Origin of the sequence: Streptomyces sp. NPDC058650 (assembly GCF_042717315.1) — a bacterium.
Lineage (GTDB): Bacteria > Actinomycetota > Actinomycetes > Streptomycetales > Streptomycetaceae > Streptomyces.
Genome location: NZ_JBHXRL010000012.1, coordinates 112,479 through 167,917, shown reverse-complemented (window position 1 = coordinate 167,917; position 55,439 = coordinate 112,479). Strand labels below are relative to the sequence as shown.

Sequence of the window (55,439 nt, the reverse complement as noted above, 5' to 3'; positions counted from 1 at the left end):
ACTCCACGGGGCGGGCGCCCAGTGCGCGCAGGGCGGCCTTGTCGAGTTTGCCGTTGGGCAGTCGCGGCAGGGCGCCGACGCGGACCACGCGGTGCACCCGCTCGGTCTCGGGGCCGTCCGCCGCGGCGAGCCGCTCCTCCCACGCGTCCTCGGCCCCGTCCCGTGCCACCACGAACGCGGTGGTCAGGAGCGGGCCTTCGGTCCCGGGCGCGGGCATGCCCAGCACCGCGCACTCGCGGACGGCGGGGTGCGCCGCGAGGCGGCGCTCCACCCGGCCGGGCGAGACGAGCGCGCCCGCGTGGTGGTAGAGGTCGACGACCCTATCGAGGACGTACAGGTCGCCCTCGGGCGAGAGTCGGCCCGCGTCGCCCGTGGCGAACCAGCCGTCCGCCCCGGCGGCCGGCGCCACCGCGAGCCGCCCCAGGGCGTCCAGCGAGACGTAGCCGAGCGCGACGTGCGGGCCGGCGATCTCGATCTCGCCGAGCCCGCCGTCCGTCACCGGCTCGCGCGTGGTCAGGTCGACGATCCGGGTCGCGGCCTCCGGCAGGGCGGGGCCGACCGAGCCCTCGGGGGCGCCCTCGGCACCGGCGGAGTGGGCGAGGCCCGCCGTCTCCGTCAGCCCGTACCCCTGGACGAGGGGCGCGCCGAAGGACGTGCTCAGCCGGTCGGCCGTGGCGGGGGGCAGCGGGAGCCCGCCCGTGCCGACGAGCCGGACGTCCGGCAGGGCCAGGGCCCGTGGCTCGGGGTGTTCGGCGAGGCCGGCCAGCTGGAACGGCAGGGCGTAGAAGTGGGTGGCCCGCCGCTCCCGGGCCAGCCGGACCGCGCCGGCCGGGTCCCGGCCCGCCGCGAGGAGCTGGGTGGCGCCGGCCGTGACGGCGGCGTTGAGGTGCATCGGATGGTAGAGCGGCAGTGCGTTGAGCACGACGGCGTCCGCGCCGACGCCGTGCGCCGCGCCGATCTGCCGGGCGCCGGTGAGCAGGTTGCGGTGGGTCAGGGCGACGCCCTTGGGGCGGCCGGTGCTGCCGCTGGTGAACATGATCGCGGCGATGTCGTCGGGACCGGCCGGGACGCTCTCGTACGCTCCCGCCTCCGCGGTCCGGGGCAGCTCCTCGAAGGTCACCACGGCCCGCAGCGACGGCACCGCGGCGAGGGCCGGGCCCACCGCGTCCCGTACGTCCGCCGCGAGGACGACGGCCGCGGCCCCGACGGAGCCGAGGAGGCCCTGCCAGACGGGCGGCGGGAGGAAGGGGTTGACGGGCGCGACGATGTGACCGGCACGGGCCACCGCGTAGTAGACGGCGGGGAAGTCGGCTCCGAGGACCGAGGAGACCGCGACGACCTCGGGCCGTCCGGTGCCGAGCAGTCCGGCGAGGTGGGCGGCGATCGCGTCGACCCGCGCGTCCAGCTCCGCGTAGGTCAGGGCGGTGCCGGCGGCTTCCACGGCGAGGTGCCGCCCGGACCGGCGGGCTGCCTCGCGCGGCAGCGCGCCCAGCAGGCCCGGTGCTCCCTCCGAGAACTCACGACGCTGTACGACCACGACGGCTCCCCCATTCCCTTCACCCGGCAGATCCCGGCAGATCCCGGCAGATTCCGGCAGCCTCTCCAGCCGTCCTTGAGCGGCCGTCGAGCGACGGTGAACAAGGCCGGCCCGAGCGCCCGCCGAGCCGCCGGGACCAGCCTGCGTCCCCACGCCTTACGCACCCGACGCCCCGCGCCCTGCGCGCCCGTGCCCCGTGCCCCGCACCCCGTACCCCGCACCCCGTGCCCCGTGCCCCGTGCCCCGACCGAGGAGCCTTCGTGTCCGCTACCGCCGCCGCCCGCCGCCAGTCCCTCCTGGACTTCTACGCCCGCCAGATGCACGCCGCCGACGGCGACGACGTCGACGCGTACGCGGGCACGTTCACCGAGGACACCGTCTTCCGGAGCAACGCGCTGCCCGGCCCGGTCCAGGGCAGGGAGAGGATCCGCGAGGCGACCCGCAGGCTGGGCGAGGCGCGCCGCGCCGGCGGGGTCGTACGACGTCACCTGCTGGCCTCCCTCGCCGTGACCGAGCTGGCCGACGGGGCGCTGGCCACCCGCGGGTACGTGCTCCTGGTGGAGACGGCCCGGGAGGGCGCCCCGGAGGCGTACCTGAGCACGGTCATGGAGGACGAGGTGGTCGCGGAGGACGGCGGATGGCGGGTGCGCCGCCGCGACGTGCTGCGCGACGACCTCCCGCCGCTGGGCTGAACCGGCCCGACGGCGGACGAGGTGGGGGGGGGGGGCCCGCGCGGGGGGGGGGGCCCCCCCCCCCCGCCCCCGCCCCCCCCCCCCCCCCCCGGGCCGGGGGGTGGGTTTAAAAAAAAAAAAGCGGGCCACGGGGGGGGGGGGGGGGCCCCCCCCCTTGGGGGGGGCCTCCCCCCGCCCGGCGGGGGGGGGCGCCGGGCCCGGGGGGGGGGGGGGGGGGGGGCCCCCCCCCCCGCGCGGGCCCCCCCCCCGCACCTCGTCCCGCGACGCCGCCGCTCACTCCGGGACGTGGGCCACCGCCCGGGTCCAGCCCGCCCCGGCCCGGGCGATCTTGACGGGGAAGCAGCTGACGGTGAAGCCGAACGGGCGCGGCAGGGCCTCCAGGCCGGCGAGCCGCTCGATCTGGCAGTACTCGACCTCCCGGCCGGCGAAGTGCGCGGGCCACAGCACGTCGCGGTCGCCGGTCTCCTGGAAGGTCTTGATGATGTGCCCGAAGGGGGCGTCCAGGCTGAAGGCGTCGGTGCCGATCACGCGGATGCCCAGGTCGAGCAGGTACCGCACGGCCGAGCCGTCGAGCCCGGTGAAGTCGGTGAAGTAGCTCTGGGTGCCGACGCGGGCGGCGGCGCCGGTGTCGAGCAGCACGATGTCCAGCGGCTGCGGCTCGTACCCGGTCTCGGCCACCGCCTTGCGCAGCCGGTCGGCGCCGACGGTGCCGGTGCCCGCGTCCCGCAGGTCGAGGACGAAGGCCGGGCGGTGGAACCAGTCGAGCGGCATCTGGTCGATGGTGCGGGGCACCCCGTACGTGCCGCGCGACCCGTAGTGGGCGGGGGCGTCGACATGAGTGCCGGTGTGCGCGGTGAGGGTCAGGAAGTCGTTGGTGAGGAACTCGCCGTCGGGCAGCACCGAGGTGTCGAAGTCGACGCCGAAGACCCGCTTCATGCCCTCGGCCATGTGCCGGGCGCCTTCCTCGGCGGACATGATCGTGTGGGTCACGGTGTCCGGCTCCCAGAACTCGCCGTCCACCGGCGAGGACAGATCGATCAGAGGCATGGGCGTGCTCCTTGGCAGTCGGGGCGGGAGGCCGCGATCAGGCGCGGGCGGTCGCCATCGTCGGTGGCGGGCCTCGTACGTCCCTGGAGGATGTGTGAACCCCCCGCCGCCCTTCGGAACGCCTTCAGAACGCCTTCGGAACCCCTTCAGAAACGGCCGAGTCCTCTTCGAGCGGCCCCGGCGACCTTGGTGACGGCGGCACGGGGCCACCGCGTCCGCCGACCGTCCCATCACCGGAGGGAACACCATGCCGACCGTCACGTCCGACGCCCCGGTCACCGGAGCGCAGACCGAACTCCGCCACGAGGTCGAGGAGTTCTACGCCCGGCACTTCCAGGCCGGGGACGGGGGCGACGCGGTCGCCTGGGCCGAGGGCTTCGCCGTGGACGGCTCCTTCAGCTCCAACGCCCGCCCCGAGCCGGTGGTCTCGCGCGCCGTCATCCTGCCGGCGGTCACCGCGATGTTCGCGGCCCGTACGGCGGAGGGCGTGCAGCACCGGCACATGCTGACCCAGCTGACCGTCGAGCCGCGCGAGGACGGCACCGTGCTCACCCGCTCGTACGTCCTCGTGGTCTCGACGCCCCGCGAGGGCGGTCCTGCCCTGCTGGCCAGCACCCTCGTCACCGACGTACTGAACCGGGAGGACGGCGCGCTGCGCATCCTCTCCCGACACGTCGACCGCGACGACCTGCCGCCGACGTCCACGCTCTGACCACACCACCAGCACCACCAGCGCCACCCGTCCCGACTCCGCGCCCCGGTCTCATCCCCCGTGACCGGGGCACGGTCATGTCCGCGGGCGGCACGCACGGCGAAAGGGGCGGGGCCCGACCACCGGAAGGTGGCCGGGCCCCGCCCCTCTGCCTCGGTCGCCTCGTTCAGGCGGCGACGGGCACCGCCTCCGCGCCGTTGACCAGGGCGAGGAGGAGGGCCGGCGTCTCCGCCTCCGCCACGACGTCGTCGGGCAGGGCGACCCCGAGGTCGCGCTCGATCCGGCCGGTCGCCTGGAGCAGGGCCAGCGAGTCGTACCCGAGCTCCACGAAGGGGGTGTCGAGGATGTCGCCCCCCAGGTCCACGCCCTCCTCCTCGCCCGCGGACTCACGGAGGATCTGCAACAGGGTGTCAAGCGTCAGCCGGGCCATGGTGGAAGTCCCTTCCCTACAAGCTCTGTCGAGTCACTTACCAGAAGATTCTCAGCCGACTTCCTCGACAACCGATCGAGCGGATCTGAACACTCCGCATCCCCGGCGTTCCCCCTTTCCCGTGTGTCGCGCACCGCGAGACCCACGAGGTGGGTGCCGTCCAGCGGCAGCGCCGTGAACCGCCAGGCCGGGTCGGCGACGGGGGTGCCGTCGTCCCGGAGCAGCACGGCTTCTCCCCCACCCCCACCCTCCTCCGGGACGAATCCGAACGACGTGAAGGGCAGCAACCGCCCCTGGGCCAAGGCCTTGGTGTACGCCTCCTTGAGCACCCAGAGCCGCAGCAGCCGGGCGTCGCGCTCCGCCTCCGGCAGCCGGGCGAGCGCGTCTCGTTCGGCGGGTGCGCACATCCGGGGCTCCAGGCCCGTGCCGTACAGCCGCCGGCCCGCGCTCTCCACGTCGACGCCGACGCAGCCGAGGACGGTGACCGCGACGCACAGCACGTCACCGGTGTGGCTGAGGCTCAGCGCGACCCCGGGCCTGCCGCGCACGACGGGGCGGCCGGTGAGCCCGTAGGCCAGTTCGAGGCCGTCCGGCTCCACCCGCAGGGCCCGCGCCGCCGCGTACTTGAGCAGCAGCCGTCCGGCCGCGAACCGCTCGGCGTCGGCCCCGTGCCGGGCCTCGTACCGCGCCCGGTCGTCGCCGAGCAGCGCCCGCAGTCGCGAGGGGGCGGTCAGGGCGGGGTGCCACGGCGCCACCCGGGACCACACGACGGCGGTTCCGCACCGCGCCAGGTCCCCGGCGACCGGCCCCCACGGCCCGCGGGGACCGGGCACATGCCGGGGTACGGGTCCGGGTCCGGGTCCGGGTACGTGCCGGGGTGCGGGTATCGGCCCCCCGTCGCTCGCCGCGCTCATCCCGCGAGCACCCGGTCGTCGAGGTCGTAGCTGCGGGCCTCGGCGGCGCGGCGCAGGACCTCCTCGCAGAGGGCGGCCTCGACTCCGGGCGGGAGCGGCGGGGCGGCCCGGCCGAGGCGGCGCAGGATCCGGTGCAGGGCGACGGCGAGCCAGCCGGGGTCGGCGGCGCGGGCTTCCCCGGGGCTCTCCCGCCAGACGCCGAAGCCGGCGGCGGCGGCGAGCAGCAGGGCGTACCGGTCGGTGAGCGGGAACACCCGGGACGGGTAGGGGCCGGCCCCGAATCTCCCGAGACCGTCGCAGGCCTCCTGGAGGCGTACGGTCTCGGCGGCGAGCAGCCCGAGCTGGGCGCGGAGGGTCCGGAGCACGGGATCGCCGCCCGCGAGCCGTCGTTCGCCCGGTGCTTCGGCGAGCAGGGCGCAGAGCCCGTCGCGGCCGTCGGCGGCGGTGAACACGGCGGGGTCCAGCGGCAGCACGGGGCCCGGGCGGAAGAGCGCGGCGGGCGGCGGTGCCTCGCCGGTCCAGCGGCCGCTGCCGATCCAGCCCAGGTGCTGGGCCATGACGGTCTGGCAGACGACGTTGCCCACATGGCCGAAAGTGACCGTGGGGAAGTCCCGTACGTGCTTCTGGAGGATGGCGTAGGCGCCGTCCCGGGCGTGGAAGGCGCCGCCCAGGATCACGGAGAGGGCGTTGAGGTTCTCCTCGACCCCCGCCGGGACCAGGTACTTGGCGGCGGCGGCCAGGACCGGGGAGCCGCCCGGCAGCAGGTGCAGGGCACGGGCCGCCGTGCGGGCGAGGGCGTCGGCGAGCAGGAGGTCGGCGAAGGCGCCCGCGACGGCGGTCCGCGCGTACGAGACCTGGGGCAGCGGGCGGCTGAAGGGCCGCTGCTCCACGGCGTACAGGGCGGCGGTGCGCAGGGCGGTGTCGGAGACCCCGATGACCATGGAGGGGACGGCCGCGTGGATGAGCGGGAAGACGGAGAGGCTGTGGCGCACGCCGCCGCCCCAGCTGCCGAGCAGCGCGGTGCGGGGCAGCGGGCGCTCGGTGAACTCCAGGCTGCCGACGCGTAGTCCGCGCATGCCGGCGGCCCGGCGGGTCTCGCCGCGGCGCACGCGGGGGCCGGTGAGGTCGGCCGCGTCGAGCAGGAAGAGCGAATGCCCGCCGCCACCGCCGTCCTCGCCCTCACCATCTTCCTCGCCCTCGCCCTCGCCCTCGCCCTCGCCTTCGCCTTCGCCGGTGCGGGCGAAGGCCACGACCAGCCGGGCGTCCTGCGCGTTGTGGACGGCTCGCTTGCGGCCGTCGAGCAGATAGCCGTCCGGGGCGTGCCGGGCGTGCAGTTCGTCGCTGACGAAGTCGTTGCCGTGGGCGAACCGGTGGTACGCGATGGTGGCGCGGCCCCCGTCGAGGAGGACCTCGGCGGTCCTCGCCCGCTGGGTGTCGTCGCCGAAGGCCCAGACCGCGGTGGCGGCCATGAAGGAGGTGAGCGCGCTGCCCACGCCCAGTGCGGCGTCGCGGCGGAACAGGGCACGCAGGACGGGCCCGAGCTCGTCGGTGCCGCGCAGCCGGCCGCCGAGGGAGGCCGGCACGAACTCGGAGTTCAGACCGAGCCGGTCGTAGAGCGCGACGCCCGCCGGGGGCAGGACGCGCGCCTCGTCGGCGGCGAGCACCGCGGCCCAGCCGACGGGGTTGGCGGGATCGCGGGGATCACCGAGCGCGGCCTCGACGGCGTCGATCCGCGCCCCGACCGGGACCCCGACCGGGACGCCGACCGGCACCCTGGCCGAAGCCCCGGCCGGCACCCTGCCCGATGCCTCGGCCGGCACCCTGGCCGAAGCCCCGACCGGCACCCTGACCGATGCCTCGCCCGATGCCTCGGCCGACTCCCCGGCCGGACCCCGGCCCCAGCGCCCCGGGCCCATGGATCACGCCCGGGCGGCCTCGGCGTACGCCTTGGCGTGCCGAAGCGTGGTGGAGCTGTTCGTGCCGAGGGCGTGGCGCACCAGGGCCCGGGCCTCGGTGAGCGTCGCCGCCTCGCCGAGGGCCTGCCGGACGCCGGCCGGGTCCAGGGTCACGGTGTGCCAGGAGGTGGCCGTGACCTCGTCCCCGTGCTGGACGACGGTCCAGCGCCCGGTGTGGCCGGCCATGACCGGCGGCACCTTCAGCTGCTTGTAGACGAGCAGCCCCCGCTCGGGGAAGCTCACGCGGACGGATCGGGTGTGGTGGAGGGAGCCGTCGGGGCTGCGGGTGTCCATGTCGAGGACCTGGATGCCGCCGTCCTCCTCGGTGAAGCGGGTGGCGGCGACGTGCGGCAGTCGCTCGGGCCACTGGTCGGCCCGGTCGAGGAACGCGTACACGTCACGGGCGGAGCCCTGGATCCGCTCGCTGTCGCTGAAGGTGAACGTCAGCTCGCCGCCCTCGGCGGCCTCGGCGGTGTCCCGCAGGGCGGCCAGCTCCTTCACGCTGTTGGTCTCGACGGCCCTGGCCACCCACTCGGCGGCCTCGGGGTCGTCGTCCACGACGGCGTAGTCGTGCAGCAGGACGACCCGGCAGCCGCCGGCCGCGTCGGCCTCCACGCGCCACTCGCCGCCCATCGCGGCCACCGGCGCGGAGGAGACGACCTGGCGGAAGGCGATCGTGCGCGCGGTCCGGTCCAGGGTGCGCCGGGAGGCCCAGGAGCGGACCTCGCCGTTGGCGAAGGCCCAGATGCGCAGGGCCTGTTCGGTGCCGTCGTCCTGGGTCACCTCGGCGTACACGGTGGGCCCGAAGACCTGGGGCCATCGGGTCACGTCCGCCACCAGGGCGAAGACCTCCTCGGGCGGGGCTGCGACGACGGTCTCGTGCCGGGTGACGTGGATGGTGGGGGCGGTGGCGGTCAAGGCGGTCTTCCTTCCGGTGGCGAGGGCCGGCGCCACCGCGGGGGGGGGCGGCGCCGGGAAGAGACTGCGGGCGACGGCGGACGGCCGAGGCCGGCCAGGCCCGGCCGTGGCGGACGGGCACGGCCAGGTGCGGCCGTGGCGGGCGGGTCAGTAGTTGCCCAGGCCGCCGCAGACGTTGAGGGCCTGCGCGGTGATCGACGCGGCGGTGTCGGAGGCGAGGTAGCCGACGAGACCCGCGACCTCCTCCGGGGTGGAGTAGCGGCCGAGCGGGATCTTCGCCTGGAAGCGCTCCAGGACCTGCTCCTCGGTGGTGCCCCAGTGGTCGGCGTACCCCTGGCGCACCCGGCCCGCCATGGGCGTCTCGACGTAGCCGGGGCAGACCGCGTTGACGGTGATGCCGGCGCGGGCCTGGGCGAGCTCCAGGCCGAGGGCCTTGGAGAAGCCGACGACGCCGTGCTTGGAGGCGGAGTACGGGGCGGCGAGGACGACGCCCTGCTTGCCGCCGGTGGAGGCGATGCTGATGATCCGGCCGGCCTTGCGCTCCAGCATGCCGCCGGTGGTGAGCGCCTCGCGGGTCAGGCGGAAGACGGCGTTGAGATTGGTCTCGATGACGTCCTCCCACAGCTCGTCGGAGAGTTCGGCGGTGATGCCGCCGCCGCCCCGGCCCGCGTTGTTGACGAGGACGTGCAGGGGTCCGAAGCGGTCGACGGCGGCCCGGACGACGTCCTTGGCGTCCTGCTTGGAGGTGACGTCGGCGCGGACGCCGTCGGCCTCGTGGCCGGCGCTCCGCAGCTTGTCGACGACGGCGCGGACGTCGTCCTCGTTGCGGGAGCAGACGAAGACCGCGTGCCCCTGCTCGGCGAGGAGTTCGGCACAGGCGAGACCGATCCCGCTGGTGCCGCCGGTGATGAGGGCTACGCGGCGCCCGCTGTTGCTGTCCATCTCTGGTCCTCTCGCTGTCGCGTGGAAGGGGTGGTGGGGTCTACGAGGTCGGTGGGGGCGCGGTGCCCGAGCCGATGCCCGTGGTCCCGCAGCTTCCGGGCCACGGTGGCCAGTTGCCTGACGTCGAGCTGCGCGCCGGCCCGCACCGGGGAGAGGGGCACGACGGCCGATCCGTTCCGGGTGACGGCGGTATGGCGGCGGGCGAGCATGGAGAGCCCCTGCCCGGGACCTGCCTCGACCAGGAGGAAGGGGCCGCCGCCGACGGGTCCGTCCCCGCCGAGGAGGTGGTTGAGCGCCGGGCCGAAGAGGACGGTCCTGGCGGGCTGCATCGCCCAGAACCCCGGGTCGCTCAGCTGCGGTTCGGCCAGCGGGCGCGTGGTGTAACCGGAGACCACGACGGTCCGCGGCGCCTTGTAGGCGATCCGCTCGTACGCGGGGCGGGTGCTCGCGCAGGCCGCCTCGACGGAGGGGCTGTGGAAGCCGGTGGTGGCCTTGGCCCGCATCCAGGTCAGCGATCCGGCGTCCAGGGCGTCGGTGACGGCGGACAGGTGGGGCTCGGGGCCGGCGATCATCACCTGGGAGGGTGCGTTGACCGCGCCGACGACGACCTGCGACGTGAGCCAGGGCGTGATCAGCGCCGGACTGGCGGACACCGCGACCATCCCACCGCGCGGGGCGCCGGCGAGCGCCCGCACGCGGGCGTCGAGCGCGGTCACCGCGTCGGGCAGGTTCATGATCCCGGCGAGGACGGCGGCCGCGTACTCGCCCGCGCTGTGCCCGACGAGCGCGACGGGCCGGACGCCCCAGGAGGCGAGGAGCGTGCCGTAGGCGACGTCGAGGGCGAAGAGCAGGGGCTGCGCGCGGCGGACGTCGTCGATGTCGACGAGGGGCCGCTCGGCGAGCCAGTCGTCCCGCACCCGGCGCCCCTCGGCCCCGAGGAGCCCGAGGACCTCTTCGACGACCCGGGTGAAGACCGCTTCGGTGCCGTAGAGCCCGTGGGCCATACCGGGGTACTGGGAGCCCTGCCCCGGCAGCATGAGGATGACGGGGGTGGGGGCGGAGCCGCGCGGCGAGGCGACGGGGGCGGGGACGGGCGCGGCGCCATGCGCCGGAGACCCGGGCACGGCCACGGCCACGGCCCGGTCCACCGCAACGCCGCTGCCGCCGCCGCTGCCGCTGCTGCCACTGCCACTGCCACTGGGCGTAGCTCCGGCTGACGGGACCGCCCGGCCGGGCGCCGCCCCGTTCATCGCTCGCTCCCGCGCAGGAGGACGGCGCTGTTGAAGCCGCCGTGGCCGCGGGCGACGACCAGGGCCGTGCGCAGGCGGACCTCGCGGGCGGTGCCGGTGACCAGGTCGAGGCCGTACGAGGGGTCGGGGGCGTCGACGTACGGGGTCGGCGGGATCACGCCGTCGCGCAGCGCGAGCAGCGCGGTCGCCGTGTCGAGGGAACCGCCGCCGGCGAAGAGCCGGCCGGTGCCGGCCTTCGGCGCGGTGACGGGCACGCCGCGCGCGCCGAACACCGCCGCGAGCGCCTCGGCCTCGGCCCGGTCCTGCGCGGGTACGCCGGACGCGTCGGCGAAGACGACGTCCACGTCGGCGGGGTCGGTCCCGGCCTCCGCGAGGGCCGCGCGGATCGCCCGCTCCAGGCCGGGCGGCCGTCCGGAGCCGGGCTTCGGGTCGAGGGTGGCCGCGTACCCGGCGATCTCCCCGTACACCTGGTGGGCACCGCGGGCGCGGGCCGCTTCGGCCTCCTCGACGACGAGGAGCGCCCCGCCCTCGCCGGGCACGTAGCCGGACGCCTCGGCGGAGAACGGCAGGTAGGCGCGCTCCGGGTCGTCGACGCGGCTCAGCAGGCCGGTGGCGATCTGGGCGACCCAGCCCCAGGGGCAGAGCGCCCCGTCGACGCCGCCGGAGACGACGAGCCCGGTGCCGCGCCGCAGCTGCCGCCGGGCGTGGCCGAGCGCGTCGATGCCGCTCGCCTGGTCCGTCACCAGGACTCCGCTGGGGCCGCGCAGCCCGTGCCGGATGGATATCTGGCCGGTGTTGACGGCGTAGAACCAGGCGAAGGACTGGTAGGCGGAGACGTACTCCTTGCCCTTGCTCCACAGGTTCTGGAGCTCGCGGTGGCCGAACTCGACGCCGCCGCCGGAGGCGCCGGTGATGACGCCCATGCCGTACTCGTCGAGCGCGGCGGTGTCGACGGCCGCGTCGGCGAGCGCCTCGTCGGCGGCCTTCAGGGCGAGCCGGGTCATGTGGTCGGTCTGCGGGATGAGCCTGCTGGGCAGGTGCTCGGCGGCGTCGAAGCCGTCGACCTCGCCGGCGATCCGGGTGGGGTACTGGGTGGCGTCGAAGCGGGTGAGGGGTCCGAGACCGCCCCGCCCGTCGAGCGCGGCCTTCCAGTAGGCCTCGGCGCCCAGGCCGTTGGGCGCGGTGACGCCGATGCCGGTCACTACCGCGGTCACGGGTTCCTCCTGTCGGGGTCGGCGAGGACCATCGCGGTCTGGAAGCCGCCGAAGCCGCTGCCGACGCTCAGGACGACGTCGGTGCGGTGGTCGCGCGCGGTCAACGGCACGTAGTCCAGGTCGCAGTCGGGGTCGGGGGTGTGGAGGTTGGCGGTCGGCGGCACCACGTCGTGCTCGATGGCGAGCGCGCAGGCCGCGATCTCCAGGGCGCCGATGGCGCCGAGCGAGTGCCCGATCATCGACTTGATGGAGCTGACGGGTACGTCGTAGGCGTGGGCGCCGAGGCTCCGCTTGAAGGCGGCGGTCTCGTGGCGGTCGTTCATCTTGGTGCTGGAGCCGTGCGCGTTGACGTAGTCGACGGCGTCCGGGGAGATCCGGGCCTCGCCGAGGGCGCGGTCGATGGCCTCGGCCATCTCCCGTCCGTCGGGCTTGAGTCCGGTCATGTGGTACGCGTTGCAGCGCGAGGCGTAGCCGGCGATCTCGGCGTAGATGTGGGCGTTCCTGCGCCGGGCGCTCTCCAGCTCCTCCAGGACGAGGACGGCGGCGCCCTCGCCGAGCACGAGACCGTTCCGCGTGAGGTCGAAGGGCCGGGAGGCGGCGCCGGGCTCGTCGTTGCGCGGGGTGGTGGCGTGGATGGCGTCGAAGCAGGCGGAGGTGATCGGGGAGATCGGGGCCTCCGTCGCTCCGGCGATCATCACGTCGGCGCTGCCCTCGCGGATGAGTTCGGCCGCGTGGCCGAGGGCGTCGAGGCCGGAGGTGCAGCCGGTGGAAACGACGGCGGAGGGGCCTTCGGCGCCGGCCTGCCAGGCGAGTTCGGCGACCATGGAGCTGGGCACGAAGTGGCGGTAGAGGTCGGCGACCGCGTACTCGTGGTCGACCTCCCACTTCCGTCCGCCGTCGCTGACGACGACGTACTCGCGCTCCAGGCTGGTGGTGCAGCCGACCGCGTTGCCGAGGGTGGAGCCGATCCGGCCGGGGTCGTGGGCGGAGAGGTCGAGCCCGCTGTCGGCGAGCGCCTCCCGCGCGCTGACGACGGCGAACTGGGCGGCCCGGTCGAGGCGGCGGATCTCCTGGGGGCCGAGCCCGGCGGCGCGCGGGTCGAAGTCGACCTCGGCGGCGAGCCGGGAGCGGAACGGCGAGGCGTCGAAGTGGGTGATGGTGCGGGTGGCGGAGCGGCCGGCGGTCAGCAGCTCCCAGTAGGCCTTGACGCCCACGCCGCCCGGGGCGACGGCCCCGATGCCGGTGATGACGACTCTGCGGGTCACGGGCGCACCCCCGCGCGGCTGCGGAGCGCCTCGGCGGCTCCTCGTACGACGCGTACGACTCGGGTCACTTCTCTTGTCCTTCCACGTGGACGGATACGGGCGGGGCAGCGGCGGAGACAGCCGGCGGCACGGACGGGGCGGCGGCGGAGACAGCCGGCGGCACGGACGGGGCGGCGGCGGAGACAGCCGGCGGCACCGGCGGGGTGTCGATGACACGGACGACGGCGCAGGACCAGGTGAAGCCGGCCCCGATGCCGGCGAGCAGGACGTGCTCGCCGGGCCGGAGCGCGCCCGTGGCGGCGAGGTGCGCGAGGGCCGCGAACTGGTCGGCGGCGCCCAGGTGGCCGACCGTGCGGCCCCAGTCGAAGACGGTGCGCTCCTCGGGGATGCCGAAGGGCTGGAAGAAGGCGGCGTCCAGGCGGCGCCACCCCAGGTTCGGCAGGACGAAGCGGTCGATCCGGTCCAGGGTCACGTCGGCCTCGGCGAGCGCCCGCTTGAGGGCGGCGCGCTGTCCGGCGGCGACGCGGGCGACGGTGAACGACATGCCCGCCCCGCCGACGTAGGCCCGCTTGTGGCGTTCCATGTCGACGACGGGGTGCCGGCCGAACGGCGCCGTGCCGAACGGGTCGTCGCCCCGGTGCATGCCCTCCAGGTCGGAGTCGGCGACGGTGGCGAGGCTCAGCAACCGGGCGAACCCGGCGCGCCGGGAGAGGACGAGGGCGGCCCCGGCGTCGCCGTAGAGGGTGCCCGGGTCCGAGCGCCACCGGTCGAAGGCGGGTTCGCAGAACCGGTCTCCGGCCGTGAGCAGCGCCGCCGACCTGGTGTCGCCGCCGAGCAGGTATCCGGCGGCCAGGTCGAGCGCGGCCATGCCGCCGTTGGACATCTGCCGCACCTCCAGGGCGGGGCCCTCGCCGCACGGCACCTCGCGCTGGATGTACGAGGCGGGCGGCCACAGGTCGTGGCCCTGGTAGTGCACGGTGGCGTGCAGCAGCAGGTCGATGTCCGCGGGGCCGAGCCCGGCGTGGGCCATGGCCCGGCGGCCGGCCGTGACGGCGAGCACCGGTCCGGGCTCGGACGCGGACACCGCGACGCTGTCCATCCGCATCTGCCGGGCGGTGCGCTCGTCGATCCGCCCTTCGGCGACGGCGTCGCGCACCCGGCGGGTTGCCGGGACGCTGCTGCCGACCCCGGCGATGAAGACGTCGCGTTCGTACCTCAACTGGGTCCCTCCACAGGGATGCTCGGGCTGTGTACGGGGGCGGTCGGTCAGCCCCGCGCGCCCACCGGCTCCTTGGCGGGGGTCTCCGCACCGGGAACCGCGGTCCTGGCCTCGGTCACGCCCTGACCACCGGAGGTCACCCCCTCCTTGCGTCCGTCGAGCCAGAGCGACCAGACGGCCGCGCAGGCGACGGCCGCCGCGCCGATCCAGAGGGCGGTGACCATGCCGTCGACGAAGGTGTGCGCGTCGGTGTAGCCGCCGTGGGAGGCGAAGACCGCGGCGAGCACGGCCACTCCGAAGACGCCGCCGAGCTCCCGGATGGTGTTGTTGACGCCGGAGGCGATGCCCTCCTCCTCACGGCGTACCGCGCCGAGCGCCAGGTTGGCGGCGGGCCCGAAGTACAGCCCCATGCCGAGGCCGTTAAGCACGAAGCCGGGGAGCAGCGTCAGGAACCCGGAGGTCTCGGTGACGGTGGCGGCGAGGAGGGCGAGGCCCGCGGCCTGGAGCACCATGCCGGCGATCACGATCGGCCGGCCGCCGATCTTGTCGGAGAGGATGCCGCCGATGGGCGCGGCGATGAGCGTCATGCCGGTCCAGGCGAGCAGCCGGACGCCGGCGCCGAGCGGCGAGGCGCCCTGGACGGTCTGCACGTACTGGGTGACCAGGAAGATCGAGCCGAACATGCCGAAGTACATGAGGAGCGAGACGCCGTTGATGGCGTTGAAGCCGCGGTTGCGGAAGAGGGCGAGCGGCATCATCGGGTACGGGGTACGGCTCTCCCACACCAGGAAGGCGACAAGGGCGAGGACGCCGACGGCGAAGCTCCCGAGGACCCGCAGGCTGGTCCACCCGGCGGCGTTGCCCTCGACGAGGCCGAAGACGAGGCCGAGCATGCCGACGCTGGCGAGGACGGTGCCGGCCAGGTCGAGCGGCTTGCGCTCGCCGTGGCTCTCGGCGAGCCAGCCGGGCGCGAGGGCGAGCAGGGCGATGCCGATCGGCACATTGATCCAGAAGATCCACTGCCAGGACAGGTAGTTGATGACCACACCGCCGACGACGGGCCCGAGCGCGACCGCGAGTCCGCCGACCGCGCCCCAGATGCCGAGCGCGGCTCCGCGCTTCTCCGGCGGGTACGCGGCCGAGAGGAGGGTCAGCGTGAGGGGCAGGACGATCGCGGCGCCGATGCCCTGCACACCGCGTCCGGCGATGAGCAGTCCCATGCCGGGGGCGAGCGCGGACATCACGGAGCCGGCGGTGAAGACGGCGATGCCGAGGGTGAAGAGCCGCTTGCGCCCGAACCGGTCGGCGACGACGGCGGCGGACAGCAGGAGCACGGCGAAGACCAGGGTGAAGGAGTTGACCGTCCACTCCAGGGCGCTGAGGCTCGCGTTCAGGCTGTCCCGGAGCTCGGGAAGCGCGGTGGTGACGACCAGGTTGTCCAGGGACACCATGAACACGGCGACCGCGGCGACGGCGGCGGTCCGTCCCGGATGGCCGTGTGTCACCTCGGCCCCGATGGGCGGTACGTCGATGGAGGCCATCGTGGGAACCCTCTCCTTCTTCACAACGTCGACTGCTGCCGTGAAGAAGGTCGCCCCGGGCGATAGCGCACCACTGGAGACCTTCTGAAGCGTGCCGGGGCGTGGTCCGGAGGCGGGTCCCTCATGGGGGAAGCACACGAAACGGCCCCGCCCCCGGAGTGCACGAGAGCCGCCGCTCCGGTCCCCCGGGGCGGGGAATCAGAGGGGCGGCTCCGGTGCGGATCCCGACGACGTGACGGGGCTCAGCCGGCGAACCCCGGGACCACCAGGCCGGATTCGTACGCGATCACCACCGCGTGGGTCCGGTTCTGTGCGCCGAGCTTGGTCAGCACGTTCCCGACGTGCGTCTTCACCGTCTCCAGGCTCACCGTGAGCGACTCCGCGATCTCCGGGTTGGACAGGCCGGTGGCCATCAGCCGCAGCACTCCTTCCTCCCGCCCCGTCAGCGCCGCCCTCGGCAGGGCCTCGGCGGAGTGCAGCGGTCGGGGTGCGACCATCCGGCGCAGGGTCGTCGGGAAGAGGATCGCCTCCCCCGCCGCCACCACCCGCACCGCCTCCGCGATCTGCCGGACCGGAAGCCGCTTCAGCACGAACCCGCTGGCGCCCGCGCTGAGCGCGGCGGTGACGTGGTCGTCGTTCTCGAAGGTGGTGATCACCACGACCTTCGGCGGTTCGGCCGACCCGGCGAGGAGGTGCCGGGTGGCCTCGATCCCGTCGCGGCGCGGCATCCGTACGTCCATCAGGACCACGTCCGGACGCAGCCGCCGTGCCTGTTCGACCGCCTCGACGCCGTCGGCGGCCTCGCCGACCACCGTGAGCCCCGGCTGTGCCGCGAGCAAGGTGCGCAGACCGCTGCGGGTCACCTCGTCGTCGTCCGCGATCAGGAGGGTGACGGGTGTGCCGCCGGTGCCGGTCATGGCGACAACCGTACGGGGAGCCGGACGGCCAACCGCCAGTGCCGCGGCCCGTCCGGGCCCGCGTCGATCTCGCCGTGCAGCAGTCGCACGCGCTCGGCGAGGCCGGGCAGGCCGTGCCCGGACGTGGGGAAGGCGCCCCGCCCCGTGCTCGTACGCGGCCCGTCCCCGGTCCGGTTGACCACACCGAGCTCCAGCCGGTCCGGCGCGGCCGCCACGCGGACCTCGATCGGACCGCCCGCTCCGTGCCGCATCGCGTTCGTCAGCCCCTCCTGCAGGATCCGGTAGGCCGCGCGGGAGAGCGTCCCCCGCACCTGCGCCGGGTCCCCCGACAGCTCCAGCTCCACCACCGCGCCCGTGTGCCGCAACCGGTCGAGCAGCTCGGGCAGATCGGCCAGGGTGCGGGTCGGCGCCGTCTCGGCCTCTCGTTCGCGCAGGACGCCGAGCACGTAGTCCAGGTCCTCCAGCGCGGCCCGGGACGCCTCCTCGATGCTGCGCAGGGCGGCCCGCGCCGCCACCGGGTCGGCGGAGAGCATCTCGCCGGCCACCGCCGCCTGGATCGTGGTCGTCGTGAGCGTGTGCCCGATCGAGTCGTGCAGTTCGTGGGCCAGTCGGTTGCGTTCGGCCAGCCGCAGTTCCCGCTCGGCCGCCAGCGCGAGCCGCTCGGCCGAGGACGGCCCGAGCAGCCGGGGCGCCGACCAGCGCAGGACCTTCGTCACCACCACGCACACGCTCGCCGCGAGCAGCAGGCAGCCGAGCGCGACCGCCCAGCTCTGCCAGCCGCCCTCCACCCGTACCGTCCGGCCGAACAGGCTCAGCCCCACCTCGGCGTCGAGCCAACCCCCCGGAAGGGTCAGGCCCGCGAAGAGCAGCACGCCGCTCGCCAGTGCTCCCGTCCATCCGAGCGCCACGTGCAGCAGCAGCCAGAGAGGAGTCCGCCAGCGGTCGACGCGGGACGGCACGGCGGCAGCCGGCCCGTCGCCGGGCCGGCTCGTGGGCGTGCGTACGGCGACAGGCTCGGGCAACGACACCCTCAGCAGCCGTCGGGCGGACACGACCAGCACCCGCCGCGTGGTGCGCGCGAGACCGACCAGGCCGATCAGTGCCGCCCAGCCGAGCAGGACCACGACGATCTGCACGCCCTCGGGAGCGGAGCGCCACGCCAGCGCCGGCAGCAGCGCGAAGGACAGCAGGGGAAGGCTCGCCAGAACGGCGCCGTAGGCGAACAGCGCGCCCGAGTACGTGGAGCGGCGCAGCAGCGGCCGAAGTCCCTTGATCATGATCGACCAGTATGTACGGGCGGCTCACGCGCGGCCTCCCCCGATCGGGGGAGCACGTTCTCCCGCTTTCCCGCGATGCGCGCCGGAGCCCGGGAATCCATGATCGTGCCCTGCCCGGTCGACGGGCGGCCCATCCGACAGCACCCCACGATTCCCCTGGAGTTGACTCATGCGTGAGCAGACCTGGCACGGGCCCCGTACCTCCACGACGCGGCGCCGCGGAGTGCTGGCGGCCGCGGCCGCGGTGGCCGTCGCCGTCATGGCCACGGGCGCCCTGGCGCCGCCCACGGCATCCGCCGCCGCCCGGCCGGACACCGTCCAGCAGGGCCTGAACGGTCTGGTGCGCGACGGCCAACCCGCCGCGCTGGCGACCGTCCAGGGCCCTGACGGCCGTACCCGTACCTACACCGCGGGCGTCGGCGACCTCGCCACCGGTGCGCAGGTGCCGAGGGACGGCCAGGTGCGGGCCGGCAGCAACACCAAGACGTTCGTCGCGGTCGTCGTGCTGCAACTGGTCGGCGAGGGGAAGATCGCCCTCGACGCCTCCGTCGACACCTACCTCCCGGGCCTCGTGCGCGGGAAGGGCAACGACGGCCGCCGCATCACCGTCCGTCAGCTCCTGCAGCACACCAGCGGGCTTCCCGAGTACGGGGCGCACATCAGCGACGACGAGATCGCGCACCGGTACTTCGAGCCTCGCGACCTCGTCGACATCGCCCTCAAGTACAAGGCCGAGTTCCGGCCCGGGACGAAGTGGAGCTACAGCAACACGAACTACGTCCTGGCCGGCCTCATCGTCCAGAAGGTCACCGGCCGCCCCCTCGCCGAGGAGATCGACCGGCGCGTCGTCCGGCACATCGGGCTGCGCCACACCTACTTCCCCGCCCCCGGCGACAGGACCATCAGGGAACCCCACCCGAAGGGCTACCGCGTGATGCCGGCGGGCGAGCCGCTGCGCGAGTACACCGAGATCGACCCGTCGGCAGGCTGGGCGGCGGGCCAGATGATCTCCACCAACTCCGACCTCAACCGCTTCTTCACCGCGCTCCTCGACGGCGACCTCCTCCCGGCCGCCCAGCTCGCCCAGATGCGCACCACCGTCCCGGTCGGCGACACCGGCGCCCACTACGGCCTGGGCCTCATGAGCAGGAAGCTGTCGTGCGGCGGCGTCTACTGGGGCCACGGCGGCGACATCGTGGGATACGAGACCCGCGGCGGAGCGACCGACGACGGCTACGCCGCGAACATCGCGGTGACGAGCATCCCGGCCGACATCTCGGGCACGAGGCGCGTCGAAACCGTCGTGGACACGGCCCTCTGCCGCCGCTGACACCGGCTCGCGCCGGGAGTCGACTCGCCGGTGACCGGCACACGAGAAGGGCCCCTGACCAGGCATCAACCTGATCAGGGGCTCTCCCCACGTGGGCCGACAGACGAGTCGGGCTGTACGCCGGGTTCTGTGCCCCGGGACCTCGCGGTCGTCGGGGCGACGGCCATCCATCTAGGACCGGCGTTGCCGCCGGCCTCCTGCGGTCTACCCGCGGACTCGGGCGAGCAGCCCTCGAACATCCGCGCAGGGACACCGGAGTGTCCCGTCTTGACCTTGCTCCGAGTGGGGTTTACCTAGCCGCCTGAGTCACCTCAGGCGCTGGTGGTCTCTTACACCACCGTTTCACCCTTACCGAGGACCGAGGTCCCCGGCGGTCTGTTTTCTGTGGCACTGTCCCGCGGGTCACCCCGGGTGGCCGTTAGCCACCACCCTGCTCTGTGGAGCCCGGACGTTCCTCGGGAAGATCCGAGGATCTCCACGCGGCCGCCCGCCCGGCTCGTCTGCCGTGCCGACCATGCTACCCGCCGATTCAGAGGAAGTCGGCCGTCTCCAGGTCGAAGCCGAAGGGCTCGGGCAGCGCAAGCCTCTTGCCGAAGGCCACCATGTGCGACTCCTGGTAGTCGCCACCTTCGGGTTCTCTGAAGAGGGTCAGGCATGAGGTGTCCCGGTCCACCAGAAGGTAGAACGGAATACCTCCCCGGGCGTAGCAGCGGCGTTTGGTCTCACGGTCCGCCTGCGGGCGCGTCGAAGTGACCTCGAGCACCATCGCGACGCCGTCGCAGGGCATCCAGGAGTCGGCAGTCCGGTACAGACGCAGTTCTCGCGGCGCGAAGGTGCCAGCGCCAGGAAGCCCTCCAGCAGGAACTCCGCCTGCGTGAGCGGTTCGTGCGGCATGGCAGTCATGTCGTGATCGTCGGACATCGAGGCACCCGCCGTCCCTGTGATCGAGGTCGTTCCCCCGATCGTGACACATGATCCGGACGGCACGGCGGACCACCGCTTGACCTTGCCGCAGCGTCAGGGTTTCTACTGATCGCATGCGTATCGGCGAGATCGCCGCGCTCGTCGGGGTCACCCCGCGGGCCGTGCGGCACTACCACCAGTCGGGGCTGCTGCCCGAGCCCGCGCGGCGGGCCAACGGATACCGGGAGTACGGGATCCGGGACGCCGTGCTGCTCGCCCGGATCCGGCGGCTGACCGAGCTGGGGCTCGGCCTCGACGAGGTGCGCGGGGTGCTCGCGGACGACGAGGGGCGCGGACTCGTGGAGGTGCTCCGGGAGCTGGAGGAGGACCTCGCCCGGCAGGAGGCGGTCATCCGGGAGCGGCGGGAGCGGCTCGCCGCGCTGCTCGACCGGGCGCGGGACGGGCTGCTGCCCGCCGACGGGCCCGTGTCGGCTGAGCTCGGCGAGCTCCTTGCGGGCCTCGGCCCGGTGTCCGACTCGCCCATGGCGGCGAAGGACCGCGAGATCCTCGCCCTGCTCGACACCGTCGTCCCGGAGGAGGAGCGGGCCCGGCTGATCGGCCTGCTGCGCGGGACGGCCGAGTACGCGCACGAGGTGTACGCGCGACTCGACGCCCTCGCCGGGGCGGAGCCCGACGACCCGCGGGTGGCCGAGGCCGCCCACGTGCTCGCCGCCTGTCTGCCGGACGAGGCGGGGGTGGAGCTGCCCGCCGAGGGGGCGGGCGGGCTCGCGGACGTCTTCTTCGGCGACCTGGCCCCCGCCCAGGCCGCCGCCGTCCGCCTGGCGCTGCGGCTCGTGCAGGAGCGACAGGACCCGCAGGAGGGTGACCGATGACCAGCGACGCACGTGAGCGTGCCGGGATCATCCGCATCCTGCGGCTCGTCGCCTACACCGCGCTCCCCGCCGAGCTCGTCCTCGCCGTCTGCCTCGTCGGCGGGGTGCGGATACCCGGCGCCGTCCTCGCCGTCGCCGAGCTCCTGGTCGTCGTCCTCCTGGTCACCGAGGGGCTCGTCTACCTGCGGCTGCGGCGGCGCGGGCTCTCCGCCCGGGAGGCCGTGGCGGAGCTCGTGCCCGAGGCCGTGCTCCGGCTCGTCGGCCACGAGCTGCGGCTGATGACGAGCCTCGTGCGGTGGGTCGCGCGGCGGCCGCACGGCGTCGGCGGCGCGGACGGCGTCTTCCCGCACGCCCGTGACCAGGCCGCCCTGTTCTACGGCTTCGCGTTCGTCTGCCTGGTCGAGACGGTCGGCATGTCGTACCTGCTCGCCGACTGGCCCGTCGTCCACGCGGTCGTCCTCGTCCTCGACGTCTACACCGTGCTGTTCGTCCTGGGGCTGCACGCGGCCTCCGTGACCCGGCCGCACGTGCTGAGCGGTGACGTCCTGCGGCTGCGGCAGGCGGCCCACGTCGACGTACCCGTACCGCTCGGTCTGATCGCCTCCGTCCGCCGCGAGTCGCTGTTCTCGCACGAGAAGACCGACGGCGAACTGAATCTCGCCGTCGGCGCCCAGACCTCCGTCACGATCGAGCTGACCGAGCCGGTCGACGCGCCCCGGCTGCTCGGCGCGCCCCGGCCCGTACGGATCGTGCGGGTCCACGCCGACGACCCGAAGGCCCTGACCGACGCCCTCACGCGGGCGCGAACAGCACCTTCGCCGACCCCGGGTCCGCCTCCGCCAGCCTGACCCGCAGCCACTCCCCCAGCGGCAGCCGGGAGCCGCCGCCCTCGATCCGGGCGACGACCGCCGGGTCCTCCAGGTGGACGGTGCCGACGGCCGGTTCGCGTTCCTTCACGTCGATCACGTACGCGTCGAAGACCTCGCCGATCCGTTCCTTCAGGAGCGCCGCCTCGACGATGTCGACGCTCTCGCGCTCGACGGTGTTGGCGCGGCGCGTGCCCGCCGCCATCTCGTCGGGGAGCGCGGGCAGCGCGGCCCGTACCCACTCGGGCGGCTCGTTCCCCGCGACCGCCGCCAGGCACAGCTCGCCCGCGTACCGGTCGACGAGTCTGCGCAGCGGGGCGGTGCAGTGCGTGTACTCGTCGGCGACGGCGGCGTGCACGGCCGGGGTGGGGATGTGGCCGTCGGTGAAGACGGTGTACCCGGCGCCGCGCAGGAGGGTCGTGCACTCCTGGAGGAAGGCGGCGTGGCGCGTGTTCGTGGGGTCGACGGAGCGGACGACGTCCGCGTACGAGACGTGGTGCGGCCAGTCGACGCCGAGGGCCCGCGCGGAGCGGCGCAGCCGGGCGACCGCGCCGTCGGGGGCCGTGGGCAGGGTGCGGAGGATGCCGGTGCCTGCGGCGGTCATGAGGTCGGCGGCGGCCATGCCGGTGAGCAGGGAGATCTGGGCGTTCCAGCCGTCTGCGGGGAGCGGCGCCCGGTAGGCGAGGGAGTAGGTGTGGTCGGTCTCGACGATCTCCTGCTCGGGGACGCTGAGGGAGATGCCGCCGCGCTCGCCTTCGAGGGCCTCGCGGAGCCGTCCGATCTCGCGGAGGAGGGCGAGGGGTTCCTCGGCCGTGCCGGCGTTGATCTGCCGCTGCACGCCCGCGTAGTCGAGCTTGGCGCGGCTGCGGACGAGGGCGCGGCGCACGTCGGTGGCGACCCTGCGCCCCTCGGCGTCGAGGTCGATGCGCCAGAGCAGCGCGGGGCGGGGTTCGCCGGGGAGGAGGCTGGCGGCGCCTTCGGAGAGGACGGCGGGGTGGAGGGGGACCTTGCCGTCGGGGAAGTAGAGGGTGAGGACCCGCCGGTGGGCCTCGGCGTCGAGCGCGGAGCCGGGTGCGACGAAGGCGGCGACGTCGGCGATGGCGTAGTGGACGCGGTAGCCGCCGTCGGCCCGCCGGGTCAGGTGCATGGCCTGGTCGAGGTCGGTGGAGGTCGGCGGGTCGATCGTGAGGAACGGCAGGTCGGTGGCGTCGTACGCGGGGAGCCGGGGGGCCTTCGCGGCGGCCTCGGCCTCGGCCAGGACGGCGGGCGGGAAGGCCTCGGGGATCGCGAGCTCGGTACGGAGTGCGCGCAGGGCGGCCCGCAGCGGAGCCTCGGCTGCGCCGGTCACGTGGATGTGGCGGCGTGGCATGGACCGAGCCTATGGCTCGGGGTGGGGCCCGGCACCTCGTACGCTGGACGGCCGGGGCCGCACCCCCACCCCCGTCCGTACGAAGGAGAACCACCGTGCTCGTGCTGTTGCCGCCCTCCGAAGGCAAGGCCTCCTCGGGGCGCGGGGCGCCGCTCAAGCCGGAGTCGCTGTCCCTGCCGGGGCTCGCGGAGGCGCGGGCCGCGGTCCTGGACGAGCTGGTCGAGCTGTGCGCGGCCGACGAGGAGAAGGCGCGGGAGGTCCTCGGGCTGAGCGAGGGGCTGCGCGGCGAGGTCGCGAAGAACGTCGAGCTGCGGACGGCGGGCGCGCGCCCCGCGGGCGAGGTCTACACGGGCGTCCTGTACGACGCGCTGGGTCTGGCGACCCTGGACGCGGCGGCCCGGAAGCGCGCGGGGCGGTCCCTGCTCGTCTTCTCGGGGCTGTGGGGCGCGGTGCGGGTGACCGACCGGATTCCGTCGTACCGCTGCTCGATGGGGGTCAAGCTGCCGGGTCTTGGCGCGCTGGGCGCGCACTGGCGGGGCGCGATGGCGTCCGTGCTGCCGGAGGCGGCCGGGGACGGGCTCGTCCTGGACCTGCGCTCGTCGGCGTACGCGTCGGCGTGGAAGCCGAAGGGCGAGGTGGCGGCGCGGACCGCGACCGTGCGGGTGCTGCACGCGCCGACCCGGAAGGTGGTCAGCCACTTCAACAAGGCGACGAAGGGCCGGATCGTGCGGAGCCTCCTGGAGGCGGGCGCGGAGCCGGGTTCGCCGGAGGAGCTGGCCGTGGCGCTGCGGGATCTGCGGTACGTGGTGGAGGAGGGCGGCAAGGCGGGTGCCCTTGACGTCCTGGTGGACGAGATCCACTAGACGCTGTTGCACCCTGCGCAACGTTCGTTGCGCGTCACGCTCGCCATGGGCACGATGAGGCCCATGACGAGCGTGTTCGACCTTGCCCCGGAGGCCGCGGAAGCCTCTTCCGTCCCCGTCGTCGCGGCCGTCCCTGTCGTCACGGCCGTCCCTGTCGTCGCGGCCGTCCCCGTCGTCCCCGTCGTGGTGATCGAGGACGCCGCCGACGCCGTCCCCTTGGCCCGCGCCCTCGTCGCCGGCGGGCTGCCGCTGATCGAGGTCACCCTCCGCACCCCCGCCGCGCTCGACGCCCTCCGGGCGATCGCGGCCGAGGTGCCGGAGGCGGTCGTCGGCGCGGGCACGGTCGTCTCCCCGGCCGGGGTCGCGGACGCGGTCGGCGCCGGGGCCCGGTTCCTGGTGAGCCCCGGGTGGACCGAGCGGCTCCTGGACGCGCTGCGGGAGTCGGGCGTGCCCTTCCTGCCAGGCGTCTCGACGGCCTCGGAGGTCGTGGCGCTGCTCGAACGCGGGGTGGAGGACATGAAGTTCTTCCCGGCGGAGGCGGCGGGCGGCGTCCCGTACCTGAAGTCCCTCGCGGGCCCGCTCCCGCAGGCCCGCTTCTGTCCGACGGGCGGCATCTCCCTCGCCTCCGCCCCCGCCTACCTGTCCCTCCCCAACGTCGGCTGCGTCGGCGGTACGTGGATGCTGCCGCCCGACGCCCTCGCGGCCCGCGACTGGCCCCGGGTCGAGGCCCTCGCGCGCGGGGCGGCGGCGCTCCGGGGCCCTGTCAGCGGCCGGGGCCGGTGAACTCCACGCCCAGGTGATCCGTCACCGGGCGGTAGCCGAGCCGCTGGTAGAGGGCGTTGCTGGTGGGGTTGGCGAGGTCCGTGAAGAGAAGGACCTGCGCGGCGCCGCCGTCGCGCGCGGCCCGGCTGACCGCCTCCGTGGCACCGGCCGCGTATCCGCGTCCGCGCTCGGCGGGCGGGGTGTAGACGAGGTGGACGCGGGCCTGGCCCTCGATCGTGGGCGAGACGCACGCCATCGACACCGGCCGGCCGTCGGGCGCCTCCCAGAGGACGAGCCGGCCGTCGGAGACCCGGTCCGTGACGGGCCCGGTGAAGTCCTTGTCCTGCCCCGGGGCCTCCCCGATGTCCCGGGCGAACTCCCACGCCCAGGTGGCGGTGAGAGGGATGTCCGCCGCGGTGGCGACGCGGGCGCGGCCGGCCGGGGCCGGGTCGGGCGGGACGAGCTCCCCGAGCCGGAAGAGCCGCATGCGGCCCGTCGGGGTCCACGGGAGGCCGGTGGCCTCCGCGAAGGCCTCGACGGCCGCGGTCTCCCCGCGCACGGCCGTCGGCTCCTCGCCGGCCGGGAAGGCGAGGGCGCGGGCCGCCTCCACCGTCACGGCCCCGAAGACCGGCACGCGGGACGGGGACACCGCGAGCACCCCGGTGACCCGGCCGTCGGGCCCGGCCCACCAGCCGAGCAGTCCGGCGGAGTCCATGAGGGTGAGCACGGCGGTGTTACGGGCCGCCTCGGCGGCCAGGAGGCCGCCCGCGGCGGCGCGGAAGGCGGCGGCGTCCTCGGTGAAGTACCACGTCATGGGAGGTGATGGTGGTGCGCCCCCGGACGGGGCGTCCAGCCGTTTTCAGCGCAGGTGCGAGGTGTCGTTGAGGAGCCGCACGGACGCGTTGCCGTCGGCGTAGTAGGCCACCGCCGAGATCGAGGCCGCCGAGAGCTCCATCCGGAACAGCGACTCGGGCGGGGCGCCGAGCGCGAGCCGGACCAGGGTCTTGATCGGGGTGACGTGGGTGACGAGGAGGACGGTACGGCCCGCGTGGGCGGCGGTCAGCCGGTCCCGGGCGGCGGCGACGCGCCGGGCGACGGCCGCGAAGCTCTCGCCCCCGCCGGTCGGCGCGGCCTTCGGGGAGGCCAGCCAGGCGTCGAGGTCGTCCGGGTACCGCTCGCGGACCTCGCCGAAGGTCAGGCCCTCCCAGGCCCCGAAGTCGGTCTCGCGCAGCCCCCGGTCGACGTGGACGTCGAGCCCGAGGCGGGCGGCGACGGCGGCGGCGGTCTGGCGGCAGCGGGTGAGGGGCGAGCTGACGATCTCCTGGATGGTGCCGCGCGCGGCGAGCGCCTCGGCGACGGCCTCGGCCTGACGCAGCCCGGCCGCCGACAGCTCGGGGTCGGTGCCGCCGCTCCCCGAGAACCGCTTCTCGGGCGTGAGCGCGGTCTCGCCGTGCCGCAGCAGCACGAACGTCGCCGGAGCCCCCATGTCGGGCCCGGACCAGCCCTGCGGAGCCTTCTCCGCGTGGGTGGTCGCCTCCGTCCGCGCCGCCGAGGCGAGGGAGGCGCGGGCCTGCGCCGCGACGGCCTCGTCGGGTGCGAACAGCCCGTCGTCGAGCTGTTCGGAGGTGGCGGAGGTACCGACCCCGGCGGTACCGACCCCGGGAGCTCCGCCCCCGGAGGTCCCCGCCAGCGCCGCACGCGCGCGGGCCGCGCCCGCCGTCGCGTCGCCGGGCGGTCCCGACGGGGCCAGGACCGCGGAGCTCGCCGCGCCCAGGGCCGCCGTCGAGCCGGACGGCTCCCACTGGCGGCCCTGCTTGCCCGCGTCCATCGCCTCGTTGGCGAGCCGGTCCGCGTGCTTGTTCAGCTCGCGCGGGATCCACTCGTAGCGGACCTGGCCGGCCGGGAAGACGCGACCCGCCTCCGCGGCCAGCGGCTTCATGTCCGGGTGCTTGATCTTCCAGCGGCCGGACATCTGCTCGACGACCAGCTTGGAGTCCATGCGGACGTGGACGGTGGCGTCCGGGAAGAGCGCCCGGGCCGCCGTGAGCCCCGCCACCAGGCCCTTGTACTCGGCGACGTTGTTCGTCGCCACGCCGATGTACTCGGCCGCCTCCGCGAGCGTCTCGCCCGTCACGGGGTCCAGGACGACCGCCCCGTAACCGGCGGGCCCCGGATTGCCCCGGGACCCCCCGTCGGCCTCGACGATCACCTCACGCGAAGACGGAGACGGCATTACAGACCGGACTCCGAGGTGCGGACCAGGATCCGGCGGCAGTTCTCGCACCGGACGACGGCGTCGCGGGCGGCGGCCCGGATGTCGTTCAGCTCGGTGATGTTGAGCTCGATGTGGCAGCCCTCGCACTTGCGCTGGTACAGCCGCGCCGCGCCGACACCGCCCTGCTGCTCGCGCAGCTTCTCGTACAGCTTGAGCAGGTCGGCCGGGACGGAGCCCGCGATGAGCTCGCGCTCCTTGGTGACGGACGCGGACTCGGCGTCCAGCTCGCCCTGGGCGGCGTCACGCCGGGCGGTGGCGTCGTCGGTCTTGGCCTGGACGGCGGAGACCCGCTCGGTCAGCTCGGCGACGCGCTCCTGGGCGGACTCGCGGCGCTCCATGACCTCCAGGACGATCTCTTCCAGATCGCCCTGGCGCTTGGCGAGGGAGACGATCTCGCGCTGGAGGTTCTCCAGGTCCCTCGGCGAGGCGGCGCCGGAATCGAGCCGCTGCTGGTCGCGGGCGGCGCGCTGGCGGACCAGGTCGACGTCCTGCTCGGACTTGGTCTGCTCGCGGCCGCAGTCGCTCTCCTCGGTCTGCGCGGCGACGAGCAGGTCGCGCAGCTGCGTGAGGTCCTTGGCCAGCGACTCGATCTCGGCGTGCTCGGGGAGCGACCGGCGCTTGTGGGCGAGCTGCTGGAGTCGGACGTCCAGGGCCTGGACGTCGAGGAGGCGGATCTGGTCGGCGGGCGCGGCATTCAGTTGGGGGCTCCAGGGGAGGTGTGGTGGGAGGACCAGGGGTCGGTGACCGTCTTCGAGACGTGGACGCGGAGGTCCCAGCCGTGGCGGTCGGAAATCTCGTCGAGCTGGGCGGCGGCCTGCTCGCACCAGGGCCATTCGGTGGCCCAGTGGGCGGCGTCGACCAGGCCCAGCGGCCCGGACCGTGTCGCGTGTTGGGTGGCCTCGGAGACCGGGTGGTGGCGCAGGTCGGCGGTGAGGAAGGCGTCCACGCCCGCGGCCCGTACGGCGTCGAAGAGGCTGTCGCCGGAGCCGCCGCTGACGGCGACGCGGCGGACGGTCATGCCGGGGTCGCCGGCGACCCGGATGCCCTGCGCGGTGGCGGGCAGCCGCTTCGCGGCGCGGGCCGCGAACTCGGCGAGGGTCTCGGGCTGGTCGAGCTCGCAGATCCGGCCGAGGTTGCTCTCGGGCACGAGGGGGCCGATGACCCGGAGGTCGAGCGCGCCGGCGAGGGCGTCGGAGACGCCGGGCTCGGCGGTGTCCGCGTTGGTGTGCGCGACGTGGAGGGCGATGTCGTGCTTGATGAGGCCGTGCACGACGCGCCCCTTGAAGTGGCCGGCCGCGACCGTCGTCGTACCGCGCAGATAGAGCGGGTGGTGGGTGACGAGCAGGTCGGCGCCGAGGGCGATCGCCTCGTCGGCGATCTCCTGGACCGGGTCGACGGCGAACAGGACGCGGGTGACCTCGGCGTCGGGGTCGCCGCAGACGGTGCCGACGGCGTCCCACTGCTCGGCCCGCTGGGGCGGCCAGAGGGCGTCGAGCGCGGAGATGACTTCAGACAGGCGGGGCACGGAGGAAAGGCTACCTGGCTCCCGCGCCCGCCTGCTCTGGCCGAAGTCCCGGCCTGTGGACAACCTCGTCCGGGCCTACTTCACCAGGTCCTCGCGCAGGTCGTCGAGGACGCTGTTCGCCGCGGTCACGCCGAGGCCGAGGTACCAGGTCTCGTCCGGGACGTCCTTGGCCTGGCCGGCCTTGACGGCCTTCAGGTTCTTCCAGAGCGGATTGGCCTGGGCGGCGTCCTTCTTGGTGGCCTTGGCATCGCCGTAGACGCCGGTGAAGATCCAGTCGGCGTCGGCGTCGTCGATCTTCTCCGGGCTGATCTCGGCCGCGAGCTCGTCGATCTGCTGGTTCTTGGGCCGGGGCAGACCGGCGTCCTCCAGGATCGTGCCGATGAAGGAGGCCTTCGCGTAGAGGCGGATCTTGCCGGGGAGGTAGCGGACCATGGAGATCGTCGGCTTGTCCGTGCCGATGTCGGCTCCGAGCTGCTTCGCCTTCGTCTCGTACGCGGAGAGCTTCGTCTTCGCCTCGGCGGTCTTGTCGAGCGCGGCGGCGTTGAGGAGGTAGTTCTCCTTCCAGGTGAAGCCCGGGCGGATGGAGAAGACGGTCGGCGCGATCTTCGACAGCTCGTCGTACTTGTCGGCGGCGCGCAGCTGGCTGCCGAGGATGAGGTCGGGCTGGAGGTTGGCGATGGCCTCCAGGTTGAGGTTGTTGATGGTGCCGACGGACTTCGGGGCGCCCGCGTCCTTCTTGAGGTAGCCGGGGATGGCCTCGTCGCCCTCGGAGGGGGCGTAGCCGACGGGCTGGACGCCGAGGGAGACGACGTTGTCGAGCTCGCCGACGTCGAGGACGACGACCCGCTTGGGGGCGGCCTTGAGCTCGGTCGTGCCGAGGGCGTGGGTGAGCGTGCGGGGGAACCGGCCCGGCTTCGCGTCGGTCCCCATGGCCGCGGTCTTGGCGGCGGCGTCGCCGAAGTCCTTGCCGCCGGTGGCGACGTCCTTCTTCTTGGTCGCGTCCTCCTTCGCGGAGGTGTCGGACCCTCCGTCTCCTCCTCCGCAGGCCGCGAGGGAGAGCGCGGCGGCGAGGGCGACGACGGTGGCGGTGCCGCGACGGCGGAGGGACATGAGAAGGCTCCTGTACGTGCTTCTGTACGCGCTGCTGTACGGGGATATGGGGGCGACCGATCGGAGTCACAGACTCCGCTTAGGATCGCCTTACCTTACTCACCACCGGTCACTCCAGCACAGCCGCCCCCTCCCCCTCAGCAGAACCGCCGCACGACCACCCTTATGTGTGAAGTGACCCGGCTCGTGTTGTTCGGCAGGAAGTGCGAAAACTAGCTTCGTGGCCGGAGGTGACGAGTCGATGACAGCGTGTGCCATCGAGACCGCGGCCGAGGACGACGACCGCGACAAGGACCCCACCGGGTCGGCCGGCTTCACGATCACGGCCAACGGCGCGTACGCGGCCAGGCTCGCGGGCGCCGGTGACGCCCTGTACGTGGAGCGGTGGACGCTCGACGGCCCCGAGCCGTACGCCGTCCCGCTCCCCCTCGGCCAGCCGGAGGAGCCCCACACCGGGCTGCTGCCCCTCGCGGACGGCCGGGTGCTCGTCGCCCGCCGCGTGGACGGGCGGCGGAACACGTTCTCGCTGCTCTACCCCACCGGCCCGGCCACCGGGGAGCTCCAGCTCGGCGCCGTGGAGGCGCCCGGCTCCGAGCGTCTTGTCCTGCTGCCGCCCTCCCCGGACGGCATCTGCGGGTACGCGATGTGCGTCGGCCCCGACACGACGACGCTGTGGCTCGTCGCGGGCGGCGCCTTCGGCCCCGAGCAGGTCGCCGAGGTCAAGGGCCGCTGCTCGGGCGGGGTGTGGCTCGACCGCACGGGCCGGATGCTCGCGCTCGACCGGCGGCTGGACGACGGACCGGTGAAGGCCGTCGCCGTCGACCTGGAGCGGGGCGGCGAGGTGACACCGCTGCTCCAGATCACCGAGGAGAGCGACGACCGGCTGCTCCTCGCCGACCCGGACAGCGGGCTGCTCCTCATCGGCTCCGACGCGCCGGCGCCGGGGCGCGAGCGGCTCGGCTGGGGGGTGCTCGGCAGCCTGCTGCCGGTGCGGTTCCCGGAGTGCCTGCGGCTCGACGACGCGACGGTGACGCCGTTCGCGGTGCAGCCCGGCCAGGTCCTGATGCCGGAGAGCTGCTCGGTGGCGCTGCGGATCGACGCGGCCGGCGGGAGCTGGGTGGGGACCTGGGAGCCCTCGTCCCGCCGGATGGTCCAGTCGGCCGCGCCCCTGGGCTGGCTGACCGGTGCGGGACTGTGGACGGCCGAGGGCGTCCTGCGACTGCCGTACGCGACGGCCGGCGCGCCGTGCGGCCTCGCGGACCTGGAGACACCACCCGAGCCGGAACCGGAGCCGGTACGGGTGGTGGTGACCCCCGACGAGCCCCGCGTGTGCCGCCCGGTGCCTCTCCAGCAGGCTCCACTGGCCGACCGCAGGCCCGCGGGCTGAGACGGGACTCCGTACGGACGGGCGTTCGGCCGAGCCGCTCGCGCCGGCCCGTCCGGGCGGACCGCTTGATCGCGTCGAGGAGGCGGTGCGTGCGGACCGCCGTGCCGAAGTCGGGGTCGAGGGGTTCGCCGGTACGGATCGCCCGCGCCAGATCCGCGTACACCTGGTGCACGTTGCCCACCGGCGACGGCACCCCGCCCGCCGCCGGGCGGTAGCGCTCGGGCAGCGTGAGCGTCTCGACGGGGCCGCCGTTGACCTTCGCGTGCGTGAGGACGAACTCGGGTCCGACCAGCGAGTCGTCGGTCGAGCGCAGGACGACCCGGCCCGCCCGCCCGTGCACCTCGACACGGCGACGCCGATGGCGCGGGAGCTGTACGACTCGCTGGTCGGCCTCGCGGCTGGGCCGAGCGGCACGTCGAGGCGATCGACCGGGCCCGCGTCGCCTACGACGGGACGTGACGGAGTCCGCGTCATTAAACTCACCCGTTGCACAGCAAGGCCGCAAGACCGATTTCTACGGGGTGAGTTCCAGCATGTCGGAAGCAAGCACGGAGGGTAAGGAGCCGAACGGCTCCGGAAGGCATCGCGGAGCGGCGTCGTCGGCGGAGGACTCCACGTCCTCGCCGCACGGTCGCCACCGTCGCGAACCCGACGCGCCGTGACCGAGTAGTCCGATCAGCACGTCCATACGGTGAAGGGCCCCGGGTCTCCCCGGGGCCCTTCACCGTTCCCCACCTTCCCCTTGCCCCCCGCGTCAGCCCTTCTTCAGGCCCAGCACCTCCGCCGCGGCGAAGGTCTCGCCCGCCGGGCGGGACGCGTAGTGCGGGGTCAGCACGGAGTCCAGTTCCTCGTAGGTGAACGCCTCCTTGGCCGTGTCGAACTTGGCCGACACCCTGGGCCTGTCCACGACCGCCACCATCCCGCCGTGGACGACGAGCAGCTGGCCGTTGACCCCGGCCGCCGCCGGTGAGGCGAGGTAGCCGACGAGCGGCGCCACGTGCTCCGGGGACAGCGGGTCGAGGTCCCCCTCCCCTGGCTCGGCGAAGCCGGCGAAGACGTCCTCCGTCATGCGGGTCCTGGCCCGCGGGCAGATCGCGTTGGCCGTGACCCCGTACCGGGCGAGCGCGAGCGCCGACGAGGTCGTCAGGCCCACGATGCCGCCCTTGGCCGCCGCGTAGTTGGGCTGGCCGGCCGAGCCGGCGAGGAAGGCCTCGGATGAGGTGTTGACGATCCGGCCGTAGACGCCGGTCTCCCCCGCCTTGGAGCGGCCCCGCCAGTGCACCGCCGCGAAGTGGGTGGTGTTGAAGTGGCCCTTGAGGTGGACCCGTACGACGGAGTCCCACTCGTCCTCGCTCATCGAGAAGACCATCCGGTCGCGCAGGATGCCCGCGTTGTTGACCAGGACGTCCAGCTTCCCGAACTCGGCCACCGCCAGGTCGATCAGGCCCCGTGCCGTCTCGAAGTCGGAGACGTCGCCTAGGTGGGCGACCGCCCGGCCGCCCGCCGCGCGGATCTCCGCGGCGACCTCCTCGGCGGGCGCGGCGGAGGCCTCCCCGGAGCCGTCGCGGCCGGCCTGCCCGTAGTCGTTGACGACGACGGCCGCGCCGAGCCGGGCCAGTTCGAGCGCCTCGGCGCGGCCGAGGCCCCGTCCGGCGCCGGTGACGATCGCGCTCAAACCCTCAAGAGGGAGTGACATCTCGCAGAAGTCCTCTCGGATCTCAGGTCTCAGGTCTCGGATCTCAGGTCTCGGATCTCGGGTCTCAGATCTCGATGCAGGTGCGGAGTGCGGTGCCCGTCCGCATCTGCTCCAGTGCCTCGTTGATCCCGGCCAGCGGCACCCGGTGGGTGATGAGCGACTCCAGGTCGACGCGACCGGCCCGCCAGAGCGCGATGGTCCGCTCGTACGACGTGAGCACGTCCCCGCCGCCGTACATGGAGGGCAGGATCTTCTTCTCGTCGAAGAACAGCTCGAACATGTTGAACTGGAGGAAGTCGTCGAGGGCGCCCGCGCCGACGACGCAGAGGGTGCCGCCGCGCCGGGTCGTCTCGTAGGCGGTGCGGGCGGTGGCGGACTTGCCGACGACCTCGAAGACGTAGTCGAAGCCCTCCCCGCCGGTGATCCGCTGCTTGGCGTCGGCGAGCGCGTCCGGGGCGACGGCCTCCGTGGCGCCGAAGCGCAGCGCGGCCTCGCGCCGGGACTCGACGGGGTCGACGGCGATGATCTGGGCGGCGCCCTGGAGCTTGGCGCCCTGGATCGTGGAGATGCCGACGCCGCCGCAGCCGATGACGGCGACCGACGAACCGGCCTCCACCTTCGCGGTGTTGATGGCCGCGCCGAGGCCCGTGGTGACGCCGCAGCCGATGAGGGCCGCGATGTCGAAGGGCACGTCGTCGGGGATGGGGACGGCGCAGCCCGCCGGGACGACGACCTCCTCGGTGAAGGTGCCGGTGCCGGCGAAGCCGAAGACGTCCCCGCCGGGGCGCTTGAAGTTGGGCGTGCCGGCGTTCATGAAGCCGGCCAGGCAGAGCTGCGTCTGGCCGCGCTTGCAGGCGGGGCAGCTGCCGCAGGCCGGCAGCCAGCAGAGCAGCACGCGCTGCCCCGGGGTCAGGTGGGTGACGCCGTCGCCGATGTCGAGGATCTCGCCCGCGCCCTCGTGGCCGGGGATGAAGGGGGCGGGCTGCGGCAGGACGCCGCTCATCGCGGAGACGTCGGAGTGGCAGAGGCCGGTGGCGCGGACGCGGATCCGCACCTTGCCGGGGCCGAAGCCCACCGCCTCGACGTCGTCGAGGACTTCGAGTTTGTCCTGGCCGATCTCGTGCAGTACGGCTGCGCGCATGGTGCGGCTCCCCTCAGGAGTACGGGAATGGGTACGAGGTGTCAGGAGTGCTCGACGACGGTGTCGGCGAGTACGGGGGCGTCGTCGCGCTCCACGGCGGTGACCGCCACCTGGACGCTGCCCTCGCCGGCCCACATCCGCAGGCGCAGGGTCTCGCCGGGGAGGACGATCCCGGCGAAGCGCGTGCGGTACGAGCGGACTCGGGTGACGTCCCCGTCGAGCAGGGTGTCGACGACGGCCTTGAGGGTCATGCCGTACGAGCAGAGGCCGTGCAGGATCGGCCGGTCGAAGCCGGCGAGCTTGGCGAACTCGGGGTCGGCGTGGAGGGGGTTCCAGTCGCCGGAGAGCCGGTAGAGCAGGGCCTGTTCCTCGCGGATCGGCCGCTCGACGGTGGCGTCGGGCAGCCGGTCCGGGAGCGCGAGCCGCTCGGAGGGCCCGCGGTCGCCGCCCCAGCCGCCTTCGCCGCGGACGAAGATCTGGGCGTCGCTGGTCCAGAGCGGGCCGTCGGCGTCGGAGGCCTCGGAGCGCAGGACGAGGACGGCGGCCTTGCCCTTGTCGTAGACGGCGGCGACGCGGGAGGTGGAGACGGCGCGGCCGTTGACGGGGACGGGCCGGTGGAGGGTGACCGACTGGCCGCCGTGCAGGACGGCGGCGAGGTCGATGTCGATGCCGGGGGCGGAGAGCCCTCCGACGACGCCCATGCCGGCGCCCGCGACGGTGGCGAAGCTGGGGAGGACGTGGAGCCTGGACTCCAGGGTGTAGCGGAGCTCGTCGGGGTCCGTGGCGGGGACGCCCGCACCCAGTCCCAGGTGGTAGAGCTGGACGTCCTTGTGGTCCCAGGAGATCTCGGCGCTGCGGGGTTCGGCGGCGACGGCCTTGGCGGGGTCGATCGGCATCGGGCTGCTGCTCCTCGTGGGCGAGGTGGCGGGAAAGACCTCGGCGCGACCGTCCGCACCGTCGGTCGCACCGAGGCCGTGCGGGACCGTCCCGAACGCGGCCGTTCTAGAACGCGTTCTAGGTCGGTGGATCCCATGTATAGCCGAGGCGGGAGAAGTTGGGAACCCTCCCGACACCCCCTGCCTGACGGTACGTCAGGCAGGGGCCGGACGCCTCGACGGCGCGACCGACGGCCGGGGCACGCCGGAGGACACGCCGGAGGACACGCCCGGAAACGGCCTCCGGTGCCTGAGCGAGCGCGTGGCAGCCGCAGGCGGCACCCTGGACACGAAGGACGAAGGCGAAGACGAGGACGAGGACGAGGGGGAACGGACGCGATGATCAGAGTCCTGCTGGCGGAGGACCAGGGCATGATGCGCGGGGGGCTGGCCCTGTTGCTCGGGATGGAGCACGACATCGAGGTCGTGGCCCAGGTCGGGCGGGGCGACGAGATCGTGGACGCGGCGCTGCTCTCGCGGCCCGACGTGGCCCTTCTCGACATCGAGCTGCCGGGACGCGGCGGTCTCGACGCCGCCGCCGACCTCCGGGACGAGGCCCCGGAGTGCCGGGTCCTCATCCTCACGACCTTCGGCCGGCCTGGCGGTCTGCGCCGGGCGATGGAGGCCGGTGCGGCGGGGTTCCTGGTGAAGGACGGGCCCGTGGAGGAGCTGGCCGAGGCGGTCCGCAAGGCGCTCCGCGGCGAGACGGTCATCGATCCGGCCCTCGCGGCCGCCGCGCTCGATGGTGGTCCCGACCTGTCCGACCCTGATCCGCCGGACGGGCTCTAGAGACCTTCGGAGAGCGCCGCCGCCCGCTGGGCCTCGAAGTTCCGCACGTACGCGTCGAAGACCGCCGCGTCCTCGTACTTGAGCAGCGTCTCGTCGTTGTACCGGAGCGCCGTCGTCGTGTAGGTGTGGCTGCCGGTGAAGACGATCTTCTTGTTCGCGCCGCCGTAGTACGTGCCCTCGATCAGCAGGTACTTGGTGTGGGAGTCGGAGCCGCCGCGGCGGTCGTTGTCGAGCTGGTGCAGGGTGATGCGGCCCTTGCCGGTCACCGGCCTGGTGAGCCAGTTGGCCACCTGCCCCATGGGCTTGTCGTCGGTGGTCCAGTTGTCGAGCGACCGGTAGACGATCTCGATGTGGCAGCCCGCGTTGGCGAGTTCCCACAGCTTCCGTGCCACGTCGGTGCGGGTGATGTGACCCTGGGCGATGCGGATCTTCGTACGGCCGTCGGTCGTGCCGAACCCCGGGGAGTTGCCGCCGCAGGAGTCCGCGGTGCCGACCGGCGCCACCGTGGCGAGGATGTTGACGACGGGGTCGATGGTCGCCCGCGGGAAGAAGTAGACCTTGGCCTTGCCCGCCTGGGTGTCGTGCGCGTAGTCGGCGACCTGTGGCGTCTGCCCGATGGCGGCGGCGGCCTGGTCGTCGAAGTACCGGGCGTACGCGTCGAACAGTGCCGTGTTGCCGGCGACCGTCAGCGCGTCGTTCCACCAGTCGTCGAGGTCCTGCCCGGTGAGGTTCCCGGAGGACTGCACGAGCACGTCGTCGACGTAGGTGTCGCCCTTGCCCTTGGTACGGGAGAACAGGAAGAACTTGTTGTGGTTGACGTTGTCGTACGTGCCGTTCGGGTCCGTCTCCGTGGTGCCCGGGTCCAGGGCCAGGCAGGCTTCCTCCGCCTTGCAGCCGCGGACCCAGGAGTCGGGGCTGCCCGCCGGGTCCGCCAGCCGGGTCTTCAGGGTGTCGAGCCCCGCCGACTTGCTGTCGTCGTCGACGACGACCTGGACGGCGACGCCCCTCTTGTGGGCGTCTCCCAGCTTGTTCGCCAGGTACCCCGACTGGAACAGGTAGAGGGAGATCCGGATGGACGACCCGGCCTCCGCGCCGTCGACGAGGTCCCCCAGGTGGAAGAGGATCCGCCCGCGGGCGGCGGCGTCGGTGCTGTTCGGCTCGTTGAACAGCGCGCCGGTGGTCACCGCCAGGACCGGCTCGGCCGAAGCCGACGGCGCGACCGTCAGGGCGGCGCCGACGGCGAGCGCGGTCACGGCCGTTCTGAACTTGCTCTTGATCGATATCACCGGGGCATTGTCGCCCCGGGCATGGTCACCCGGTGCGTCGGACCGGCTTCGGGAGCCAGAGGAGCATGAGCACCGACGCCGCCACGAGGACCCCGGCCGAGACGCGGAAGGCCATGGCGTAGCCGGGGACGAGGTAGGCCTGGGAGGCCAGGGCAGCCAGGTCCGGGGCTCCTTCGAGCGGGACGTAGCCGCTCGTGGGCGTTCCCGCCGCCGCGACGGCGACCGTGGAGAGGATGGACAGCCCGAGGGCGCCGCCCATCGTGCGGGAGGTGTTGACGAGGCCGGAGACGAGGCCCGCGTCGCCCGGTTCCGCGTGGGAGGTGGCGAGCGTGGCCAGGGGGGTGGTGGCGAGGCCGATGCCCGCCATCATCGTGATGCCGGGGCCCAGGATCGTCCCGAGGAAGGTGCCGTCGGCGGTCAGCGTCGACTGCCAGGCGAAGCCCGCCGCGCCGATGAGGGCGCCGATCACGGCGACGTTCCGGGCGCCGAGGACCGGCATGAGGCGCGGGGCCAGCTTGGAGCCCAGGATGACGCTGAGGGAGCTGGGGACGAGGGCGAGGCCGGCCTGGATCGGGGTGTAGCCGAGGACGTTCTGCGCGTACACCGTCATGAAGAACCACATGCCGAAGGAGCTCGAACCGCACAGCAGGATCGCCGCGTTGGCCGCCGACACGGCCCGGTTGCGGAAGATCTTCAGCGGCATCAGCGGGGCCGCCGTGCGCGCCTCGACGGCGACGAAGACCGCGAGGAGGGCGAGGCCGCCGAGGAGCGTCAGGAGGGTGGCCGGGTCGGTCCAGCCCGCTTCCTCGGTCTGGACGATGCCGTACGCGAGAGTGGCGAGCCCGCCGGTGACGAGGACGGCGCCCGGCAGGTCGAGGCGGCGGCCGGTGCCGGTGGCGCCCTCGCGGAGCCAGAACAGCGCGGCGGCGAGGACGAGGACGCCTATGGGGACGTTGATGAGGAGCACCCAGCGCCAGGAGAGCAGGTCGACGAGGACGCCGCCGACGAAGCCGCCCGCGGCGCCGCCGGCCGCGCCGACCGCGGTCCAGGTGCCGATGGCCCGGGTGCGGGCGGGTCCGGCCGCGACGGCGCCGGTCACGAGGGTCAGCGTGGCGGGCGAGACGAGGGCGGCGCCGAGGCCCTGCACGACGCGGGCGCCGATCAGGTACTGGCCCTCCGGGGCGAGGCCGCCGACGACGGACGCGGCGGTGAAGAGCCCGAGCCCGAGCAGGAACATCGCCTTCCGCCCGTAGAGGTCGGCGGCCCGTCCGCCGAGCAGCATGAAGCCGGCGAAGGCGATCGAGTACGCGCTGAGCACCCATTGCAGGCCGAACGCGGAGAGCCCGAGGTCGGTCCGCATGGACGGCAGTGCGACGTTCACGACGGAGACGTCGAGGACGACGAGGAACTGGCCGGCACAGGCGGTCAGGACGACCAGCCACGGGCGGGGCACGCGTATCGATGGGGTGAGGGATTCACTCGTGGCGGAGTCGGTCTGCGGCATGAATGTCATGGTCGCAGACCGACTCCGCCCCGTACATGGGCATTCGGTCCTACGACCTTCGCACCCCCCGTGCCGTCCTGGCCGCCCTACGCCTTCCGCAGCAGCGTCACCACCGCCGCACCGCCCAGGCCGATGTTGTGCGCGAGCCCGACCCGCGCCCCCGGGACCTGGCGCGGACCCGCCTCGCCCCGCAGCTGCCACACCAGCTCCGTCGCCTGTGCGAGGCCGGTCGCGCCCAGCGGGTGACCCTTGGAGATGAGCCCGCCGGAGGGGTTCACGACCCACCGTCCGCCGTACGTGGTGGCGCCGGACTCGACGAGTTTGCCGGAGGCGCCCTCCTCGCACATGCCGAGCGCCTCGTACGTGAGCAGCTCGTTGATCGAGAAGCAGTCGTGGAGCTCGATGACGTCGACGTCCTCGATGCCGAGCCCGGAGCGCTCGTACACCTGGTGTGCGGCGGCCCGGGACATCGGGCGGCCGACGGCGTCGATGCAGGAGCCGGAGGCGAAGGACTCCCCGGTGTCGGTGGTCATCGCCTGGGCGGCGATCTCCACGGCCCTCCCCCGCAGCCCGTGTTCCTCGACGAACCGTTCGGAGACGACGACGGCCGCCGCCGCGCCGTCGGAGGTGGGCGAGCACTGGAGCTTGGTGAGCGGCCGGTGGACGGTCCTGGCGGCGAGGATCTCGTCGACCGTGTAGACGTCCTGGAACTGGGCGTTCGGGTTGTTCACCGAGTGCCGGTGGTTCTTGGCGCCGACGGCCGCGAGCTGCACCTCGGTCGTCCCGTACCGCTCCATGTGCTCCCGGGCCGCGTTGCCGAAGATCTGCGCGGTGGGCGGGGACATCTCGAAGCCGTGGGCTGCGGCCATGATCCCGTAGTGGCGGGCGACCGGCGAGGTCTTGCCCCCGACATCAGCGGCTCCGCCGCGGGCGTCCGCACCCGCCGACCCGCCCCCGCCCAGCGAGCCCCGGGCCATCTTCTCGAAGCCGAGGGCGAGGACGCAGTCGGCGATGCCGCCCTCGACGAACTGCCGGGCGGTCATGAGGGCGGTGGAGCCGGTCGCGCAGTTGTTGTTGAGGTTGTAGACGGGGATGCCGGTGAGCCCCAGTTCGTACACGGCCCGCTGCCCGGCGGTGGAGGCCTGGAAGCAGTAGCCGACGGCCGCCTGTTCCACGCTCGCGTACGGGACGCCCGCGTCGGCGAGGGCGGCCGTGCCCGCCTCCTTCGCCATGTCCCAGTACTGCCAGTCCCGGGTCTCCGGCTTCTCGAACTTCGTCATCCCGACACCGACGACGTACGCCTTGCCCATCAGCTGTTCCCCTCAGTCTCTCGGTCTCAGTCTCTCGGCAGGCCGAGCAGGCGCTCGGCGACGACATTGAGCTGTACTTGGGTGGTGCCGCCCGCGATGGTGAGGCAGCGGGACATGAGCATGCCGTGCAGCGCCCGTTCGCCGGGCCCCTCGCGCAACGCGCCCTCGTGGCCGAGGAGTTCGAGGATGAGTTCGGCCGTCTTCTGCTGGTGGAGGGTCTGGACGAGCTTGCGGACGCTGGCGCCCGCGCCGGGTTCGAGGCCGGACACCTGGAGCAGGGTGGTGCGCAGGCCGATGCAGGCGAGGGCGTGCGCCTCGGCGACGAGGCCGCCGATCCGCGCGCGGACGGAGCTGTCGTGCTGCGCGGCCTGCTCGATGAGGGCTTCGAGTCCGGTGTCGAAGGCGACCTGGTCGGCCATGTGGACGCGTTCGTTGCCGAGGGTGTTGCGGGCGACCCGCCAGCCGTCGTTCACCTCGCCGACGACGGCGTCGGCGGGAAGGACCGCGTCGTCGAACCAGACCTCGTTGAAGAGGGAGTCCCCGGTGATCTCCTTGAGCGGCCGGATGTCGATGCCCGGGGTGTTCCGCATGTCGACGAGGAAGTAGGTCAGCCCCTTGTGCTTGGGCGCGGTGGGGTCGGTGCGGGCGAGCAGGATGCCGTGGTGGGCCCACTGGGCGGCGCTCGTCCACACCTTCTGTCCGGTGATCCGCCAGCCGCCGTCCTCGGTGCGTTCGGCGCGGGTGCGGAGGGAGGCGAGGTCGGAGCCGGCGCCGGGTTCGGAGAAGAGCTGGCACCAGAGCCGTTCGCCGCGCAGGGTCGGCCCGAGGTGCGTCTCCTGCTGCTCGGGGGTGCCGTGGGCGAGGAGGGAGGGCACGACCCAGGCGCCGATCCCGAGCCCGGGAAGGGCGATCCCGGCCTCGTCCAGTTCCCTCTGTACGGCGAGTTGCTGGAGAGGTCCGGCGCCGAGTCCGTACGGCTCCGGGAGGTGCGGGGCCGCGTAGCCGGTGGGGGCGAGGGCGCGCCGGGCGGCGGCCGGTTCGAGTCCGGCGGCCGGGGCGACGGCCTCGCGGGCCGCTCTCCTGTACGCGTCGGCCTCGGGCGGCAGGTCGAGGCGGAGGCCGCGCCGTACGCCGTCGGAGGCGTGCCGCAGGGCGGCGAGGCGGTGGTGGTCGCCGGTGCCGAGGAGCTGACGGGCGACGACGGCGCGGCGGAGCAGGAGGTGGGCGTCGTGTTCCCAGGTGAAGCCGATGCCGCCGAGGATCTGGATGCAGTCCTTGGCGCAGGTGTACGCGGCGTCGAGGGCGGTGGCGGCGGCGAGAGCGGCGGTCAGGGAGCGGGCCTCGTCGTGGCCGGCGCGGGCGGCGTCCCAGGTGAGGGCGCGGGCCTGTTCGAGCCGGACGAGCATGTCGGCGCAGAGGTGTTTGACGCCCTGGAACTGCCCGATGGGCCGCCCGAACTGTTCGCGGGTGCGGGCGTGTTCGGCTGCGGTCTCGACGGCGCGGGCGGCGGTGCCGCAGGCGTCGGCGGCGAGGAGGACGGCGGCGAGGTCCCGCACGAGGCCGGTGCCGACCCCGGCGTCGGCGCCGGTCCGGGCGTCGGTGCCGGTCCGGGCGTCGGCGCCGAAGGTGAGTTCGCGGGCGGCGGGGACATGGACGGCGCGGGCGGTGAGTTCGCCGGTGGGCCGGGTCGGGTCGGCGCTCTCGTGGGTCCGGACGGCGAGCCCTTCGGTGTCGACGGCGAGCCAGACGGAGCCGTCGGCGGTGGCGGCCCGGAGGAGGACGAGGTCGGCCTGGCCACCGCCGAGGACGGGGGGCGCGGCGCCGTCGAGGAGCCAGCCGCTCGCGGTCCGTACGGCGGTGAGGCTCCCCGTACCGCCGAGGGCGACGGCGGCGATCCGCTCGCCGCGTGCGATGGAGGCGGCCGGCTCCCCCTGCCCGGCCCGGTGGAGGACCTCGGCGGCGAGGACGGAGGGCAGGTACGGCCCTGGCAGCAGCGCCCGTGCGGCCTCCTCGACGACGACGGCGAGGTCCACTAGATCGCCGCCCCCGCCGTCGTACTCCTCGGGGAGATGGAGCCCGAGGAGCCCCTGCTCGACGGCGGCGTCCCAGTACGCGGGCCGGCCCGCGGCGGCGTCGGGGACGTCCAGGTGTTTGCGGACCTCTTCGGGAGGTACGGCGCGGGTGAGCCAGCCGCGGACGGATCGGGCGAGCTCCCGCTGTTCGTGCGTGATGGCGATGCCCATGCGCCGCAGACTAGAACACGTTCCATTCTGACGGAAGGTCAGATGGCGATCGGATCCGGGTCGCCGATCCGGACCACGAAGGTCTGGACCTCGCGACTCTCGGCACTGTTCAGCCACTTCAACTGCCTGAAAGGATGCTTCCGTTTCGCCAAACTTCGAAAATGGGAAGCAACATGAGCGATTTTCAGCTGAATCGGCGCAATTTTCTTTCTTTGGGCGGCGTGGCCGCACTCTCCGTCGCGGGTATCGGAGCGGGAGCCGGGCCCGCGAGCGCGGCGGAGGGTCTGCCGGCGTCCCCGCTGATCAGGGTCGAAGGCAACACGGGCCCGTCCTACTTCCGCGAGGTGGCCCTGCACGAGGGCACCGTCATCCAGTCCATCGGGTTCGACAACGTCAACCGTCGGCTCTACTACGCCCAGCTCATCGGCGGCGGCCGTCAGCTGGCGGGGGAGTCGGCGCCCCTCTCCGGTGGCACCCGCGATCTGCACGGTGACCTCGCGATCACCGAGTGGACCCTCGGCGCCGACGCCGCGGACGGCGGCGGAACCGGCCGGATCACGGGCTACATGTACCTGCGCGGCTTCGGGCACGGCGTCGGCTTCGGCGTCGAGCCGTCCGGCACCAGCACCTACCTGTGGACCGAGGTCGACGCCGTCCAGGACACCGCGAACGAGACGAGCCGGGGCCGGCGGCTGTGCCGGTTCAAGTTCGCCTCCTCCAGCACGCCGCTGGACGCCACCAGCACCTCGCTCCAGAAGTTCACCCCCGTCCCGGGCAGCGTGAACAACACCGCGAGCATCGACCCGATCAGCAACCGACTGGTGGTCCGGTACAGCCTGAACGGGATGCACTACCGGATCTACGACCTGGCCAAGGCCCGCGCGGGGGACTTCAGCACTCCGCTGGTGGAGATCGCCGAGCCCGCGATCTCGATCGACCGCAACCTGTACGGCAAGCCCTCGTTCCAGGGATACGCGGCGGCCGGGCAGTACCTGTACATGCTGCACGGCAATTCCTACGGCTACACCCAGGACCACGACGGCAACCCGTCGACGCCCAAGATCGTCATATCGCCGCCGGGCGAAGGCAACACCCATCTGACCTCGGTCGACCTGAACACCGGGAGCATCGTCACGACGTTCCACTCCAAGGCCGGCTACACCCTGCCGTTCCGTGAGCCCGAGGGCCTGGCCATCCAGATCCCCCAGGCGTCCCGACCCGACGTGTTCCGCCTCTGCATGGGATTCGCCTCGGGAGAGACACCGGGCCAGCGCAAGGCGTCGGTCTACTACAAGGACTCCCTGATCCAGCTCTGACCGCGAGCCGCCGGACCGGGGATCCGGCGATCCGGGGATCCGGCGATCCGGCGATCCGGCGATCCGGCGATCCGGGGATCCGGGGATCCGGCGATCCGGCGATCCGGCGATCCGGCGATCCGGGGATCCGGGGATCCGGGGATCCGGGGATCCGGGGATCCGGGGATCCGGGGATCCGGCGATCAGAAAGACGCCCCTGGCCGGTAGCGGCCACAGGGCCGAACCGGCGCCGGTACTCCGACGGGGCGAGGCCCGTCTCGCGGCGCATCAGCGCGCGCAGGTGCGCCGCCGTGCCGAGCCCGCTGCTCCGCGCGACCGTGTCGAGGCGCGCCTCGCCCCGCTCGATGAGCCGGCAGGCGTCGACGGTCGGCGACCGCCACGACGGCCTTCCGGGACACGTCGACGAGACTACGGGGCACGCGCTCGACGCGCGACGGAGGTCGGGGCTACTTCTCCCAGGCCGCCGCGCCTCGGAGGAGGTGGTGGTCGGACAGACCCTTCGTGCAGGGCAGCGCGTCTCCCTGCACGGTCTTGAACCACTCGTAGCTCAGGAAGAGATAGTCGATCTTGCTGGTCTCCGTCGTGTGTGCCGAGCAGCCCGGGCTGGCGGTCTCCTCACCGCTGCGGCAGCGGTCCGCCTCCTGGGAGCAGTCGGCGCCGAACTCCGCCTTGTCGTTCTCGTCGACCTCCTGGAACCGGCCGGCCGAACCCGTCCCGTGGTTGTAGAGGACGTTCATGTGCTCGTGCTCGGGACGCTGGTTGAAGTCCCCCGCGAGGACCACGGCCTCGCCGTCCGTCCGGGCGGCCTCGACGAGATCCGCCACCTTGGCGACCTGAATCTTCGTGGTCGCGTCGTGGAAGTCGATGTGGGTGTTGCAAGCCCGGACCACGCGGCCGTCCAGACCGGCCTGGGCGCACAGGAGGATGCGGTCCTCCGTCGGGACCGTGCCCACCTCGGGCAGGAACGTCACGCTCCGCGACCCGGCGACGATCGACCCCGTCCCCTTCGAGAAGATCGCAAGCCCGAAGCGACGGTCGGCCGGGTCCCACTGGTCGCAGCCTGATGCGGTGGCCAGCGACGAGCCCCACACGGTGTCGTAGCTGTCCGTTCCGACGCGCCAATGCGGCGACAGCGCGTCACGGATCAGCTTCCACTGCCCGTAGCAGAGCTCCTGGAGCATGACCAGGTCGCTGTCCCAGGTGTCGATCTCCTCGACCAGACCAGCCACCCAGGCGGACCTGGCCGTGTTCGTCTCCGCCGGGAGCGGGCACTTCGCGCCGCACACGTTGTACGAAATGAAGCGCAGCGGCTTCGCGGTCTCCGGGGTGACCTCGTCGGCCGTGGCGGGCCCCGTCCCGGCGGTGAGGAGCAGACCTATCGAGAAGAGCGCGGCGAGCAGCGCTCTGAACGACGCGCGCATGGGCACGTCCTTTCATGATCGGTAATGGACGGCGCATCCTCGCACGGCCACCCGCGCCCCGGGGCGTTGTCAGTGGGTCCTGTCACGATGCGCAGAACACAGACAGCGCGGACAGCACGCGAACAGACGGAGTGAACACACCATGGGCACCTGGGACATCGGACCGTTCGACAACGACACCGCAGCCGACTTCTCGTACCGCGTGGACGAGGCCCCGACGGAGAAGCGGGCCGAGGTGCTGCGTGAGGCCTTCCGCGAGGTGACCGCGACCGGGGACGACTACCTGGATTCGCACCTCGCGGTGGAGGCCATCGCCTCGGCGGCGCTGGTCGCCGCGCAGTGCCCGGGCGGCGACCCGGTCACGACCGCGTACGGCCCGAAGAAGCCCCTGCCCGAACTCCCGGCGGAGTTGCGTCCACTGGCCGTCGCGGCGCTGGACCGGATCCTCGCCCCGGAGTCGGAGCTCCTGGAGCTGTGGGAGGAGTCGGACGGCGAGGAGTGGAAGGCGGGCATACGGAAGCTCCGCGCGGTCCTGGCCGGGGCCTGACCCGCCGCCGCCCGGCAGGTCAGCGCAGGAGGCCCTTCACGTACACCGCGCTGCCGTACGCATGCGGATCCGGTTCCTCGACCTGGAATCCGGCCGAGGCGAGAATCCCCATCAAGGCGTCCCGCATGAACGTGTGAACGTCCCGGTGGTGACGCACGGCCGGAGGCGGATTCGTGTAGTCGATCCCCTTCGCGAAGAGTTCGAGGGCGGTGGTGGTCAACTCCGCGTCCGTCCTCCAGTCCACGTACACCCCGCCGTCGGCGAGGCGATCCACGTGGACCTCCGCACCGGGCAGCTCCGGCGGGCCACCGTCGACGTCGCCTCTGTGGGCGGGCAGTCCGGCCCGGGCCAGTTCACGGCAGACCCGGTCGGCCAGATCGTTCCACTCGGCGACGGCGTCGGCCGGGGCGTGGGGAGGCAGGTCGAACTCGGGACTCTCCATGCGCTTCTCGCTCCTCGGACCGGCGACCCCGGCGGGGGCCGTAGGCCCTCAGTCCCGGCCGCCGTCGACGGGTACGGTACGGGCGAGCTTCCCGTCGCCGTACCTCTGCGTCTCGGCCAGGACCCACCAGCCCCCGCCGCTCATGTCAGCAGAGCTGCCCCTCGGCGGCGGCGCTCACGAAGGCGGCGAAGGCGGCGGGGGTGGCGCGGAAGGCGGGGCCTTCGGGGTTCTTGGAGTCGCGGACGGCGATGTGGGCGGTGAGGTCGGCGACTTCGATGCAATCGCCGCCGTCGGAGCCGCTGAAGGAGGACTTGCGCCAGGCGGCGGGCCCGAGCGGGGCGCACTCGATGCATTCGCCGCCGTTGGGGCCGCTGTAGGACGACTTACGCCACCGCAGGTCCCGGCTGGTGCCCATACCGTTCCTCCATCACGCGTTCGATCAGCGCCGCCGAGTCCTCTCGGGAGAGGGCCGAGGCTTGCAGCCGAGCGTAGCTGACGGACCGCTCCCTGATCACTTGCGGATCAGCGGTCATGTGGCCCCCGCCGTAGACCGGCGCGTAGAAGAGGTCCGGATCGTCGTCGAAGCGGAGGAGGTTGAACGAACCCATCATCGCCGAGTGCTGCCCCACCTCGAAGGGAAGCACCTGCACCTGGATCCACGGATGGTCCAGGAAGCCCAACAGGTGGGCGAGTTGGTTCCTCATGACCTCGGCGCCGCCGATCTCCCGGTACAGCACCGCCTCGTCGAGGACGACGCACAGCACCGGCGGGTGCTCCCGTTCCAGGATGCGCTGGCGCTCCATCCGGGCCGCCACCAGTTCCTCCAGCCGCCCCGGGTTCTCGACGCTCAGCACCGCCCGGGCGTATGCGGGCGTCTGGAGCAGGCCGTAGACCAGTTGCGACTGGTACGTCGAGATGTACGTCGCCTTCGCTTCCAGCTCCGCGTACGCCTGGAACCACGTGGGCAGTTGGCTCTTCAGCACCAACCCCACCAGCCGCGAGAACACCCCGCCCGTCAGCAGCGCCGCGTCGACCCGTTCCGAGAACTGGCGCGTCGGGACCTTCTTCGCCGTCTCTATCTGCCCCACGAGCGACGCCGTGCAGTAGAGGATCGAACCCAACTCGGCCTGGCCGAGCTTCGCCTCCTCCCTCAGGCGGCGGAGTTCCGAGCCGTAATAGTCCAGCGGCGAGGCGCTCGGATCCAGGTTGCGGATGTTGACCATGACGGGGCCACCCCCAAGCTCACGCGGTGAGGCGTTGCGTTCAGTCCGTAGCCGAGCGTAACGACACCGCTCCACCCTGGTGGCATGAATCACGCAACTGACCTCTATCCTCCGGTACTTACCTCCAGCTACCGGATGGGGTTCACCGTGGGTGAGCACTCGGCCGGTCACATGCGCAACATCCTGCGCATCTTCCTCACGCGCTGGGAACTCGACCGGCTGTCCGATTCCGGCACGCTCGCGCTCACCGAGCTCGTCGCCAACGTCGTGCGGCACGTGCCCGGCCGACGGTGCTCCGTTCTCATCCTCCGCGAGCCGCACGGGCTGCGGGTGGAGGTCGCGGACTCCGTCGCCGGGACCGTGATCGCGAAGCTCGCCGGGCCGCTGGAGGAGAGCGGGAGGGGGCTCGCGCTCGTGGAGGCGGTGACGGACCGATGGGGGGTCGACGAGACGGCCGGCGGGAAGACGGTGTGGTTCGAGTGCGACGCGTAGGGCACGTGTAGGGCACGATGGGCGCCGTACCCGCGTACTCGCCAGTAGGAGACACCATGTCCGTGCCCGCGCCCGAGATCCTTGCCGCCTTCGAGGCCGCGAAGGGCTTCATGCCCGTCGGGGAGGGGCTCGCGCTGTACGAGGCGGCCACGGAGGCCGCGAAGCTCGGGCTGCCGCTGCTTGAGGTCGGGACGTACTGCGGGCGGTCCACGATCCTCCTCGCGGACGTGGCCCGGCAGGCGGGGACGGTCGCGGTGACCGTGGACCACCACCGGGGCAGCGAGGAGCAGCAGCCGGGGTGGGAGTACCACGACCCGACCGTCGTCGACCCGGAGGTGGGGCTGATGGACACGCTCCCCACCTTCCGCCGGACGCTGCACAAGGCGGGTCTTGAGGAGCACGTCGTCGCGGTCGTCGGCCGGTCGCCGCTGGTCGCGAAGGCGTGGGGCGGGCAGCTCGGCCTGGTCTTCATCGACGGCGGGCACACCGACGAGCACGCCACGAACGACTACGAGGGCTGGGCCCCCAAGGTCGCCCCCGGGGGCCTGCTCGTCATCCACGACGTCTTCCCGAACCCGGAGGACGGCGGCCAGGCCCCGTACCGGATCTACCTCCGCGCCCTGGAGTCGGGCGACTTCGACGAGGTCTCGGTCACCGACTCGCTGCGGGTCCTGCGCCGCCGGGGCTGAGCCAGAGGCTGAAGGGGCCGTACGGGTCGCTGACCGTCCAGGTACTCAAGGCTGCCCTTGCGTACCTGGACCTGCGAGCCGGCCCCACGCGTATCCAGGGAGGTCCCGACCTCTCCTCCCGGGAGGCTCTGATGCGCGCCCACGAAACCTCTCCACCGGCGGACCGGAACACGCCCGGCCGCGCACCCGCCCGAACCCGCGCGCCCGCCGGCGCGGGCACGGCCGCCGGGGCCACGTTGCGTGGGCGGGGGCATGGGCGGGGGCTCAGTGGTCGGCTCCGGAAGCCCTTCGGGGGGACCGAGTGTCAGGTGGATGCGGCGTTGAGGAGGGATTCTCCTGCGGCGGTGCGGGCGTAGAGAACGGAGCGGCCGGCGCGGTGGGCGCTGACCAGGCCCGCGTTGCGCAGCGCGGTGAGGTACTGGGAGACCCCGGCCGGGGAGAGTCCGGTGCGGTGGGCGAGGTGGGTGGTGGAGGCCGGGGTCTCCAGTTCGGTCAGCAGCAGGGCCCGCGAGCGGCCGACCACGGCGGCGAGGGCGTCGACCCGGGTGGTGCGTCGCGCCTGCCACAGCGTGCCGACACCGCGCGCCGGATAGGCGAGTTGCGGTGGGTCCGGCGGTGACGTTCGGGTGCGCAGCGCCGGTCCGGTGAAGGCCGAGGGGATCAGCAGCAGTCCCGTGCCCGCCGTTTCACGGGTCAGCGGGTGCTTTCGGCGGGCCATCCGCAGTCCGTCCGCGTCCCAGCTCACCGAGGTGTGCAGGTCGTTGAAGAGGCGGCCCGTGCCGTGCTCGGCGACCATGCGGGCCCGGTAGAGGATGTCGGCTTCCAGCACCGCCCGGATCCGCGCCCAGTACGGGGCCAGTGCCACTTCCCAGAACCCTTCGAGCTCGTCCGTGACCTTCGCCAGGCGGGTCTGCGGGTCGGCGCGCAGCATCCGCAGCCGGGGGCCGAGGCCGCCCTGGTGGCGGGCCAGGTGGTCGAGGTCCTGGCGTACCCGCTCGATGGGCGCAGCCCGTATCGCCTGCCACTCCGCCTCCGGTGCGGGAGCGGGACCGGCGGGTGCCGGGTTGAGGAAGTCGGGGACGTAGCCGGTGGGCGGGATCAGCTCGGCGAGCCAGCCGCGGTCCAGTCCGGCGGCCACCATGCGCGGCCTTACCTGGTCGACCCAGGGCTGGTGCACCGGATGTGCGGCGTGGGAGCGCAGCAGCCGGAAGCTGGGCGCCACCTCCCACATCGGGGAGACGGCGAACCGCACCTGTGCCAGATCGCTCGCCGAGAACGACAGCTCCGCCAGGATGACCACTCCTCAATGGATTCAGGCATGTGTGAATCAATGGCGGCTGAGCCTACCGGGCACTGATCATCCCGGCATGACCTCACAGACAATCGACGCGGCGGCAGCGGGTACCTGGACGCTCGGCGACCGCACGGTCAACCGGATCGGTTTCGGCGCGATGCGCCTGCCCCAGACCGGCGAGGCGTTCCCGGCCGATGCCGTGGCACGCGACCGCGGCCAGGCGATCGGGGTGCTGCGCCGCGCGGTCGAACTCGGCGTGAATCACATCGACACCGCCGCGTTCTACTTCTCGCCACTGCGCAGTGCCAACGAGCTGATCAACCGGGCACTGGCCCCCTACCCGGACGACCTCGTCATCACCACCAAGGTCGGGCCCAGCCGCGACCCTTCGGGTCGGTGGCTGCCGCACGCCACCCCCGAGCAGCTGCGCGGCCAGGTCGAGGAGAACCTGCGCCAGCTCGGCCGCGACCACCTCGACGTGGTGAACCTGCGCATCGTCGGCACCGACTCGATCACCGAACGCTTCGGCGCACTCGCCGAACTGCGCAGGGCCGGACTCATCCGCCACCTGGGTCTGTCCAACGTCCGCCCCCACCACCTCGCCGAGGCCCAGGCCATCGCGCCCGTGGTCTGCGTGCAGAACATGTACGGAATCGGGGCGTCGCCCGAACAGAGACGGTTCGTGGACCTGTGCGGTGAACAACGCGTCGCGTTCGTGCCGTTCTACTCGATCGCCGGCACCGGACGCACGGCCGGCGCGACCACGGACGACAGCGACGAGGTGCTCGCCATCGCCCGCGCCCACGGGGTCGGCACGGCCCGGATCCGGCTGGCCTGGACACTGCACCAGGGCCCCCACGTCCTGGCCATCCCCGGTACCGGCGACCCCGGCCACCTCGCCCAGAACGTGGCCGCCGGCTCCCTGCGCCTGTCCGAGGACGAAGTCACCGCCCTGAACTCCCTTCGCCACGAAACGGTATGAACAAAAGCCCTTGCCCAATGGTCAAGAATCGTTGACCATTGGGCGCATGCCTACGGATGATCTTCCCGAGACGTTTCACGTCACCACTGACGAGCAACTGCGCGCCGTCTCCAGCCTCACGCGTCACCGGATCATGGCCGTGCTCCGCTTCGAGCCGGCGACGATCACGCAGATCGCCGGGCGGGTGGGCCTGGCGAAGGGGAGCTCCAGCTACCACGTACGACTGCTGGAACGGGCCGGCCTGGTGAAGGTGGTGCGGACGCGGAAGGTGCGGGGGGTCACCGAGCGGTACTACGCGATGGCCGCGCGGTCGATCGAGCTGCCGGATCCGGGGCCGGGGCAGCCGGATGTGCTGATGCGGAACGCGGTGGCGGACCTGGAAGCGGCGCCGGTGGACGGCGAGCGGCACGTAGGGATGGCGCACCTGCGGCTCACCGAGGAGCAGTTCACGGAACTGGGGGCTCGGCTGCAGGCACTGGCGGACGAGTACCGCGCGCTGTCCGATCCTGCGCTGCCGGACGCGTCGTTCGTCTTTGCGCTGTTCCGGCCGGCGCCGCCCGAGCAGACCGAGCAGACCGAGGAGATCGAGGAGATCGAGGAGATCGAGGGGGGATCCAAGTGAAGCCAAGCACAAGCAAGTTGCCGGCCGGGTTCGGACGACTGTGGACCGCGCAGACGGTGTCCTCGCTCGGGGACGGGGTGACGCATGCCGCGCTGCCGCTGCTCGCGCTGACGTTGACGCGGGATCCGATGGCGCTCGCCGTCGTCACGGCCGCCGGGACGCTGCCGTGGCTGCTCTTCGGGGTGCTCGGCGGCGCGCTGGTGGACCGCTGGGACCGCCGGCGCACGATGTGGGTCGCGGACGCGGCGCGAGCGATGCTGCTCGTGATACCGGCAGCGGCGGCCGCGCTCGACGTGCTGAGCATTCCGCTGCTCGCGGCCGTCGCCTTCGCGCTCGGCCTCGGCGGACTCTTCTTCGATACGGCCGCCACGGCCTATCTGCCGGATCTGCTCGGCCGCGACCCCGCACTCCTGGAGCGCGCCAACTCCCGCCTGCGCGGCGCCCAGACCGCCGCGTCCGGCTTCGCCGGGCCACCCGCGGGCAGTGCGCTGCTCGCGCTCGGGCGGGCGGTTCCGCTGCTCGCCGACGCGGTGTCGTTCGCGGTCTCCGCACTGCTCGTACGGTCGCTGCCCGCCTCGCCCCGGCCGGTACCGGAGGCCCGCGAGTCGCTGCTTCGGCAGGCACGGGCCGGGGCCGCCTACGTCTTCCGGGACCGGTTGCTGCTCGGGCTCGCGCTCCGTCCGGCGGTCGGGAACGTCGCCTTCGTCGCCGTGGAGACCGTCCTCGCCCTCTACGCGCACGACCGTCTCGGCATCGACACCTTCGGCTTCGGCCTGCTCCTCACGGCGGAGGCCACCGGCGGCCTGCTCGGCGCGGGCATCGCCTCCTTCCTCGGCCGACGACTCGGCACCGGCACCGCGCTGACCTGCACGGCCGCGGTCGAGGGACTCGCCGTCCTGGGGCTCGCCACCGCCCCGAATCCTTATGTGGCCGGGCTCGCGCTCGCCGTCTGCGGGGCCGGCATGGGCGCCACGATGGTGCTCGCGCCCTCCCTCCGGCAGGCGATCGTCCCGGCCCACCTGATGGGCCGGGTCGCCTCCACCTCCCGCATGCTCGCCATGTGCGCCGCCCCGTTCGGCGCCTTCCTCGGCGGCTGGCTGGCCACCACGTACGACGTACGCACCCCGCTCTACACCGCCGCCGGCCTCCTCCTCGCCATGACCGCCATCACGGCGAACATGACCAGCAACCGCCGGGTCGAGGCGGCACTGCGCGACGCAGCCCCGACCGGCGGCCGAGGCCACTCCGAATCCACGGATCCCGTTCGGGAAGGTGCACCCGAATCCAGTGGAACCGCCTGACCGCCCCCGAAGGGCTTCCGGAGGCGACCACTCAGAACCCCGATGTCACGTACAGGCAGTTGGTGTAGCTGTAACCCGGTTCGATCTTGATCTTGCTCGTCTTGGTGTCCCCGGCCGCCGTCAGGCTTCCGCCCCGCTTCTGGAGGAAGTGGTAGTCACCGGCGGGCAGCAGCAGGGTCGACTTCGGGTACTTCGAGGACGGCCCGGTGCAGGCCTTGATCTTCTTGCCCTGGGAGAGGATCGGGCCCGGGTACTTGGTGCAGGTCGTGCAGGTCTTGAGGGTGACCTTGCCGGTCATCGGGCCGGTGTAGAGCAGCTCGACCTCGCCCGGTCCGTCGTTGCTCACCACCAGGATCATCCGGGAGCCGCCGGGGACCTCCGACGGAGGCAGGCTCTTGCCGGCCGCCGGCTCCTCGTCGGCGATCTCCGCCGCGATGGCGATGGAGCGCGCGTGCGCGGCCTGCGGGCTGTCCGGGTACACCTTGGCGTACTCGGTCATCGTCTTGGCCGCGTCGTCGAAGTCCTTGTCCTTGAACTGGTCGGTCCCGCAGGCGAAGTCGCCCCGCTGGACCCCCTCCTTGGCCTCGCGCGTGACGCCGTCGAGGGAGGGGTCCGTCATGTCGCTGAGCGACGTCCGGAGGGTGCGCAGCTCGACGGTCGCGGCGCAGGGGTCGGTGCCGCTGTCGAGTGCGGTCGTACGGGTCTTGACGGCCGCCCGGATCGCCGGCTCGACGCGGGTGGCGTGGGACGACTTCGGGAAGGTGCTCAGGAGCTCGTTGAGGCTCTCGGCGGCGGTCGGCGTGGCGGTCGCGACGCCGAGCGCCGACGTCCCGCACTCGTAGAGGGAGTGGGCCAGCGGCTCGTCGGTCTTGGCGGGCCGGGCGCCCAGCAGGTCCTTGTCGACGGTGCCGGCGAGCCCGCGCAGGTGCTTGAGGGGGGCGATGGCCTCGCAGTACGTCTCCTTCTCGTACGGGGAGGAGACCGTCTCGTAGTACGTGTCGAGGCGCTCGGGGACGAGCTTCCCGGCCCGCGAGCCCGTGTGCCGCGTGCCGAGGTCCTCGTACTCGTCCAGCGCCTTGGCGAGGATCGGCTGGGCCTTGTCGAAGGCCAGGCCGTCGGCCGACTTCACCTGGGCGTCCGCGGCGGCGAGCCGGTCGAGGAGCGCCTGCTCGCGCGCCTCGTCACGGGCCGCCCCGTAGGCGAGCGATCCGCCCGCGGGGACGGCGAGCAGCACGACGGCGAGCGGGAGCGCCAGGCGCCGGAAGGAGGCGCCGAGGCGGAGGGTCGCGCGCAGTCCCCGCCGGGCCCCGTCGGCGGCGACGGCGAGCAGGAACACGCCGTAGCCGATGAGGAGGCCCGAGGGCACGCCGTCGACGTCGGCGGGGAGCGCCATCACGAGCAGGGCCGCGGTGGCGGCCCAGCAGAGCGCGGCACCGATCCAGTTGCGCAGGAAGACGTAGCCGAGGCCCAGGCAGGAGAGGTTGAGCAGGCCGATCATGGCGGCCTGCGCCGGGTTCGCCTCGCCGCGCGACCCGGGGCCGCCGGAGCCGGGCGGACCGTACCCCGGGGGTGCGGCGGGCGGCGGCGGCAGCCCCGCGCCGGCCCAGCCGGGGGCGGTCGCGGGGCCGGTGCCGGGCGGGGGTCCGCCGTATCCCTGTCCGCCCCCGGGAGGCGGGCCGAATCCGGGCGCCGGGGCGCCCGGAGCGGAAGCACCCGGAGCGGAAGCATCCGGAGCGGAGGCACCCGAAGGGCTCGAAGCCCCCGGGCCGCCCGGAGCCGGACCGCCGGGCGGCGGGGCCTCCCAGGGCGCCGGGGCCCCGAAGCCCCCGCTCGTACCACCGCCACCGGCACCGCTCTGGGCGTCAGGCGTGCCCTGCTGCGGTCTGTTCGACGATCCGTCTCCCGGAATGCGGTCGGACGGCTCGGGACGTGCGTCGTTCGGTTCCCCCACCACGGTTCCCCCTCGTGGGTCCATGCGCGGTGACACCCCACCGTCGCCTCTGGACACCTACCCTTCACTGTCTCCGCACACGCGTCCACGGTTCCGCGAAGCCGGTGACCAACCTGCGACCTACCCGCTACCGTCATTCGCCCCACGCAGGGCCTAAAGTCGCGGAGTGCCGTACGACCACCGGAAGACCGCCCCCCGTACCCTCGCCCTCGCGCTGGCCCTCACGGGCTGCTGCGCCGCACTCGCCGGCTGCGGGGCCTCCCAGGCGTCCCAGGCCTCGCCGACGGCCGGGAAGGGCGGGACGCAGACCCCCCCGCCCGCCGTCACCGCGACGCCCGACGCCTCCTCCCCCTCCGCCACGGACGGACAGCCGAGCGGAACCCCGCCCCCGGCCTCCTCCACGCCGCGGAGCACCCGCTCCCTCGCCGGTCGGACCGTCGTCGTCGACCCCGGCCACAACCCCGGGAACTTCCGGCACTCCCGGGAGATCAACGCGAAGGTGGACATCGGCACGGGCCGCAAGGAGTGCGACACCACCGGCACCTCCACGAACGGCACCGCCACGGAGGCCGCCTACACGGAGGCCGCCTTCACCCTGGACGTCTCCCACCGGCTGCGGGACCTCCTCACCGCGCGCGGCGCCAAGGTGGTCTTCACCCACGACGCGGACCGCCCCTGGGGCCCCTGCATCGACGAGCGGGCCGAGATCGGCAACGAGGCCGCCGCCGACGCCGTCGTCTCCGTCCACGCGGACGGCTCGGCCGTCGGCAACCGCGGCTTCCACGTGATCCTCCCGGCCCGGGTGAGCTCCGGCGCGGCGGACACGGCCCCGATCGTCGGGCCTTCCCGTGAACTCGGCGAGAACATCGCGGACCGGTTCGCGCGCGCGACGGGCACGGAACCGGCCAACTATCTCGGCTCCGGTACGGGGTTGGACGTCCGCAAGGATCTCGGCGGGCTGAATCTCTCAACCGTCCCCAAGGTCTTCGTCGAATGCGGCAATATGCGTGATCCGAAGGATGCCGAGCTGCTGACATCCGCGGCATGGCGGCAGAAGGCGGCCCAGGGCATCGCGGACGGCATCGCCACCTACCTCAACGGGTAGAACCGGCGAGCGATAGATTCGCTCCGTAATATGGGGC

The 55,439-nt window shown here is 73.4% G+C and carries 49 protein-coding genes, 1 other RNA gene and 3 pseudogenes (1 of these 53 only partly in view); 17 read left to right on the top strand and 36 right to left on the bottom strand.

All coding sequences use genetic code 11. The features are described 5' to 3' along the window. Window positions 1-1,537: the 5' portion of a class I adenylate-forming enzyme family protein gene (locus ACFWWU_RS22610; RefSeq protein WP_384147621.1), read on the bottom strand. The gene continues 53 nt to the left of window position 1, outside the view; the window shows 1,537 of its 1,590 coding nt (coding positions 1-1,537); it begins with the start codon at window positions 1,535-1,537; the stop codon falls past the left edge of the window. A gap of 260 nt (window positions 1,538-1,797) precedes the next feature. On the opposite strand from ACFWWU_RS22610, the gene ACFWWU_RS22605 reads away from it, so the two are divergent. Further along, window positions 1,798-2,229, top strand: a complete 432-nt coding sequence (locus ACFWWU_RS22605; protein ID WP_384147620.1) for a nuclear transport factor 2 family protein — start codon at window positions 1,798-1,800, stop codon at window positions 2,227-2,229. Between the two features lie 273 nt (window positions 2,230-2,502). Here the strand turns inward: ACFWWU_RS22605 and ACFWWU_RS22600 are convergent, their stop codons facing one another. Then, complete coding sequence (locus ACFWWU_RS22600) at window positions 2,503-3,276, bottom strand: cyclase family protein (RefSeq protein ID WP_384147619.1); 774 nt, start codon at window positions 3,274-3,276, stop codon at window positions 2,503-2,505. A 247-nt stretch (window positions 3,277-3,523) separates the two neighbouring features. Between ACFWWU_RS22600 and ACFWWU_RS22595 the strand changes: the two genes are divergently transcribed. Continuing rightward, window positions 3,524-3,988, top strand: coding sequence for a nuclear transport factor 2 family protein (locus ACFWWU_RS22595; RefSeq protein ID WP_384147618.1), 465 nt, complete (start codon window positions 3,524-3,526; stop codon window positions 3,986-3,988). Window positions 3,989-4,154: 166 nt separating this feature from the next. On the opposite strand, the gene ACFWWU_RS22590 is transcribed toward ACFWWU_RS22595, so the two are convergent. The 12 genes from ACFWWU_RS22590 to ACFWWU_RS22535 all read right to left on the bottom strand — a co-directional run bounded on the left by ACFWWU_RS22590 (window position 4,155) and on the right by ACFWWU_RS22535 (window position 17,830). After that, complete coding sequence (locus ACFWWU_RS22590) at window positions 4,155-4,418, bottom strand: acyl carrier protein (RefSeq protein ID WP_384147617.1); 264 nt, start codon at window positions 4,416-4,418, stop codon at window positions 4,155-4,157. Beyond that, the gene (locus ACFWWU_RS22585; RefSeq protein WP_384147616.1) at window positions 4,406-5,185 is read right to left on the bottom strand and encodes a 4'-phosphopantetheinyl transferase family protein; all 780 of its coding nucleotides are present in this window, start codon (window positions 5,183-5,185) and stop codon (window positions 4,406-4,408) included. Before ACFWWU_RS22585 ends, ACFWWU_RS22590 begins: the two co-directional genes overlap by 13 nt. Before the next feature lie 143 nt (window positions 5,186-5,328). Next, window positions 5,329-7,128 (bottom strand): acyl-CoA dehydrogenase, encoded by a 1,800-nt coding sequence (locus ACFWWU_RS22580; protein WP_384147615.1) that lies wholly within the window; start codon window positions 7,126-7,128, stop codon window positions 5,329-5,331. A gap of 123 nt (window positions 7,129-7,251) precedes the next feature. Next, window positions 7,252-8,205, bottom strand: a complete 954-nt coding sequence (locus ACFWWU_RS22575) for an aromatase/cyclase (protein WP_384147614.1) — start codon at window positions 8,203-8,205, stop codon at window positions 7,252-7,254. A gap of 147 nt (window positions 8,206-8,352) precedes the next feature. Beyond that, entirely contained in the window at window positions 8,353-9,147 is a 795-nt protein-coding gene (locus tag ACFWWU_RS22570; RefSeq protein ID WP_384147613.1) for an SDR family NAD(P)-dependent oxidoreductase, read from the bottom strand. Continuing rightward, the gene (locus tag ACFWWU_RS22565) at window positions 9,120-10,397 is read right to left on the bottom strand and encodes an acyltransferase domain-containing protein (protein WP_384147612.1); all 1,278 of its coding nucleotides are present in this window, start codon (window positions 10,395-10,397) and stop codon (window positions 9,120-9,122) included. Before ACFWWU_RS22565 ends, ACFWWU_RS22570 begins: the two co-directional genes overlap by 28 nt. Then, window positions 10,394-11,611, bottom strand: coding sequence for a ketosynthase chain-length factor (locus ACFWWU_RS22560; RefSeq protein WP_384147611.1), 1,218 nt, complete (start codon window positions 11,609-11,611; stop codon window positions 10,394-10,396). Before ACFWWU_RS22560 ends, ACFWWU_RS22565 begins: the two co-directional genes overlap by 4 nt. Beyond that, window positions 11,608-12,876 (bottom strand): beta-ketoacyl-[acyl-carrier-protein] synthase family protein, encoded by a 1,269-nt coding sequence (locus ACFWWU_RS22555; protein ID WP_384147610.1) that lies wholly within the window; start codon window positions 12,874-12,876, stop codon window positions 11,608-11,610. Before ACFWWU_RS22555 ends, ACFWWU_RS22560 begins: the two co-directional genes overlap by 4 nt. 64 nt (window positions 12,877-12,940) lie before the next feature. Continuing rightward, a complete protein-coding gene (locus ACFWWU_RS22550) occupies window positions 12,941-14,095 on the bottom strand; it encodes a ketoacyl-ACP synthase III family protein (protein WP_384147609.1) in 1,155 nt (384 codons plus the stop codon). A 47-nt stretch (window positions 14,096-14,142) separates the two neighbouring features. Beyond that, entirely contained in the window at window positions 14,143-15,636 is a 1,494-nt protein-coding gene (locus ACFWWU_RS22545) for a DHA2 family efflux MFS transporter permease subunit (RefSeq protein ID WP_384147608.1), read from the bottom strand. Window positions 15,637-15,878: 242 nt separating this feature from the next. Continuing rightward, window positions 15,879-16,553, bottom strand: coding sequence for a response regulator (locus ACFWWU_RS22540; RefSeq protein WP_384147607.1), 675 nt, complete (start codon window positions 16,551-16,553; stop codon window positions 15,879-15,881). Beyond that, window positions 16,550-17,830, bottom strand: coding sequence for a histidine kinase (locus ACFWWU_RS22535; protein ID WP_384147606.1), 1,281 nt, complete (start codon window positions 17,828-17,830; stop codon window positions 16,550-16,552). The genes ACFWWU_RS22540 and ACFWWU_RS22535 overlap by 4 nt, the downstream gene beginning before the upstream one ends. Before the next feature lie 169 nt (window positions 17,831-17,999). On the opposite strand from ACFWWU_RS22535, the gene ACFWWU_RS22530 reads away from it, so the two are divergent. Continuing rightward, window positions 18,000-19,160, top strand: a complete 1,161-nt coding sequence (locus ACFWWU_RS22530) for a serine hydrolase domain-containing protein (protein ID WP_384147605.1) — start codon at window positions 18,000-18,002, stop codon at window positions 19,158-19,160. A gap of 100 nt (window positions 19,161-19,260) precedes the next feature. On the opposite strand, the gene rnpB is transcribed toward ACFWWU_RS22530, so the two are convergent. Beyond that, an RNA gene (gene rnpB, locus ACFWWU_RS22525) (RNase P RNA component class A) lies at window positions 19,261-19,659 on the bottom strand. A gap of 30 nt (window positions 19,660-19,689) precedes the next feature. Then, a pseudogene (locus ACFWWU_RS22520) lies at window positions 19,690-20,001 on the bottom strand (Uma2 family endonuclease); the annotation flags it as partial. A 196-nt stretch (window positions 20,002-20,197) separates the two neighbouring features. On the opposite strand from ACFWWU_RS22520, the gene ACFWWU_RS22515 reads away from it, so the two are divergent. Together ACFWWU_RS22515 and ACFWWU_RS22510 are read left to right on the top strand one after the other, a co-directional pair. Beyond that, window positions 20,198-20,956: a MerR family transcriptional regulator gene (locus tag ACFWWU_RS22515; RefSeq protein ID WP_384147604.1), complete on the top strand. Its 759-nt coding sequence runs from the start codon at window positions 20,198-20,200 to the stop codon at window positions 20,954-20,956. Then, a complete protein-coding gene (locus tag ACFWWU_RS22510) occupies window positions 20,953-21,804 on the top strand; it encodes a hypothetical protein (RefSeq protein ID WP_384147603.1) in 852 nt (283 codons plus the stop codon). Before ACFWWU_RS22515 ends, ACFWWU_RS22510 begins: the two co-directional genes overlap by 4 nt. On the opposite strand, the gene ACFWWU_RS22505 is transcribed toward ACFWWU_RS22510, so the two are convergent. After that, window positions 21,749-23,191, bottom strand: a complete 1,443-nt coding sequence (locus ACFWWU_RS22505) for an RNB domain-containing ribonuclease (RefSeq protein WP_384147602.1) — start codon at window positions 23,189-23,191, stop codon at window positions 21,749-21,751. The genes ACFWWU_RS22510 and ACFWWU_RS22505 overlap by 56 nt on opposite strands. Window positions 23,192-23,286: 95 nt before the next feature. On the opposite strand from ACFWWU_RS22505, the gene yaaA reads away from it, so the two are divergent. Next, a complete protein-coding gene (gene yaaA / locus ACFWWU_RS22500; RefSeq protein WP_384147601.1) occupies window positions 23,287-24,054 on the top strand; it encodes a peroxide stress protein YaaA in 768 nt (255 codons plus the stop codon). Window positions 24,055-24,117: 63 nt separating this feature from the next. Continuing rightward, the gene (gene eda / locus ACFWWU_RS22495; RefSeq protein WP_384147600.1) at window positions 24,118-24,837 is read left to right on the top strand and encodes a bifunctional 4-hydroxy-2-oxoglutarate aldolase/2-dehydro-3-deoxy-phosphogluconate aldolase; all 720 of its coding nucleotides are present in this window, start codon (window positions 24,118-24,120) and stop codon (window positions 24,835-24,837) included. Here eda and ACFWWU_RS22490 read toward each other — a convergent pair. From ACFWWU_RS22490 to ACFWWU_RS22470, 5 genes are all read right to left on the bottom strand, one after another. Further along, window positions 24,818-25,630, bottom strand: coding sequence for a GNAT family N-acetyltransferase (locus tag ACFWWU_RS22490; RefSeq protein ID WP_384147599.1), 813 nt, complete (start codon window positions 25,628-25,630; stop codon window positions 24,818-24,820). The genes eda and ACFWWU_RS22490 overlap by 20 nt on opposite strands. Window positions 25,631-25,675: 45 nt before the next feature. Then, a complete protein-coding gene (locus ACFWWU_RS22485) occupies window positions 25,676-27,049 on the bottom strand; it encodes a bifunctional RNase H/acid phosphatase (protein ID WP_384147598.1) in 1,374 nt (457 codons plus the stop codon). Then, the gene (locus ACFWWU_RS22480) at window positions 27,049-27,789 is read right to left on the bottom strand and encodes a zinc ribbon domain-containing protein (RefSeq protein WP_384147658.1); all 741 of its coding nucleotides are present in this window, start codon (window positions 27,787-27,789) and stop codon (window positions 27,049-27,051) included. The genes ACFWWU_RS22485 and ACFWWU_RS22480 overlap by 1 nt, the downstream gene beginning before the upstream one ends. Then, window positions 27,786-28,616, bottom strand: a complete 831-nt coding sequence (locus tag ACFWWU_RS22475; protein WP_384147597.1) for a Nif3-like dinuclear metal center hexameric protein — start codon at window positions 28,614-28,616, stop codon at window positions 27,786-27,788. Before ACFWWU_RS22475 ends, ACFWWU_RS22480 begins: the two co-directional genes overlap by 4 nt. 75 nt (window positions 28,617-28,691) lie before the next feature. Next, window positions 28,692-29,726 carry an ABC transporter substrate-binding protein gene (locus ACFWWU_RS22470; protein ID WP_384147596.1) on the bottom strand — a complete coding sequence of 345 codons (1,035 nt, stop codon included), beginning with the start codon at window positions 29,724-29,726 and terminating at the stop codon, window positions 28,692-28,694. A gap of 241 nt (window positions 29,727-29,967) precedes the next feature. Here ACFWWU_RS22470 and ACFWWU_RS22465 point away from each other — a divergent pair, with 241 nt between their 5' ends. Further along, window positions 29,968-31,113, top strand: a complete 1,146-nt coding sequence (locus ACFWWU_RS22465; RefSeq protein WP_384147595.1) for a hypothetical protein — start codon at window positions 29,968-29,970, stop codon at window positions 31,111-31,113. Window positions 31,114-31,867: 754 nt separating this feature from the next. On the opposite strand, the gene ACFWWU_RS22460 is transcribed toward ACFWWU_RS22465, so the two are convergent. The 3 genes from ACFWWU_RS22460 to ACFWWU_RS22450 form a co-directional block, all read right to left on the bottom strand. Continuing rightward, entirely contained in the window at window positions 31,868-32,809 is a 942-nt protein-coding gene (locus ACFWWU_RS22460; protein WP_384147594.1) for a 3-oxoacyl-ACP reductase, read from the bottom strand. 64 nt (window positions 32,810-32,873) lie between these two features. Continuing rightward, window positions 32,874-33,950: a Zn-dependent alcohol dehydrogenase gene (locus tag ACFWWU_RS22455; protein WP_384147593.1), complete on the bottom strand. Its 1,077-nt coding sequence runs from the start codon at window positions 33,948-33,950 to the stop codon at window positions 32,874-32,876. Window positions 33,951-33,991: 41 nt separating this feature from the next. Then, entirely contained in the window at window positions 33,992-34,846 is an 855-nt protein-coding gene (locus tag ACFWWU_RS22450; RefSeq protein ID WP_384147592.1) for a MaoC/PaaZ C-terminal domain-containing protein, read from the bottom strand. A gap of 378 nt (window positions 34,847-35,224) precedes the next feature. Here ACFWWU_RS22450 and ACFWWU_RS22445 point away from each other — a divergent pair. Then, window positions 35,225-35,641, top strand: a pseudogene (locus tag ACFWWU_RS22445) (response regulator transcription factor); the annotation flags it as partial. Between the two features lie 29 nt (window positions 35,642-35,670). Here the strand turns inward: ACFWWU_RS22445 and ACFWWU_RS22440 are convergent. The 4 genes from ACFWWU_RS22440 to ACFWWU_RS22425 form a co-directional block, all read right to left on the bottom strand. Then, entirely contained in the window at window positions 35,671-36,960 is a 1,290-nt protein-coding gene (locus tag ACFWWU_RS22440; protein WP_384147591.1) for a phospholipase D family protein, read from the bottom strand. Between the two features lie 25 nt (window positions 36,961-36,985). Further along, window positions 36,986-38,473: an MFS transporter gene (locus ACFWWU_RS22435; protein ID WP_384147590.1), complete on the bottom strand. Its 1,488-nt coding sequence runs from the start codon at window positions 38,471-38,473 to the stop codon at window positions 36,986-36,988. 77 nt (window positions 38,474-38,550) lie between these two features. Then, complete coding sequence (locus ACFWWU_RS22430) at window positions 38,551-39,774, bottom strand: lipid-transfer protein (protein WP_384147589.1); 1,224 nt, start codon at window positions 39,772-39,774, stop codon at window positions 38,551-38,553. Between the two features lie 26 nt (window positions 39,775-39,800). Next, window positions 39,801-42,017, bottom strand: a complete 2,217-nt coding sequence (locus ACFWWU_RS22425) for an acyl-CoA dehydrogenase (protein ID WP_384147588.1) — start codon at window positions 42,015-42,017, stop codon at window positions 39,801-39,803. Window positions 42,018-42,238: 221 nt separating this feature from the next. Here ACFWWU_RS22425 and ACFWWU_RS22420 point away from each other — a divergent pair, with 221 nt between their 5' ends. Further along, window positions 42,239-43,333, top strand: a complete 1,095-nt coding sequence (locus ACFWWU_RS22420) for a teichoic acid biosynthesis protein C (RefSeq protein WP_384147587.1) — start codon at window positions 42,239-42,241, stop codon at window positions 43,331-43,333. 208 nt (window positions 43,334-43,541) lie between these two features. On the opposite strand, the pseudogene ACFWWU_RS22415 reads toward ACFWWU_RS22420, so the two are convergent. Beyond that, window positions 43,542-43,694 (bottom strand): annotated as a pseudogene (locus ACFWWU_RS22415) (AraC family transcriptional regulator); the annotation flags it as partial. A gap of 85 nt (window positions 43,695-43,779) precedes the next feature. Next, complete coding sequence (locus tag ACFWWU_RS22410) at window positions 43,780-44,754, bottom strand: endonuclease/exonuclease/phosphatase family protein (RefSeq protein ID WP_384147586.1); 975 nt, start codon at window positions 44,752-44,754, stop codon at window positions 43,780-43,782. Window positions 44,755-44,896: 142 nt separating this feature from the next. Between ACFWWU_RS22410 and ACFWWU_RS22405 the strand changes: the two genes are divergently transcribed. After that, window positions 44,897-45,301 (top strand): DUF4259 domain-containing protein, encoded by a 405-nt coding sequence (locus ACFWWU_RS22405; RefSeq protein ID WP_384147585.1) that lies wholly within the window; start codon window positions 44,897-44,899, stop codon window positions 45,299-45,301. A gap of 19 nt (window positions 45,302-45,320) precedes the next feature. Here ACFWWU_RS22405 and ACFWWU_RS22400 read toward each other — a convergent pair whose 3' ends face one another. The 3 genes from ACFWWU_RS22400 to ACFWWU_RS22390 all read right to left on the bottom strand — a co-directional run bounded on the left by ACFWWU_RS22400 (window position 45,321) and on the right by ACFWWU_RS22390 (window position 46,966). Further along, a complete protein-coding gene (locus tag ACFWWU_RS22400) occupies window positions 45,321-45,743 on the bottom strand; it encodes a hypothetical protein (RefSeq protein ID WP_384147584.1) in 423 nt (140 codons plus the stop codon). Window positions 45,744-45,888: 145 nt separating this feature from the next. Further along, complete coding sequence (locus ACFWWU_RS22395; protein ID WP_384147583.1) at window positions 45,889-46,158, bottom strand: DUF397 domain-containing protein; 270 nt, start codon at window positions 46,156-46,158, stop codon at window positions 45,889-45,891. Then, window positions 46,127-46,966 carry a Scr1 family TA system antitoxin-like transcriptional regulator gene (locus tag ACFWWU_RS22390; RefSeq protein ID WP_384147582.1) on the bottom strand — a complete coding sequence of 280 codons (840 nt, stop codon included), beginning with the start codon at window positions 46,964-46,966 and terminating at the stop codon, window positions 46,127-46,129. Before ACFWWU_RS22390 ends, ACFWWU_RS22395 begins: the two co-directional genes overlap by 32 nt. A gap of 84 nt (window positions 46,967-47,050) precedes the next feature. Between ACFWWU_RS22390 and ACFWWU_RS22385 the strand changes: the two genes are divergently transcribed. Together ACFWWU_RS22385 and ACFWWU_RS22380 are read left to right on the top strand one after the other, a co-directional pair. Then, window positions 47,051-47,458 carry an ATP-binding protein gene (locus tag ACFWWU_RS22385; protein ID WP_384147581.1) on the top strand — a complete coding sequence of 136 codons (408 nt, stop codon included), beginning with the start codon at window positions 47,051-47,053 and terminating at the stop codon, window positions 47,456-47,458. Window positions 47,459-47,514: 56 nt separating this feature from the next. After that, window positions 47,515-48,147, top strand: coding sequence for a class I SAM-dependent methyltransferase (locus ACFWWU_RS22380; RefSeq protein WP_384147580.1), 633 nt, complete (start codon window positions 47,515-47,517; stop codon window positions 48,145-48,147). 304 nt (window positions 48,148-48,451) lie between these two features. Here the strand turns inward: ACFWWU_RS22380 and ACFWWU_RS22375 are convergent, their stop codons facing one another. Continuing rightward, entirely contained in the window at window positions 48,452-49,441 is a 990-nt protein-coding gene (locus ACFWWU_RS22375) for a DUF5937 family protein (protein WP_384147657.1), read from the bottom strand. A gap of 73 nt (window positions 49,442-49,514) precedes the next feature. Here ACFWWU_RS22375 and ACFWWU_RS22370 point away from each other — a divergent pair, with 73 nt between their 5' ends. From ACFWWU_RS22370 to ACFWWU_RS22360, 3 genes are read left to right on the top strand one after another with little or no spacing between them, the layout of a single operon-like run. Further along, window positions 49,515-50,423 carry an aldo/keto reductase gene (locus tag ACFWWU_RS22370; protein ID WP_384147579.1) on the top strand — a complete coding sequence of 303 codons (909 nt, stop codon included), beginning with the start codon at window positions 49,515-49,517 and terminating at the stop codon, window positions 50,421-50,423. Window positions 50,424-50,469: 46 nt separating this feature from the next. Continuing rightward, a complete protein-coding gene (locus ACFWWU_RS22365) occupies window positions 50,470-51,045 on the top strand; it encodes an ArsR/SmtB family transcription factor (RefSeq protein ID WP_384147656.1) in 576 nt (191 codons plus the stop codon). Between the two features lie 17 nt (window positions 51,046-51,062). Beyond that, window positions 51,063-52,346 (top strand): MFS transporter, encoded by a 1,284-nt coding sequence (locus ACFWWU_RS22360; protein WP_384147655.1) that lies wholly within the window; start codon window positions 51,063-51,065, stop codon window positions 52,344-52,346. A gap of 31 nt (window positions 52,347-52,377) precedes the next feature. Here ACFWWU_RS22360 and ACFWWU_RS22355 read toward each other — a convergent pair whose 3' ends face one another. Next, window positions 52,378-53,844 carry a hypothetical protein gene (locus ACFWWU_RS22355; RefSeq protein ID WP_384147578.1) on the bottom strand — a complete coding sequence of 489 codons (1,467 nt, stop codon included), beginning with the start codon at window positions 53,842-53,844 and terminating at the stop codon, window positions 52,378-52,380. Window positions 53,845-54,463: 619 nt separating this feature from the next. Between ACFWWU_RS22355 and ACFWWU_RS22350 the strand changes: the two genes are divergently transcribed. After that, on the top strand, window positions 54,464-55,402 hold the full coding sequence (locus tag ACFWWU_RS22350; protein ID WP_384147577.1) for an N-acetylmuramoyl-L-alanine amidase: 939 nt from the start codon (window positions 54,464-54,466) through the stop codon (window positions 55,400-55,402). Window positions 55,403-55,439: the final 37 nt, after the last annotated feature.

Coding starts and splice junctions, on each gene's coding strand:
- ACFWWU_RS22600 (WP_384147619.1), bottom strand. CDS start 3,276: ATGCCTCTGATCGATCTGTCCTCGCCGGTGGACGGCGAGTTCTGGGAG.
- ACFWWU_RS22595 (WP_384147618.1), top strand. CDS start 3,524: ATGCCGACCGTCACGTCCGACGCCCCGGTCACCGGAGCGCAGACCGAA.
- ACFWWU_RS22590 (WP_384147617.1), bottom strand. CDS start 4,418: ATGGCCCGGCTGACGCTTGACACCCTGTTGCAGATCCTCCGTGAGTCC.
- ACFWWU_RS22570 (WP_384147613.1), bottom strand. CDS start 9,147: ATGGACAGCAACAGCGGGCGCCGCGTAGCCCTCATCACCGGCGGCACC.
- ACFWWU_RS22565 (WP_384147612.1), bottom strand. CDS start 10,397: ATGAACGGGGCGGCGCCCGGCCGGGCGGTCCCGTCAGCCGGAGCTACG.
- ACFWWU_RS22545 (WP_384147608.1), bottom strand. CDS start 15,636: ATGGCCTCCATCGACGTACCGCCCATCGGGGCCGAGGTGACACACGGC.
- ACFWWU_RS22540 (WP_384147607.1), bottom strand. CDS start 16,553: ATGACCGGCACCGGCGGCACACCCGTCACCCTCCTGATCGCGGACGAC.
- ACFWWU_RS22535 (WP_384147606.1), bottom strand. CDS start 17,830: ATGATCAAGGGACTTCGGCCGCTGCTGCGCCGCTCCACGTACTCGGGC.
- ACFWWU_RS22530 (WP_384147605.1), top strand. CDS start 18,000: ATGCGTGAGCAGACCTGGCACGGGCCCCGTACCTCCACGACGCGGCGC.
- ACFWWU_RS22515 (WP_384147604.1), top strand. CDS start 20,198: ATGCGTATCGGCGAGATCGCCGCGCTCGTCGGGGTCACCCCGCGGGCC.
- ACFWWU_RS22510 (WP_384147603.1), top strand. CDS start 20,953: ATGACCAGCGACGCACGTGAGCGTGCCGGGATCATCCGCATCCTGCGG.
- ACFWWU_RS22505 (WP_384147602.1), bottom strand. CDS start 23,191: ATGCCACGCCGCCACATCCACGTGACCGGCGCAGCCGAGGCTCCGCTG.
- eda (WP_384147600.1), top strand. CDS start 24,118: ATGACGAGCGTGTTCGACCTTGCCCCGGAGGCCGCGGAAGCCTCTTCC.
- ACFWWU_RS22490 (WP_384147599.1), bottom strand. CDS start 25,630: ATGACGTGGTACTTCACCGAGGACGCCGCCGCCTTCCGCGCCGCCGCG.
- ACFWWU_RS22485 (WP_384147598.1), bottom strand. CDS start 27,049: ATGCCGTCTCCGTCTTCGCGTGAGGTGATCGTCGAGGCCGACGGGGGG.
- ACFWWU_RS22470 (WP_384147596.1), bottom strand. CDS start 29,726: ATGTCCCTCCGCCGTCGCGGCACCGCCACCGTCGTCGCCCTCGCCGCC.
- ACFWWU_RS22465 (WP_384147595.1), top strand. CDS start 29,968: ATGACAGCGTGTGCCATCGAGACCGCGGCCGAGGACGACGACCGCGAC.
- ACFWWU_RS22460 (WP_384147594.1), bottom strand. CDS start 32,809: ATGTCACTCCCTCTTGAGGGTTTGAGCGCGATCGTCACCGGCGCCGGA.
- ACFWWU_RS22455 (WP_384147593.1), bottom strand. CDS start 33,950: ATGCGCGCAGCCGTACTGCACGAGATCGGCCAGGACAAACTCGAAGTC.
- ACFWWU_RS22450 (WP_384147592.1), bottom strand. CDS start 34,846: ATGCCGATCGACCCCGCCAAGGCCGTCGCCGCCGAACCCCGCAGCGCC.
- ACFWWU_RS22435 (WP_384147590.1), bottom strand. CDS start 38,473: ATGACATTCATGCCGCAGACCGACTCCGCCACGAGTGAATCCCTCACC.
- ACFWWU_RS22430 (WP_384147589.1), bottom strand. CDS start 39,774: ATGGGCAAGGCGTACGTCGTCGGTGTCGGGATGACGAAGTTCGAGAAG.
- ACFWWU_RS22425 (WP_384147588.1), bottom strand. CDS start 42,017: ATGGGCATCGCCATCACGCACGAACAGCGGGAGCTCGCCCGATCCGTC.
- ACFWWU_RS22410 (WP_384147586.1), bottom strand. CDS start 44,754: ATGCGCGCGTCGTTCAGAGCGCTGCTCGCCGCGCTCTTCTCGATAGGT.
- ACFWWU_RS22405 (WP_384147585.1), top strand. CDS start 44,897: ATGGGCACCTGGGACATCGGACCGTTCGACAACGACACCGCAGCCGAC.
- ACFWWU_RS22400 (WP_384147584.1), bottom strand. CDS start 45,743: ATGGAGAGTCCCGAGTTCGACCTGCCTCCCCACGCCCCGGCCGACGCC.
- ACFWWU_RS22395 (WP_384147583.1), bottom strand. CDS start 46,158: ATGGGCACCAGCCGGGACCTGCGGTGGCGTAAGTCGTCCTACAGCGGC.
- ACFWWU_RS22390 (WP_384147582.1), bottom strand. CDS start 46,966: ATGGTCAACATCCGCAACCTGGATCCGAGCGCCTCGCCGCTGGACTAT.
- ACFWWU_RS22385 (WP_384147581.1), top strand. CDS start 47,051: ATGAATCACGCAACTGACCTCTATCCTCCGGTACTTACCTCCAGCTAC.
- ACFWWU_RS22380 (WP_384147580.1), top strand. CDS start 47,515: ATGTCCGTGCCCGCGCCCGAGATCCTTGCCGCCTTCGAGGCCGCGAAG.
- ACFWWU_RS22370 (WP_384147579.1), top strand. CDS start 49,515: ATGACCTCACAGACAATCGACGCGGCGGCAGCGGGTACCTGGACGCTC.
- ACFWWU_RS22365 (WP_384147656.1), top strand. CDS start 50,470: ATGCCTACGGATGATCTTCCCGAGACGTTTCACGTCACCACTGACGAG.
- ACFWWU_RS22355 (WP_384147578.1), bottom strand. CDS start 53,844: ATGATCGGCCTGCTCAACCTCTCCTGCCTGGGCCTCGGCTACGTCTTC.